This window comes from Inquilinus sp. YAF38 (assembly GCF_052113205.1).
Lineage (GTDB): Bacteria > Pseudomonadota > Alphaproteobacteria > DSM-16000 > Inquilinaceae > Inquilinus.
In genome coordinates this window covers 54,621-111,615 of the sequence record NZ_JBFRCU010000010.1, presented here as the reverse complement: position 1 = coordinate 111,615, position 56,995 = coordinate 54,621, and the positions used below count along the sequence as shown (strand labels likewise).

The 56,995-nt window shown below is 69.0% G+C and carries 51 protein-coding genes (2 of these 51 only partly in view); 33 read left to right on the top strand and 18 right to left on the bottom strand.

Translation table 11 applies throughout. From position 1 onward, the window contains the following. The 3 genes in view from AB4Z01_RS07010 to AB4Z01_RS07000 are tightly spaced (at most 40 nt apart) and all read right to left on the bottom strand, a layout consistent with a single transcriptional unit that may run on beyond the window. A protein-coding gene (locus AB4Z01_RS07010; RefSeq protein WP_441691952.1) for a tripartite tricarboxylate transporter permease crosses the window boundary here: on the bottom strand, window positions 1-348 show its 5' portion. Its footprint begins 1,161 nt before the window's first position; only the first 348 of its 1,509 coding nucleotides appear in the window; its start codon is at window positions 346-348; its stop codon lies off the left edge, out of view. Window positions 349-355: 7 nt separating this feature from the next. Continuing rightward, entirely contained in the window at window positions 356-817 is a 462-nt protein-coding gene (locus AB4Z01_RS07005) for a tripartite tricarboxylate transporter TctB family protein (protein WP_441691950.1), read from the bottom strand. A gap of 40 nt (window positions 818-857) precedes the next feature. Then, entirely contained in the window at window positions 858-1,841 is a 984-nt protein-coding gene (locus AB4Z01_RS07000; RefSeq protein ID WP_441691949.1) for a tripartite tricarboxylate transporter substrate binding protein BugD, read from the bottom strand. A gap of 142 nt (window positions 1,842-1,983) precedes the next feature. On the opposite strand from AB4Z01_RS07000, the gene nudC reads away from it, so the two are divergent. Next, the gene (gene nudC, locus AB4Z01_RS06995; RefSeq protein WP_441691948.1) at window positions 1,984-2,898 is read left to right on the top strand and encodes an NAD(+) diphosphatase; all 915 of its coding nucleotides are present in this window, start codon (window positions 1,984-1,986) and stop codon (window positions 2,896-2,898) included. 556 nt (window positions 2,899-3,454) lie between these two features. Here the strand turns inward: nudC and AB4Z01_RS06990 are convergent. Together AB4Z01_RS06990 and AB4Z01_RS06985 are read right to left on the bottom strand one after the other, a co-directional pair. After that, a complete protein-coding gene (locus AB4Z01_RS06990; protein ID WP_441691947.1) occupies window positions 3,455-4,309 on the bottom strand; it encodes a prephenate dehydratase in 855 nt (284 codons plus the stop codon). After that, entirely contained in the window at window positions 4,306-5,058 is a 753-nt protein-coding gene (locus AB4Z01_RS06985) for a 3-deoxy-manno-octulosonate cytidylyltransferase (RefSeq protein WP_441691945.1), read from the bottom strand. Before AB4Z01_RS06985 ends, AB4Z01_RS06990 begins: the two co-directional genes overlap by 4 nt. A 230-nt stretch (window positions 5,059-5,288) precedes the next feature. Between AB4Z01_RS06985 and AB4Z01_RS06980 the strand changes: the two genes are divergently transcribed. From AB4Z01_RS06980 to AB4Z01_RS06955, 6 genes are all read left to right on the top strand, one after another. Next, a complete protein-coding gene (locus tag AB4Z01_RS06980) occupies window positions 5,289-5,945 on the top strand; it encodes a c-type cytochrome (RefSeq protein WP_441691944.1) in 657 nt (218 codons plus the stop codon). Window positions 5,946-6,091: 146 nt separating this feature from the next. Then, the gene (locus AB4Z01_RS06975) at window positions 6,092-7,939 is read left to right on the top strand and encodes an extracellular solute-binding protein (RefSeq protein ID WP_441691943.1); all 1,848 of its coding nucleotides are present in this window, start codon (window positions 6,092-6,094) and stop codon (window positions 7,937-7,939) included. 8 nt (window positions 7,940-7,947) lie between these two features. Beyond that, the gene (locus AB4Z01_RS06970) at window positions 7,948-9,816 is read left to right on the top strand and encodes an extracellular solute-binding protein (protein WP_441691941.1); all 1,869 of its coding nucleotides are present in this window, start codon (window positions 7,948-7,950) and stop codon (window positions 9,814-9,816) included. A 176-nt stretch (window positions 9,817-9,992) separates the two neighbouring features. Beyond that, window positions 9,993-11,108 carry a microcin C ABC transporter permease YejB gene (locus tag AB4Z01_RS06965; RefSeq protein WP_441691939.1) on the top strand — a complete coding sequence of 372 codons (1,116 nt, stop codon included), beginning with the start codon at window positions 9,993-9,995 and terminating at the stop codon, window positions 11,106-11,108. Then, window positions 11,101-12,240, top strand: coding sequence for an ABC transporter permease (locus AB4Z01_RS06960; RefSeq protein WP_441691937.1), 1,140 nt, complete (start codon window positions 11,101-11,103; stop codon window positions 12,238-12,240). Before AB4Z01_RS06965 ends, AB4Z01_RS06960 begins: the two co-directional genes overlap by 8 nt. Before the next feature lie 142 nt (window positions 12,241-12,382). Further along, entirely contained in the window at window positions 12,383-14,029 is a 1,647-nt protein-coding gene (locus tag AB4Z01_RS06955) for an ABC transporter ATP-binding protein (protein ID WP_441691936.1), read from the top strand. A 21-nt stretch (window positions 14,030-14,050) separates the two neighbouring features. Here AB4Z01_RS06955 and AB4Z01_RS06950 read toward each other — a convergent pair whose 3' ends face one another. Further along, the gene (locus AB4Z01_RS06950) at window positions 14,051-17,404 is read right to left on the bottom strand and encodes a hypothetical protein (RefSeq protein ID WP_441691934.1); all 3,354 of its coding nucleotides are present in this window, start codon (window positions 17,402-17,404) and stop codon (window positions 14,051-14,053) included. A 388-nt stretch (window positions 17,405-17,792) separates the two neighbouring features. Beyond that, complete coding sequence (locus AB4Z01_RS06945) at window positions 17,793-19,547, bottom strand: B12-binding domain-containing radical SAM protein (RefSeq protein ID WP_441691933.1); 1,755 nt, start codon at window positions 19,545-19,547, stop codon at window positions 17,793-17,795. 159 nt (window positions 19,548-19,706) lie between these two features. Here AB4Z01_RS06945 and AB4Z01_RS06940 point away from each other — a divergent pair, with 159 nt between their 5' ends. Further along, a complete protein-coding gene (locus tag AB4Z01_RS06940) occupies window positions 19,707-20,480 on the top strand; it encodes a LamB/YcsF family protein (RefSeq protein ID WP_441691931.1) in 774 nt (257 codons plus the stop codon). Between the two features lie 136 nt (window positions 20,481-20,616). Then, window positions 20,617-21,648: a BMP family lipoprotein gene (locus tag AB4Z01_RS06935; RefSeq protein WP_441691929.1), complete on the top strand. Its 1,032-nt coding sequence runs from the start codon at window positions 20,617-20,619 to the stop codon at window positions 21,646-21,648. Window positions 21,649-21,651: 3 nt separating this feature from the next. Here the strand turns inward: AB4Z01_RS06935 and qhpR are convergent, their stop codons facing one another. From qhpR to AB4Z01_RS06915, 4 genes are all read right to left on the bottom strand, one after another. Continuing rightward, on the bottom strand, window positions 21,652-22,665 hold the full coding sequence (qhpR, locus tag AB4Z01_RS06930) for an AraC-like transcriptional regulator QhpR (protein WP_441691927.1): 1,014 nt from the start codon (window positions 22,663-22,665) through the stop codon (window positions 21,652-21,654). Between the two features lie 131 nt (window positions 22,666-22,796). Next, window positions 22,797-24,197: an ethanolamine permease gene (eat, locus tag AB4Z01_RS06925; protein WP_441691926.1), complete on the bottom strand. Its 1,401-nt coding sequence runs from the start codon at window positions 24,195-24,197 to the stop codon at window positions 22,797-22,799. Continuing rightward, a complete protein-coding gene (eutC, locus tag AB4Z01_RS06920; RefSeq protein WP_441691924.1) occupies window positions 24,175-24,963 on the bottom strand; it encodes an ethanolamine ammonia-lyase subunit EutC in 789 nt (262 codons plus the stop codon). Before eutC ends, eat begins: the two co-directional genes overlap by 23 nt. Further along, window positions 24,956-26,356 carry an ethanolamine ammonia-lyase subunit EutB gene (locus AB4Z01_RS06915; RefSeq protein WP_441691923.1) on the bottom strand — a complete coding sequence of 467 codons (1,401 nt, stop codon included), beginning with the start codon at window positions 26,354-26,356 and terminating at the stop codon, window positions 24,956-24,958. The genes eutC and AB4Z01_RS06915 overlap by 8 nt, the downstream gene beginning before the upstream one ends. Window positions 26,357-26,540: 184 nt before the next feature. Between AB4Z01_RS06915 and AB4Z01_RS06910 the strand changes: the two genes are divergently transcribed. Next, window positions 26,541-29,381 (top strand): endonuclease/exonuclease/phosphatase family protein, encoded by a 2,841-nt coding sequence (locus AB4Z01_RS06910; RefSeq protein WP_441691922.1) that lies wholly within the window; start codon window positions 26,541-26,543, stop codon window positions 29,379-29,381. A gap of 318 nt (window positions 29,382-29,699) precedes the next feature. On the opposite strand, the gene AB4Z01_RS06905 is transcribed toward AB4Z01_RS06910, so the two are convergent. The 3 genes from AB4Z01_RS06905 to AB4Z01_RS06895 all read right to left on the bottom strand — a co-directional run bounded on the left by AB4Z01_RS06905 (window position 29,700) and on the right by AB4Z01_RS06895 (window position 31,886). Continuing rightward, complete coding sequence (locus AB4Z01_RS06905; protein WP_441691921.1) at window positions 29,700-30,047, bottom strand: hypothetical protein; 348 nt, start codon at window positions 30,045-30,047, stop codon at window positions 29,700-29,702. A gap of 220 nt (window positions 30,048-30,267) precedes the next feature. Beyond that, window positions 30,268-31,506, bottom strand: coding sequence for an RNA polymerase sigma factor (locus AB4Z01_RS06900; RefSeq protein ID WP_441691919.1), 1,239 nt, complete (start codon window positions 31,504-31,506; stop codon window positions 30,268-30,270). 20 nt (window positions 31,507-31,526) lie between these two features. After that, window positions 31,527-31,886, bottom strand: coding sequence for a YciI family protein (locus tag AB4Z01_RS06895; RefSeq protein ID WP_441691918.1), 360 nt, complete (start codon window positions 31,884-31,886; stop codon window positions 31,527-31,529). Between the two features lie 131 nt (window positions 31,887-32,017). Here AB4Z01_RS06895 and dusB point away from each other — a divergent pair, with 131 nt between their 5' ends. The 13 genes from dusB (at window position 32,018) to AB4Z01_RS06830 (ending at window position 44,666) form a co-directional block, all read left to right on the top strand. Beyond that, a complete protein-coding gene (gene dusB / locus AB4Z01_RS06890; protein WP_441691916.1) occupies window positions 32,018-33,034 on the top strand; it encodes a tRNA dihydrouridine synthase DusB in 1,017 nt (338 codons plus the stop codon). Between the two features lie 204 nt (window positions 33,035-33,238). Then, on the top strand, window positions 33,239-33,694 hold the full coding sequence (locus tag AB4Z01_RS06885; protein WP_441691915.1) for a MarR family winged helix-turn-helix transcriptional regulator: 456 nt from the start codon (window positions 33,239-33,241) through the stop codon (window positions 33,692-33,694). After that, window positions 33,684-34,046: a nuclear transport factor 2 family protein gene (locus AB4Z01_RS06880; RefSeq protein WP_441691913.1), complete on the top strand. Its 363-nt coding sequence runs from the start codon at window positions 33,684-33,686 to the stop codon at window positions 34,044-34,046. The genes AB4Z01_RS06885 and AB4Z01_RS06880 overlap by 11 nt, the downstream gene beginning before the upstream one ends. Then, entirely contained in the window at window positions 34,046-34,423 is a 378-nt protein-coding gene (locus tag AB4Z01_RS06875; protein ID WP_441691911.1) for a hypothetical protein, read from the top strand. Before AB4Z01_RS06880 ends, AB4Z01_RS06875 begins: the two co-directional genes overlap by 1 nt. 123 nt (window positions 34,424-34,546) lie before the next feature. After that, the gene (uvrB, locus tag AB4Z01_RS06870) at window positions 34,547-36,787 is read left to right on the top strand and encodes an excinuclease ABC subunit UvrB (protein WP_441691910.1); all 2,241 of its coding nucleotides are present in this window, start codon (window positions 34,547-34,549) and stop codon (window positions 36,785-36,787) included. Window positions 36,788-36,791: 4 nt separating this feature from the next. Further along, entirely contained in the window at window positions 36,792-37,595 is an 804-nt protein-coding gene (locus tag AB4Z01_RS06865) for an SDR family oxidoreductase (protein WP_441691908.1), read from the top strand. Between the two features lie 490 nt (window positions 37,596-38,085). Next, window positions 38,086-40,017, top strand: coding sequence for an excinuclease ABC subunit UvrC (gene uvrC / locus AB4Z01_RS06860; RefSeq protein ID WP_441691906.1), 1,932 nt, complete (start codon window positions 38,086-38,088; stop codon window positions 40,015-40,017). A 48-nt stretch (window positions 40,018-40,065) separates the two neighbouring features. Further along, on the top strand, window positions 40,066-40,680 hold the full coding sequence (gene pgsA / locus AB4Z01_RS06855) for a CDP-diacylglycerol--glycerol-3-phosphate 3-phosphatidyltransferase (protein ID WP_441691904.1): 615 nt from the start codon (window positions 40,066-40,068) through the stop codon (window positions 40,678-40,680). A gap of 7 nt (window positions 40,681-40,687) precedes the next feature. Next, a complete protein-coding gene (mobB, locus tag AB4Z01_RS06850; protein WP_441691902.1) occupies window positions 40,688-41,188 on the top strand; it encodes a molybdopterin-guanine dinucleotide biosynthesis protein B in 501 nt (166 codons plus the stop codon). Then, window positions 41,188-42,444, top strand: coding sequence for a molybdopterin molybdotransferase MoeA (locus AB4Z01_RS06845; protein ID WP_441691901.1), 1,257 nt, complete (start codon window positions 41,188-41,190; stop codon window positions 42,442-42,444). Before mobB ends, AB4Z01_RS06845 begins: the two co-directional genes overlap by 1 nt. 8 nt (window positions 42,445-42,452) lie before the next feature. After that, window positions 42,453-42,704, top strand: a complete 252-nt coding sequence (gene moaD / locus AB4Z01_RS06840) for a molybdopterin converting factor subunit 1 (RefSeq protein WP_441691899.1) — start codon at window positions 42,453-42,455, stop codon at window positions 42,702-42,704. Between the two features lies 1 nt (window position 42,705). Then, window positions 42,706-43,155 (top strand): molybdopterin synthase catalytic subunit MoaE, encoded by a 450-nt coding sequence (gene moaE, locus AB4Z01_RS06835; protein WP_441691898.1) that lies wholly within the window; start codon window positions 42,706-42,708, stop codon window positions 43,153-43,155. 104 nt (window positions 43,156-43,259) lie between these two features. Further along, window positions 43,260-44,666: an MFS transporter gene (locus AB4Z01_RS06830; RefSeq protein ID WP_441691896.1), complete on the top strand. Its 1,407-nt coding sequence runs from the start codon at window positions 43,260-43,262 to the stop codon at window positions 44,664-44,666. On the opposite strand, the gene AB4Z01_RS06825 is transcribed toward AB4Z01_RS06830, so the two are convergent. Next, window positions 44,590-45,708 (bottom strand): ABC transporter substrate-binding protein, encoded by a 1,119-nt coding sequence (locus AB4Z01_RS06825; RefSeq protein ID WP_441691895.1) that lies wholly within the window; start codon window positions 45,706-45,708, stop codon window positions 44,590-44,592. The genes AB4Z01_RS06830 and AB4Z01_RS06825 overlap by 77 nt on opposite strands. Before the next feature lie 227 nt (window positions 45,709-45,935). Between AB4Z01_RS06825 and AB4Z01_RS06820 the strand changes: the two genes are divergently transcribed. Continuing rightward, window positions 45,936-46,118: a hypothetical protein gene (locus AB4Z01_RS06820; protein ID WP_441691893.1), complete on the top strand. Its 183-nt coding sequence runs from the start codon at window positions 45,936-45,938 to the stop codon at window positions 46,116-46,118. Between the two features lie 124 nt (window positions 46,119-46,242). Here the strand turns inward: AB4Z01_RS06820 and AB4Z01_RS06815 are convergent, their stop codons facing one another. Then, window positions 46,243-47,136 carry a branched-chain amino acid aminotransferase gene (locus tag AB4Z01_RS06815; RefSeq protein ID WP_441691891.1) on the bottom strand — a complete coding sequence of 298 codons (894 nt, stop codon included), beginning with the start codon at window positions 47,134-47,136 and terminating at the stop codon, window positions 46,243-46,245. Window positions 47,137-47,213: 77 nt separating this feature from the next. Between AB4Z01_RS06815 and AB4Z01_RS06810 the strand changes: the two genes are divergently transcribed. The 4 genes from AB4Z01_RS06810 to AB4Z01_RS06795 are packed head-to-tail and all read left to right on the top strand — an operon-like array spanning window position 47,214 to window position 50,189. Then, on the top strand, window positions 47,214-47,729 hold the full coding sequence (locus AB4Z01_RS06810) for a MarR family winged helix-turn-helix transcriptional regulator (RefSeq protein WP_441691889.1): 516 nt from the start codon (window positions 47,214-47,216) through the stop codon (window positions 47,727-47,729). Between the two features lie 12 nt (window positions 47,730-47,741). After that, a complete protein-coding gene (locus tag AB4Z01_RS06805) occupies window positions 47,742-48,434 on the top strand; it encodes a response regulator (RefSeq protein WP_441691977.1) in 693 nt (230 codons plus the stop codon). Continuing rightward, entirely contained in the window at window positions 48,431-49,789 is a 1,359-nt protein-coding gene (locus tag AB4Z01_RS06800) for an ATP-binding protein (RefSeq protein WP_441691887.1), read from the top strand. Before AB4Z01_RS06805 ends, AB4Z01_RS06800 begins: the two co-directional genes overlap by 4 nt. 19 nt (window positions 49,790-49,808) lie before the next feature. Continuing rightward, window positions 49,809-50,189: a VOC family protein gene (locus AB4Z01_RS06795; protein ID WP_441691886.1), complete on the top strand. Its 381-nt coding sequence runs from the start codon at window positions 49,809-49,811 to the stop codon at window positions 50,187-50,189. 27 nt (window positions 50,190-50,216) lie between these two features. Here the strand turns inward: AB4Z01_RS06795 and AB4Z01_RS06790 are convergent, their stop codons facing one another. Next, window positions 50,217-51,422: an ROK family protein gene (locus AB4Z01_RS06790; protein ID WP_441691884.1), complete on the bottom strand. Its 1,206-nt coding sequence runs from the start codon at window positions 51,420-51,422 to the stop codon at window positions 50,217-50,219. A 154-nt stretch (window positions 51,423-51,576) separates the two neighbouring features. On the opposite strand from AB4Z01_RS06790, the gene AB4Z01_RS06785 reads away from it, so the two are divergent. The 5 genes from AB4Z01_RS06785 to AB4Z01_RS06765 all read left to right on the top strand — a co-directional run bounded on the left by AB4Z01_RS06785 (window position 51,577) and on the right by AB4Z01_RS06765 (window position 56,516). Beyond that, complete coding sequence (locus AB4Z01_RS06785; RefSeq protein ID WP_441691882.1) at window positions 51,577-52,590, top strand: substrate-binding domain-containing protein; 1,014 nt, start codon at window positions 51,577-51,579, stop codon at window positions 52,588-52,590. A gap of 62 nt (window positions 52,591-52,652) precedes the next feature. Further along, window positions 52,653-53,645 carry an ABC transporter permease gene (locus AB4Z01_RS06780; protein ID WP_441691880.1) on the top strand — a complete coding sequence of 331 codons (993 nt, stop codon included), beginning with the start codon at window positions 52,653-52,655 and terminating at the stop codon, window positions 53,643-53,645. Continuing rightward, complete coding sequence (locus AB4Z01_RS06775; protein ID WP_441691879.1) at window positions 53,642-54,439, top strand: ATP-binding cassette domain-containing protein; 798 nt, start codon at window positions 53,642-53,644, stop codon at window positions 54,437-54,439. The genes AB4Z01_RS06780 and AB4Z01_RS06775 overlap by 4 nt, the downstream gene beginning before the upstream one ends. A gap of 37 nt (window positions 54,440-54,476) precedes the next feature. Next, window positions 54,477-55,499, top strand: a complete 1,023-nt coding sequence (locus tag AB4Z01_RS06770; protein ID WP_441691878.1) for a hypothetical protein — start codon at window positions 54,477-54,479, stop codon at window positions 55,497-55,499. A gap of 3 nt (window positions 55,500-55,502) precedes the next feature. Continuing rightward, window positions 55,503-56,516 (top strand): carbohydrate kinase family protein, encoded by a 1,014-nt coding sequence (locus tag AB4Z01_RS06765; protein WP_441691876.1) that lies wholly within the window; start codon window positions 55,503-55,505, stop codon window positions 56,514-56,516. A gap of 21 nt (window positions 56,517-56,537) precedes the next feature. On the opposite strand, the gene glyA is transcribed toward AB4Z01_RS06765, so the two are convergent. Then, window positions 56,538-56,995, bottom strand: the 3' portion of a protein-coding gene (gene glyA / locus AB4Z01_RS06760) for a serine hydroxymethyltransferase (RefSeq protein WP_441691875.1). Its footprint extends 820 nt past the window's final position; 458 of the gene's 1,278 nt are visible here — the last part of the coding sequence; the start codon falls outside the window, past its right edge — the gene reads right to left on this strand; it ends in the stop codon at window positions 56,538-56,540.

Below are 56,995 nucleotides of genomic sequence, written 5' to 3'. Positions count from 1 at the left end.
GCCGATGCCGGCGGCGGCCAGGGCGGCGCCCGCCCGGCCCTGCTTGGCCATCTGATAGCCGTCGATGGCGGTGACCACCGAGGCCGATTCGCCCGGCAGGTTGATCAGGATCGCCGTCGTCGAGCCGCCATATTGCGAGCCGTAATAGATGCCGGCCAGCATGATCAGGGCGGCGATCGGCGGCAGCACGAAGGTGGCCGGCAGCAGCATGGCGATGGTCGCGGTCGGGCCGAGGCCCGGCAGCACCCCGACCAGCGTGCCGAGCAGCACGCCGACGAAGCAGTAGCTGAGGTTGGTCAGCGTGAAGGCGACGCTGAAGCCGAGGATCAGGTTGTTCAGAAGGTCCATCGTCGCCTCAGTTCCCGAACCAGCGGCCGAAGAGGGGGATCGGCAGGCCGAGCCCCCAGACGAAGACGGCGACGCAGAAGGCGGCCATGACCACCGCCGCCGCCGCCGCGACCGGCACCCGGAACTTGACGCTGGCGGCGGCGCCGACGAAGACCACCACCAGCACCGAGACGACCAGACCGCCGCCGCGCAGCAGCAGCCCGAACAGCAGCATCGCTGCCAGCACGATCGCACCACCGCGCCAGGCCAATTGCCCGACGCCCTCCCCCTCCAGCACGAAGGAGCGCACCAGGGTGATCAGCCCGATCAGGGCCAGGATCCCGGCCAGCACGGTCGGGAAATAGCCCGGCCCCATCTTGATGGCGCGGCCCATGGAGTAGCCCTGGGCCATCCAGCCGAAGCCGATCGCCAGGGCCAGGAAGATCAGCCCGGACCAGAAGTCCTTGGGATGACGGATGGAGAGGCGCATCGCGACTCCTGAGTCCGGGGTTGGAACGGGAGACGCGAGCTCAGTCGGCGTAGACGCCGGCCGCCGTGATCACCGGCGCCCATTTGGCGATCTCGGCCTTGAGATAGGCATCAAGCGCCGCCGGGGTGGCCTGGTCGAGCGGCACCGGCTCGGTGCCGAGATCGGCGAAGCGGGTGACCACGTTCGGATCCTTCAGCGCGGCCTGCAGCGCGGCCTCGAGCTTGTCGACCACCGGCTGCGGCGTGCCCTTGGGCGCGTAGAGCCCGTGCCAGATGCCGATCCTGAAGTCGGGCAGCCCGGCCTCGGTGGTGGTCGGCACATCGGGCAGCGACGGCACGCGCTTCTCGGTGGTGACGGCGTAGACCTTGATCTTGCCGCCCTTGATCTGGCTGGTGGTGTTGGTGGTCTGGTCGCACATGAAGTCGAACACGCCGCCCAGCAGGTCGTTCATCGCCGGGCCGGTGCCCTTGTAGGCGACGGTCGTCAGCTGCGTGCCGATCGCATTCATGAACAGCATGCCGCAGAGATGCGAAGCCGAGCCGACGCCGGCATTGGCGATCGTCACCTTGTCCTTGTTGGCCTTGGCGTATTCCACCAGCTCCTGCATCGACTTGGCTTCGAAGTCGCCGCGGGCGACGAAGGTCATCGGCACGTCGGTGACCAGGCCGATGCCGGCGAAGGCGTCGCCCGGCTTGTAGTCGAGGTTGCGGTACAGCGTGGCGCTGGTGGCCTGGCCGATATGGTGCAGCAGGATAGTGTAGCCGTCGGGGTCGGCCTTGGCGACGCGGGACGCGCCGATGGTGCCGCCGGCGCCGCCGACATTCTCGACGATCACCTGCTGGCCGAGCGTCTTACTCATCGGCTCGGCGATCAGCCGCGCCACCGTGTCGGTCGGCCCGCCGGCGGCGAAGGGCACGACCATGGTGATGACGCGGTTCGGATAATCCTGGGCAGCGGTCGGCAGGGCAAAGGCAATGGCCGTGGCGGCAAGCATGCCGAGGCCGATCCGGCGGCAGAGCTTCATGACGTGACCCCCTTCGTGTCGTCGAACCCGGCCGTTGTCCTGTCGGCCTTCAATTTTATGCAATCTAACCTGTCCTTCCCGGATGGCACAGTTGCTTTTCCAGGCCCTGGCGTGAGGATCGGGGTCGTGGCAGTGTCCCGCCATGCTGCGCCCGAACTTCTACGTCCATCCGTCGCTCGACCGCGCCGGCCGCTTCCGCCGCGATGCCGAGTGGATCGCCCGCGTCACCGTCAGCGAGCACACCCGGATCCTGCCGGTCTGGCAGGGCCGCAACCTGATCGCCGGACCGCCGGAGGCGCCGCATGCCGCCGCCCTGCCGGCCACCGAGGCCTGGTGGCGCGAGGCCGCGGCTGAGGTCGTGATGCTCGGCATCAACGGCGACGTCACCTATCTCGCCGTCGATGTCAGCGGCCTGGCCGACCCGGCCGCCGACCCGATGCTGGCCGGCCTGGGCAGCTTCCTGGACCTGCGCGCGGTCGGGCCGCTGTTGCCGCATGACGAGGGCGCCCTGCTGGCCTATGCCCGCGGCATGATGTGGTGGCATTCGCGCCACCGCTTCTGCGGCGTCTGCGGCCATGCGACGGCCAGCAGCGACGCCGGCCACCRCCGCGACTGCACCAATCCGGACTGCCGCACCCAGCATTTCCCGCGCACCGACCCGGCGGTGATCATGCTGATCCATGATGGCGACCGGGTGCTGCTGGGCCGCCAGAAGGCCTGGCCGCCGGGCATGCATTCGGTGCTGGCCGGGTTCCTCGAGCCGGGCGAGAGCCTGGAGGACACGGTCAAGCGCGAGGTGCTGGAGGAGGCCGGCATCGTCGTCGACGACGTCCGCTACCACTCGAGCCAGCCCTGGCCGTTCCCGCAGTCGCTGATGGTCGGCTTCACCGGCCGCGCCGTCACCACCGATCTCCAGGTCGACGAGGACGAGCTGGAATCGGCTGCCTGGTTCGAGCGCGACTGGCTGCGCCGTCATGTCGACGACGAATCGTTCCGCCTGCCCCGCCGCGACAGCATCGCCCGGCGGCTGCTGGAGGACTGGCTGGCGGAGGGATAGCCCTGCACCTTCCATCTGTCATGCCCGGGGTTGACCCACGGGTGTCCGGCTGAGGGAAATCGCAACTACACCGTGTTATCTTGGGTGATATTCTACTTTATTGTCATCCTCGGGCTTGACCCGAGGATCCAGGGGCTTTCAGAGCGGCTCTCGGTGGCTCTTGGATTGCCGGGTCAAGCCCGGCAATGACATAAGTAAAATCAGCTGACGTGGCTGGTCGCTTCAGCCGATCGCCCCGGGCGAGCCGTCACGCGGCGAGGCGTCGATCATCGAGGGCATCATGCGCATACCCGTCAGCAGAGCCAAAATCCCAACTCTCTGCGCTGGTGCGCCGCGCTGAAGCCGGTGAGGAGATCGTCCTGACCCGGTTCGGCCAGCCCCCGTGGCTCGCCTGGTGCCGGAGGCCAGAAAGCCGACGTCGGCGGAGCGCAGAGCCATTGTCGCGGAGATCATGGCATCGGCGGCTGGTCGGGCAAGCCCTGGCCCCTCCGCTGCCCGAAGCCAGGACTTCCTCTATGATGAACTCGGCCTGCCCAAATGAAGACGACGTCGCCCCTCACTCGTCCGCGGCGATCTGGCTCGGGTCGCGGCGGAAGGGATGGGCCGGGTAGACGCCGAGCATATGGAAGTTGCGGGTGAAGAACTGCAGCTCCTCCAGCGCCAGGCGCAGCGCCTGGTCGTCGGGATGGCCCTCGACATCGGCGTAGAACTGGGTCTGGCTGAACCGGCCGCCCAGCATGTAGCTCTCGAGCTTGGTGATGTTGACGCCGTTGGTGGCGAAGCCGCCCATGGCCTTGTACAGCGCCGCCGGCACCGACCGGACCTCGAACACGAAGCTGGTCATCACCGGGCCGTTGTTCGGCTTCGGCCGGACCGGGTCGCGCGACAGCACGACGAAGCGGGTGGTGTTGTGCTCGGCATCCTCGATGTCGCCGGCGAGGATCTGCAGCTTGTAGATCTCGGCCGCCAGGCGGCTGGAGATGGCGGCGATGCCGGGATCGCCGCGTTCGGCCACCATGCGCGCGGCGCCGGCGGTGTCGGCATGCACCACCGGCTTCAGCCCGCGGGCCCGCAGCCATTGCCGGCACTGACCGAGCGCCTGGACATGGCTGTGCACCTCGCGGATATCGGCCAGCGCCGCGCCGGGCAGCGCGACCAGCTGGTGATTCACCCGCAGGAAATGCTCGCCGATGATGTGCAGCCCGGATTCCGGCAGCAGGTGGTGCATGTCGGCGACCCGGCCGGCGATCGAGTTCTCGATCGGGATCATGCCGACATCGGCCCGGCCGTCATGGATCGCCGCCAGCGCCTCCTCGAAGGACGGGCACGGCACCGTCTCCGCATCCGGGAAGACCTGGCGCGACGCCATGTCGGAATTGGCGCCGGGCCAGCCCTGGAACGAGATCCTCATCGCGCAGTTCCTTCGGCAAGCAGGCGCCGGGCGCGGTCCAGCTCCTCCTGCGTGTCGACGCCGAGCGGCACGGTGTCGACGATGGCGACGTCGATCCGCATCCCGGCGGTCAGCGCCCGCAGCTGCTCCAGCTTCTCGCGCCGCTCCAGCGCCGAGGGCGGCAGCGTGACGTAGCGCTCCAGCGCCGCCCGGCGATAGGCGTAGAGGCCGATATGGTGCAGCAGCGGCCCCTCGCCCGACGGCGCCGTGGTGCGGGTGAAGTAGAAGGCCCGGCCGGTCCGCGCGCCTTCCGTCCGCTCGACGATCGCCTTCACGATGGCGGGGTTGGTCTTCTCCTCCTCGCGCACGATCACCGCGGCCAGCGTGCCGATGTCGACCGCGGGGTCGTCCAGCAGCGCCATCGCCGCCCGCGGCAAGGCGGGGTCCAGCGTCGGCAGGTCGCCCTGGACGTTGACCACGATGTCGTGGCGCCCCTCCGGGTCGATGCTGCGCAGCGCCTGGGCGATGCGGTCGGAGCCCGAGGGCAGGTCCGGGTCGGTCAGCACGGCGGTGCCGCCGGCTGCCTCGATCACGTCGGCGATCGGCCGGTCGCCGCAGGCCACGACCACCGGGCCGAGGCCGGCCGCGACCGACCGGCGCCAGACATGGACGATCATCGGCTCGCCATGGATGTCGGCCAGCGGCTTGTTCGGCAGCCGGGTCGCGGCCAGACGCGCGGGAATGACGACGATGGGATTGGACGAGGTCATGATGCCGCGTCATCCACCCTTGCCGCGACGTCGTCAAGACCGGGCCCGAATCCCGGATCGCCGGAGCCGCCGGCATGGCCGTTCCCCGCGCCTGCTGCAAAGGGTGTCGCAGCCGGACATCGCCCCTTGCCAGACCGATTGTAACGCCTCTACAAGACCCGCGGGCCCGCACGGTCGAATCGAGTCGTGCGTCCGGGAGGTTGCCGTCGCGCTTCGAGGTGAGATCCGGCATGGAATTCAACAAAATATTCGCTGCTGTCCTGCTGGCCGGCATCATCGGAATGGCGACCGGCATCGTGGCCGATATCCTGGTCTCGCCGGAGCCGCTGCACGAGAACGCGTTCAAGGTCGACACCAGCGCGGTTGCCGCTGCGCCGGCTGCCGGCGCCGAGCAGGCCGGGCCGTCGATCCCGCCGATCGCACCGCTGCTGGCCGCCGCCGACCCGGCCAAGGGCCAGGCCCTGTCCAAGGCCTGCAGCGCCTGCCACACCTTCGAGAAGGGCGGCGCCAACAAGGTCGGTCCGAACCAGTGGAACCTGGTCGACGCGCCGATGGGCCACAAGGACGACTTCAACTACTCGGCCGCGATCAAGAAGAAGCACGAGGAAGGCGCGCACTGGACCTATGAGGAGCTGAACGAGTTCCTGGCCGGTCCGAAGGCGCACATCCCGGGCACGACCATGACCTATGCCGGGATGAAGAACGAGAAGGACCGCGCCGACCTGATCGCCTGGCTGCGCACCAACGCCGACACGCCCGCGCCGCTGCCCAGCCCGGATGCCGCCCCCGCGGGCGGCGCTGCCCCCGCAGGGGGCGAGGCGCCGGCAGGCGGTGCCGCGCCGGCTCCGGCCGGCGGGTCGGAGCAGGCGCCGAAGAGCGGCGGCTGATCGCCGCAGCCTTGCAGTTCCCGGGACGGGACCGCCAAAAGCGGTCCCGTTTCCGTTTATGTCTGGCTTTATCCCGCGCCGTGCGATTCCCTAGACTCCGCTCATCCGCCGGCGCCGCTGCGCCGGACCGCCGGCCCGGGACTTTCATGCGCGTCATTGCCGCCCTTCTGCTCGCCCTTGCCATCGCGGCACCGGCCGTCGTTCGGGCGCAGGAGCCGGCGGCCAGCCATGCCCTGGCCCTGTTCGGCCAGCCGAAATACCCGGCCGGCTTCACCCATTTCGACTACGCCGACCCGGACGCGCCGAAGGGCGGCAGCCTGGTGCTGAGCACGGTCGGCACCTTCGACACGCTGAACGTCATCCCGATCGGCACGCCACCGCGCTCGCTGGACCTGCTCAACGATTCGCTGATGGTGGAAAGCCAGGACGAATCCGGCGTCTATTACGGGCGGCTGGCGGAGAGCGTGACCGTGGCCGACGATGCCTCCTGGGCGATCTTCACCCTGCGGCCGGAGGCGCGCTGGCACGACGGCGTGCCGGTGACGGCCGCGGATGTGGTGTGGAGCTGGGAGACCGTGCGGGACAAGGCCGAGCCGTTCCTCAAATCCTTCTTTCGCGACGTGACCGGCGCCGAGGCGCTGGACGACCGCCGGGTGCGCTTCAGCTTCGCCAGCCGCAACAGCCGCAAGGCGGTCGGCCAGGTGGCGAACGCGCTGCCGATCCTGCCGAAGCATTGGTGGACCGCGAACGGCCGCGACGTCGGTCAGAACACGGTCGAGCCGCCGCTCGGCAGCGGCCCCTACCGGATCGCCTCGGTCGACCCCGGCCGGACGCTGGCCTGGGAGCGGGTGGCGGACTATTGGGGCCGCGACCTGCCGGTGAATCGCGGCCAATGGAACGTCGACCGCATCCGCTACGACTACTATCGCGACCGAGACACCGAGTTCGAGGCGTTCAAGGGCGGCAACTCCGACTTCCGGCAGGAGTTCACCTCGCTGTTCTGGGCCACCGGCTACGACATCCCGGCGGTGCGCGACGGCCGCCTCATCCGTGCCGAAATCGCCAGCGAGGATCCCCGCGGCATGCAGGGATACTTCTTCAACCTCCGCCGCACCCCGTTCTCCGACCCCAAGGTGCGCGAGGCGCTGGGCTGGCTGTATGACTTCGAATGGGTCAACAAGACCCTGTTCTCCGGCCTGTACGACCGGCTGGGCAGCTACTTCAACGCCGAGGGCTTCCGCTCCTCCGGCGTGCCCGAGGGCGAGGAACGGGCGCTGCTGGAGCCGTTCCGCGGCCAGGTGCCGGACGCGCTGTTCGACACCCCCTTCGCCCTGCCGAAGACCGACGGCGGCGGCAATATGCGCGACAACATCCGCACCGCCCTGCGCCTGCTGAAGGAAGCCGGCTGGGAGCAGCGCGACGGGCTGATGACCAACATCGCCACCGGCGAGCCGATGCGGTTCGAGATCCTGATCGACCAGGCGATCTACGAACGCGTGACCCAGCCCTTCGTCGAAAGGCTGCGGCAGGTCGGCATCCAGGCATCGCTGCGCCGGGTGGATGCGGCGCAGATGCAGAAGCGCCAGCAGGCCTTCGACTACGACGTCATGCCGGTCGCCCTCGCCTTCTATCCCCCGCCGGGCAGCGAGCTGCGCAACTATTTCGGCTCCGGGGAAGCGGGGATCGAAGGCTCGGCCAATCTCATGGGCATCCGCAACCCGGCGGTGGACGCGCTGATCGACAAGGTCACGGCCGCCCGCGACCTGTCGTCGCTGCAGGTTGCAACCCGGGCGCTGGATCGTGTGCTGTTGTGGAACAACTATCTGATCCCGCAATGGGGCAAGGCCGACGCCTGGGTGGCCTATTGGAACCGCTTCGGCCAGCCGAAGACGCAGCCGTCGCATCGCTTCGGCGACCCGAATGGGATCGCGTTCCCCTCGACCTGGTGGATCGATCCGGCCAAAGATGCGGCGCTGAAGCGCGGCGGAGGATAGAGGTAGGCATGATCACGCGACGCCAGTTCTCGATCGGCTCGATGCTCTCGGTTGCGGGGGCCTCGATCCCCCTGCCCCGGGCCTTCGCCCAGGGGGCGGCCGCCACGCCGGGCTACGGGGCGCCGACCTATTACCTGCCGATGCTGGACCTGAAGGCGGCCTATCCCAAGGACTTCCCGCACTGGAACTATGTCCGCCCGGACGCTCCCAAGGGCGGCCAGCTGGTGCTGGGCGTCTTCGGCAGCTTCGACACGCTGAACAATATGACGACCGACGGCACCGACGCTGCGGGCGTCGGTGCCATCAACGACGCGTTGATCACCGCCAATCTCGACGAACTCGACAATTATTACGCCGATGCCGCGGAGTCGTTCGTGATTTCGGACGACAAGCTGTCGATCATCTTCACGATGCGCGACGGCCTGCGCTTCCATGACGGCCATCCGATGACCGCCGCGGATGTCGCCTATACGCATCAGTTGCTGCGGGAAAAAGGAGCTCTGCGCTTCCGCGCCCGCTTCTACGACGATATGGAGAACATCGAGGCGCTGGACGAACGGCGCGTCCGGTTCACGGCCAAGACCTTGAAAAACCCCCAGCTGCTCAAGGCGATGGCGAGCTTTCCGATTCTGCCCAAGCATTGGTGGGAAAGCCGCGACTTCGGCGGCCTCACGATGGAGCCTCCACTCGGCAGCGGCGCCTACAAGATCAAATCGGTCGATCCGGGGCGGTCCATCACGCTGCAACGCGTCGAGGACTATTGGGGCAACGACCTGCCGCAGAATATCGGCTCGGCTAATTTCGACGAGATCACCTACCAGTACTATCGTGATCAGGATGTGCTGTATGAAGCGCTCAAGTCGGGCGAGTTTGACTTCATGGCCATCGGCTCGGCGCAACAGTGGACGACCGGTTTCAAATCCGTACCAGCCGTTCAGACTGGTGCGCTCAAGCTGGAGGAAATTCCGGACGCATCACCGCAATCTTATCTCGGCATGATGTTTAATTTGCGGCGGCCGTATTTCTCGGACGTTCGAGTCAGAAGAGCCCTTAACTATTTCTATGATTTTGAGACCACCCAGAAAACCAACTATTATGGCCTCTACAGCCGCATTCACAGCTATTTTCCGAACACACCGTTTTCCTTCAGCGGGTTGCCGGAAGGTCGCGAGTTGGAGATCCTCGAGCGCTATCGCGGCAAGATCGCCGACGAGATCTTCACCACCGAATTCAAGCAGCCGACCACGGACGGCAACGGCAACATCCGCGCCAACCTTCGGGCCGCACTGGACCTGCTGAAGCAAGCCGGCTGGGAATCGCGCGACGGCAAGCTGACCAACGCCACGGGTCAGGTGCTGGCCTTCGAGATCGTCTACACCAGCCCGGATACCGAGAAGACCATCCTGCCCTTCGTCGAGAATCTCCGTCGTGCCGGCATCCAGGCCTCACCGCGCCTGATGGACGTGCCGCAGTTCCGCAATCGCGTGAACAACTTCGAATTCGACCTGATGCCGGCCCGCTTCTATCCGTTCTTCCCGCCGGGAGAGGCCCTGCGCGGCGGCTGGAATTCCCGCTACGCCGACCGCCCCGGCGACGAGAATTCGCAGGGGATCAAGGACCCGATCGTCGACGAGTTGGTCGAGATGATCATCGCCGCCGGCACCTATGACGAGAAGGCTGCCACCTGCAAAGCCTTCGACCGCTATGCCACCTGGCAATTCTTCTCCATCGGCCTGTACGAGGACCCGGTGAATCGGATCGCCTACTGGGACATGTTCGGCCATCCAGACACCCGGCCGAAAAATGATGTCGGCTTCCCCAGCACCTGGTGGTTCGACGGCAAGAATCCGAAGGCCCTGAGGGGACAGCGCCGGTGAGGCAGATCCAGCCAGCTTTTGACACTCCGCTCTCTACTCTGTCATGCCCGGGCTTGACCCGGGCATCCAGGGAATGTCGATGCCGCTCCGGGTGGCCCCTGGATTGCCGGGTCAAGCCCGGCAATGACAATGAAAGTTGCACCCTGCCGGCCTATTGCCGGAGTGAAGCCTGACCGATGCTCGCCTATATCATCCGGCGCCTGCTGCTGAYCATCCCGACCCTGTTCGGGATCATGGTGGTCAATTTCGTCATCGTGCAGTTCGCCCCCGGCGGCCCGGTCGAGCAGATGATCGCGCAGTTACAGGGCACCGCCACCGACGCCACCAGCCGGATCAGCGGCGGCGGAGGCGGTGATTTCGGCCGACCGGCGGATAACTCCCAGCTCGGCGGCAGCAACGCCGCGTCCAGCAAGTACCGCGGCGCCCAGGGCCTGGATCCGAAATTCATCGCCGAGATCGAGAAGCAGTTCGGCTTCGACAAGCCGCCGCTCGAGCGCTTCTGGCTGATGATCCACGACTATCTGAACTTCGATTTTGGCCGCAGCTACTTCAAGAGCGCGCGGGTGCTCGATCTCGTCGTGTCGAAGCTGCCGGTGTCGATCTCGCTCGGCGTGTGGACCACGCTGCTGGTCTATCTGATCTCGATCCCGCTTGGCATCCGCAAGGCGGTCAGGGACGGCTCGCGCTTCGACATCTGGACCTCCGGCGTGGTCGTCGTCGGCTATGCGATCCCCAGCTTCCTGTTCGCCATGCTGCTGATCGTGACCTTCGCCGGCGGCCGCTACTTCGCCTGGTTCCCGCTGCGCGGCCTGGTTTCCGACGGCTGGTCCGCAATGCCATGGTACCAGCAGATCCTCGACTATCTTTGGCACATGGTGCTGCCGATCACCGCCATGGTGATCAGCGGCTTCGCCACCCTGACCATGCTGACCAAGAACTCGTTCATGGACGAGCTCGGCAAGATGTACGTGCTGACCGCGCGGGCCAAGGGGCTGACCGAGCGGCGCGTGCTGTACGGCCACATCTTCCGCAACGCCATGCTGATCGTGATCGCCGGCTTCCCCGCCGCCTTCATCGGCGTGCTGTTCACCGGATCGCTGTTCATCGAGGTGATCTTCTCGCTCGACGGGCTCGGCCTGCTCGGCTACGAGGCGGCGATCCAGCGCGACTACCCGGTGGTGTTCGCCACGCTCTACGTCTTCACCCTGCTCGGCCTGGTGATGAAGCTGGTGCAGGACGTGACCTACACGCTGATCGACCCGCGGATCGACTTCGAGGCCCGCAATGTCTGAGGCGGTGGCGTCCCGCGGCCAGGACTTCGGCCATCCGCGTTTCCTCGGTATCCGCATTCGGCCGATCACCGCCCGGCGCATCGCCAATTTCCGCGCCAACCGGCGCGGGCTGATCGCGCTGTATCTGTTCCTGGCGGTGTTCCTGGTGACCCTGTTCGCCGAGTTCATCGCCAATGACCGGCCGCTGCTGGTCAAGTATGACGGCCACTACTACGTGCCGGTGCTGGCGACCTATCCGGAGACGGCGTTCGGCGGCGAGTTCGAGACCGAGGCGGATTACCGCGACCCGTTCGTGCGCGACCTGATCAGCGCCAAGGGCTGGGCGGTCTGGCCCCTGATCCCGTTCTCCTACCGCACCATCAATTACGACCTGGACCAGCCCGCCCCCTCCCCGCCCTCGGCGGTGAACTGGCTGGGCACCGACGACCAGGGCCGCGACGTGCTGGCCCGGCTGATCTACGGCCTGCGCATCTCGATCCTGTTCGGCCTGACCCTGACCGCGATCGCGTCGGTCATCGGTGTCTTCGCCGGCGCGATCCAGGGCTATTTCGCCGGCTGGACCGACCTGATCTTCCAGCGGGTGATCGAGATCTGGTCCGGCATGCCGCAGCTGTACCTGCTGATCATCATGTCGTCCTTCTTCGTGCCGGGCTTCTGGACGCTCTTGTTCATCATGCTGCTGTTCGAGTGGATGAGCCTGGTCAGCGTGGTGCGGGCGGAGTTCCTGCGCGCCCGCAACCTGGACTATGTCCGCGCCGCGCGGGCGCTGGGCCAGCCGGACCGGGTGATCATGTGGAAGCATGTGCTGCCCAACGCCGTGGTCGCCACCATCACCTTCCTGCCGTTCAACCTGACCGGCAGCATCGGCCTGCTGACCGGGCTGGACTTCCTCGGCCTCGGCCTGCCGCCCGGGTCGCCCTCGCTCGGCGAGCTGGTCAGCCAGGGCAAGGCCAACCTGCAGGCGCCGTGGCTCGGCTTCACCGCCTTCTTCTCGCTGGCGATCCTGCTCAGCCTGCTCGTCTTCATGGGCGAGGCGCTGCGCGACGCCTTCGACCCGCGCAAGACCCTGGCGGCCGGCGCTTCACGGCCCGCCGCCGACCCCGTGACCGACTCCAAGGCCCAGACGCCATGAACGCCCTCCTCAGGCCTTCAATTCCGTCATTGCGAGCGCAGCGAAGCAATCCAGGGCCGCACGCATCGGCCCCTGGATTGCTTCGTCGGCTGCGCCTCCTCGCAATGACGGTTTGGGGCGGCCCCGCCGAGAAGGTCTCGCCATGACCGACACCCCGACCTCCGGCGAAAGGCTGCTCGAGATCCGCGACCTGGCGGTGGAGTTCCGGGTGCCCGGCGGCGCCGTGCCGGCGGTGAAGGGCGTGTCGCTGCATCTCGACCGCGGCGAGACCCTGGCGCTGGTCGGCGAGAGCGGCTCGGGCAAGTCGGTCACCGCGCTGTCGGTGCTGCAGCTGCTGCCCTATCCCAGCGCCCGGCACCCCAAGGGCAGCATTCGCTATCGCGGCCAGGAGCTGCTCGGCGCGCCGGAGAAGGTGCTGCGCCAGGTCCGCGGCAACAAGATCGCCATGGTGTTCCAGGAGCCGATGACCTCGCTGAACCCGCTGCACACGATCGAGAAGCAGGTCGGCGAGGTGCTGTCGGTGCACAAGGGCATGGGCAAGGCGCAGGCTCGCGCCCGAGTGCTGGAGCTGCTGCTCCTGGTCGGCCTGCCGAACCCGGAGCAGCGCCTGAACGCCTATCCGCACGAGCTGTCGGGCGGCCAGCGCCAGCGGGTGATGATCGCCATGGCGCTGGCGAACGAGCCCGACATCCTGATCGCCGACGAGCCGACCAYGGCGCTGGACGTCACCATCCAGGCCCAGATCCTGGAGCTGATGCAGAGCCTGCAGCGCCGCTTCGGCATGGCGATTCTGCTGATCACCCACGACCTGGGCGTGGTCCGCAAGATGGCGGACCGGGTCTGCGTCATGAACAAGGGCGAGATCGTCGAGGCGGGCGAGACCGAGGCCGTGTTCACCGCGCCGCAGCACCCCTACACCCAGCGGCTGCTGGCCTCCGAACCCAAGGGCGACCCGGCGCCGCCGCCGGCCGATGCCCGCACCGTGGTCGAGGCCAGCGAGATCAAGGTCTGGTTCCCGATCAAGGCCGGCGTGCTGCGCCGCACGGTCGACCATGTCAAGGCGGTGGACGGCATCGACGTCACCGTGCGCGAGGGCCATACGGTCGGCGTGGTCGGCGAGAGCGGGTCAGGCAAGACCACGCTGGGGCTGGCGCTGCTGCGCCTGATCTCGAGCAAGGGGTCGATCCGCTACGGCGAGCGCGAGCTGCAGGGCCTGCAGTTCCGCGACATGCGCCCGCTGCGGCGGGAGATGCAGATCGTCTTCCAGGACCCCTATGGCTCGCTCAGCCCGCGCATGTCGATCTCCGAGATCATCGAGGAAGGGCTGCAGGTGCACCGCATCGGCGGCTCCTCGGCCGAGCGCGAGCGCATGATCGTGGCGGCGCTGGAGGAGGTCGGGCTGGACCCCGCCAGCCGGCACCGCTACCCGCATGAATTCTCCGGCGGCCAGCGCCAGCGCATCGCCATCGCCCGGGCCATGGTGCTGAAGCCGAAATTCGTGGTGCTGGACGAGCCGACCTCGGCGCTGGACATGTCGGTGCAGGCCCAGATCGTCGACCTGCTGCGCGGCCTGCAGGAGAAGCACCGCCTGGCCTATCTGTTCATCAGCCACGACCTGAAGGTGGTCCGGGCTTTGTCGGACGAGGTGATCGTGATGAAGAACGGCAAGGTGGTCGAGCACGGCTCGGCGGTGCAGATCTTCGAGGCGCCGCAGCACCCCTACACCCAGGCGCTGCTGAAGGCCGCGCTGGAGCTCAAGGCGGCGGACACGCCGGAGGTCGCGGTCTGAGCCCGCCCCGTCAGCGGCCGGTCAGTTGCGGCGCGGCGGCAGCCTGATGCCGGGATTGGTCGAGCCGATATCGTGCTGCTTGACGCCGTCGATCCAGTCGCTCAGCTGCGCGATCGTGATGGGGTTCGCGCTGTAGCCGGTGGCCACCTTGCTGTCGACCATGTAGCTGTCGTCGTCGAGATTGATGAGCATCGAGCTCGTGGTCCGCTCTGCCAGCTCACGTAGTTTGTCGTTGGGCAGCGCCGCCGTGTTGTACAGGATATAGTCGAAGAATTCCTTCTTCTCCGCCGGCGTGTCGTAGCCGCGATACTCGGCCAGCTGCTCGAGCAGCGGGAACAGCGGCCGTCCCTTCGCCTTGTCGGAGGCGCCGAAATCGTCCCGGCCCTCAGCCAGGATCTCGGCCCGCTCAGGGTCCACCGGCGGGTTCAGATTCGCCAGGATCGCCCGCGTGTCGCCCTCGAAATACCGGCGCTGCTTCTCGCTGGACTGCCAGTGCAGGATGCTGGCCCCGACCAGCCAGACCCCGGCGGCGACCCACCCCACCGGCCCGGCCCAGGACGAGCCCGCGAGGACGAGGCCGGCCTCGACGCCGGATGCGAGGCCCATCGACGTCCAGACGGTCCCTCCCAGGACGTTGCCGTTGGAGAATTCGATGCTCGCCGTCCAGGCGGCGACGCCGACGGTGAGGACCGAGGACGCGGTGCCCAGGGTGCGATAGAGCCCCGGCCCGCCGACATAGCCGAACCGGGTCATGCGATCCAGCCGTCCACCCTGGTTGAACAGGCTGGGCAGCCCGGTGGCCGGCCGAACGTGCCGCCCCTGCGGGATCAGAAGGCTCTGGATGCCGGCCGCGGTCCCGCGCGCCACGTCCATGCCCGCCAGCAGGCCGAAGACCCCGGCCCAGGCCTTGTCGTCGGGACGGTCGGACGCCAGGAATTCGCGAACGCCCCAGATGTTCAGCGCGCCGCTGACCCCCGCCACGGGAATCGCCGCGGCTCGGCTGCCCAGCAGCCCGTCCCGCGGCGCCGCCTCGCCGTTGGCGCCGCCATTCGCGCGGTTGGCGACGGCCTGCGCGATCGGCGATGACGGCGCCATCACGGTGGACAGCAGCAGGCTCGAGTTCTTGATCTCGCGCGACAGGAAACCGCCGCTGGGACCGTTGGGCTGGCCGTTCTCCAGCACGTCCAGCGTCATCAGCAGCGCCGCCCCCTGGGCCGGCTTGTCGCGCAGGGCATCCAGCGCCGCTGGCCGGTCCTTGCCCTTCAGCCCGTCCAGCACCTCCGTCACGGTCGGCGGCAGCGAGGTCATCCCGGGCGGCAGCTCGATGATCTTCGCCTTCGGGTCGGCGAGTTGCCGCTGGATCTTGTCGTAGGTGTCCAGCGCGTCGCCGAACACCGCGTCGAATTCGGGGTCGGAGATGTTGCGATACAGCGTCTCGTATTGCTTGAATTCGGGCGACTGCTGCAGTTGCCGCTCCACCTCCGCCAGCGTCAGGGTCTTCGGCGGCGCCGGCATCCCCGCCATGGCGACCTGGACCATCGGCGGCGGCGCGTCGTCGCCATCGTCCTTGTTGCCGACCAGCAGGTGGCGCAGATCCCCCTGGGCGCCCTTCAGCCGGTCATAGCCGCCGAGGTTGTCGCCCTTCAGGTTGCGCAGGGACGCCGGCAGCGCCTGCAGGATCGCGTCCGTCGACATGGCGCCGGCGAACAGGCGCTCGAACTTGGCGACCTGCTCCGGATTGCCCTTCAGCTTGCCGTTCTGGACGGTCTGGACCGCGCCGGCGAGCTCCTTGTCGTCCCGCAGCCCCTCCAGATAGCTGCCGGCCCATTGCGGATCGCCGATCAGGCGCCCGTATGCCTCGGTCGCGCCCCGCGCCTCCGGCGTGAGCCGCTCCACGCCGAAGGCTACGGTGTGGAGCATGTTGTCTGCGGCCTTGGCCCAGCCTTCGTCCGCATAATGCGCCGCCATGGCGACCGCCAGGGTCGCGCCGTCGCCCTGGGCGATGCTGTCGGTGATGGCGGTGCGCAGCGTCAGGTCGCCGGCATGGGCATAGGGCGCCTTGCGGTCGAGACCGCCGGTGTTCGCCTCGGCCATCAGCGCCGCGAGCTGCGAGACGCCGTCGCTGACCTGCATGCGGCCTTTGCCGTCGATGGGGGCGGAGGCGCCCGCCTGGGTGGCGACGACGTTCAGGTTGCCGATCAGCTTCTTCGCCTCGTCCGAGACGGTCCCCTTGGACGACAGCTTGCGCAGCGGATAGACGATCTCGGCCAGTCGCGAGGCCGGCGGGTTCTCCTCGTCCCGATACTTTCCCGTCGCCGGCAGCTTCGACAGCTCGACCAGGATCTGGTCGGCGCGTTCGGCCGGGACGCCGGTCAGGGTCAGCTCCAGCGAGGCGCCGTCGGTCACCTGCTTGGCCGGATCGGTCACCATCACCTGGTGTTGCGCCGCCTGGATCGCCTTCAGATAGCCCGCATCGACCTTGAGCGTCTTGGGGTCCATCGGACCGTAGAAAGACAGCTCGGCGATGAAGTCGGCGGCCGCCTGATCCGCATCGAACTCCGGGGTCTGGGCGGGCGGGGGCGGATTGATCCGGCGCCGCAGCGCCTCCGCCACGTCGGTCTGGAACGCGCTCCAGTCGCCGGTCTTCTGGCCTTGGGCGGCGCTGTCGCGCAGGCCGGAGAACAGCCCGTCCATGTGCAGGCCGAAATCCTCGGCCCGGGACTCGACCAACTCCCCGAGGCCCTTCATCTGCGGCAGCACGGCGCGCAGATAGGCAGCGCGCTCTTTGCGCGTCGCGTCGAAGTCCTTCTGGTCCATCGTCCCGCCGATCGGGGCGAGATCCGCGTCGATCAGATCCTGCAGCTCGGTCCGCTTGGCCTGGGGCAGGTCCTCGACTGACTTCGCGCCGCCCGCGATCGTCGAGATCTGCTGCAGCCGCTGCACCCGCTCGTCGCTGAGCACGGTGATGACATGGGTCTCGGGCAGGCCGTCCGGGTTGTCGCCCAGCTCGGGATTGAACTTGGCCAGCAGCGCCGCGTACTGCTCGGCGGTGTCCTTGGTCTTGTCGAAGCCAAAGCGCTGCGCCACAGCGGGATCAAGGTCCTTGCCGTAGCCCAGCTGCCGGGCAATCTCGGTGAGATTATCGCCCCGCTGCGCCTGATAGGTGACCTGGCCGTCGACGCTCTTGTTCGCCGGGTTGCTGCCGTCGAGCTGTTCCAGCGGCTCGTCCCTCGGCGCCGCGTTGGTGGCCGGGACGATCGTTCCGGGTCCCTTCGCCCGGTTTAGGGCCTGGTTCCAGAGCGTGACGGATGCGTTCTGCTTGTACCGGTCCGACAGCAAAGGCCAGCGGCCTGGGAGTCCGGAAATTCCAGTCATCGGCCTCTCCTGAATACAAGTCCGACCGACGACCGAACAGACCATCGATCGCAGGCAGGGCGGCGTTCCCTGGAGTTCTGGAGCACCAGATCTTGCAGTCTTGCAACTTGTCTATGGCAAAAGGATTACAATCTCAACAGGAAAATTGTAATGATTATGTCACGATTTCGCGAATTCTGGCATTACTGGCCTGAACTTTGCCCCTTATACCAGCCGCTTGAAATAATGACTCGTCATGGCGAGCCCCAAAGGGGCGTGGCCATCCAGCCGCACCGCTCCCTGGATGGCCACGTCGCTTCGCTCCTCGCCATGACGAGGAGAGATGCCAGAGACCGGATCAACGGAGATGGGCCGGAGCCCATCGCCCGCCGCCCGGATCAGAACCCGATCACTCCGCCGCGGTGGCGCCCTGCGGCTGCGGCACCGGCTTGGTGTGCGCCCGGGCCGCGGCGGCGCGGGCGCCCTGCGTCACCGAGAACATCTCCAGCGTGTCGAGCTCTTCCTCGCTGACCGGCGTCAGCGCCAGGTCGTGATAGGCCTTGCGGTTCGGGTCGGCCTTGATCCGGCGGCGGACCTGGTTGAAGCGCCACCACAGCCGCGCCATGGCCCAGTGCTTGGCCACGGTCTCGCCGGCATAGCGGAGATAGAACGGCACGGCCGCCTCGTGCGGCAGGCCGGGGCGGCGGTCGGTCCGCACCTTGCGGCGCAGATAGCCGCCCTCCAGCGGGTGCAGCCCCTCGACATTGATGCAGGTGGTGAACCACAGCAGCAGGAACAGGATCTTGCCGACGCTGATGCCGGTCGCCGCCGCGCGGCGCATCACCGTCTCCATATGCTCCGGCGAATAGTAGGTTTGCCAGGCCAGCTTGTAGGCCCGCTGCCACTCCTCGCGCGACATCATCGCGTGGCCGGTGGTGACGTGGTTCAGGTCGTAGCGGTTCAGGTCCGGATCCATCGCGATGCCGGCGTGGAACAGGTTCTTGTGGTCCTCCGACCCCGGCAGCGGCGTCAGGAAGAAGAACTCCAGCAGGTCGACCGGCAGCTCGCGCTGGATGATGCCGATGTCGCGGACGATCGATTCCGGCGTGTCGGTCGGGAAGCCCAGGATGTAGCCGGCATAGGTCATGGCGCCGACCGCCTTCCAGGCCAGCAGCATCTTGCGGTATTCGGTGATCTTGTTCTGCCGCTTCTTGGCGCCGACGAGGCTGTCCGGGTTGATGTTCTCCAGTCCGATGAACACCCGGGTCACCCCTGCCCGGCCCGCCTTCTCGATGAAGTGCGGGATGCGGTGGCACATGGTGTCGACCTGGATGATCATGCGGAAAGACAGCTTCTCCCGCTCGCGCAGCTCGATCAGCCGGTCGAAGATCGGCTCCCAGTCCTTGTTGCGCGCGAAATTGTCGTCGGTGATGAAGAAGCGGCTGATGCCGCTCTTCACATTCTCGCGGATGATCCGTTCGACATCGTCGGGCGACCGGCGGCGCGACTTGCGGCCCTGGACGTTGATGATGGTGCAGAACGAGCATTGGAACGGGCAGCCACGGCCGGCGTCGAAGCTGGTGTGCTGGCCGGCGGTGCGGCGCACCCGCGCGATCGGCAGCACCGGCATCGGCACGCCTTCGATGTTCGGCAAATCGTCCATGAAGTTGTAGAGCGGCTTGAGCCGGTTGGCGAAAGCGTCGACCAGCACCTCGTCGAGCCGCCCCTCGGCCTCGCCGGCGAACAGCGAGATGCCCATCGCCTGCGCTTCCGCCACCTCCGGCTGCAGGCCGGGCAGCATGGCGATGGTGCCGGAGACGTGGAAGCCGCCRATGCCGACCTGGATCCCCGCCGCCCGCAGCGGCTTGGCGATGTCGACCGCCCGCGGGAACTGGTTCGACTGCACCCCGACCAGCGCCACCATGCCCGATCCGGAGCGCCGGATCCGCCGAATGATCGCGTCCGGGCGCACCCGGGTGTTGGTCTCGTCGATCGCGGTGATGGCGATCTCGACATCCGGGCCGAGGATCCGGCGCTCGGAACAGTCGCTGGCGAGGCCGTACAGCACCGCCAGCGTGTTCGACGGAATCGCCGACCGCAGCCATTGGATGACATAGCCGTCGTCGTCGTAATGCGACGGCTTGATCAAGACGAGTTCAAACACCCGTCGCCCGCTCGTCCCCACCGCCATATGGGCGTCCCCTGCTGGGTTCTTGCTGAGTCTGAATAGCACGAATGCGCGGCGCGGGGCGACGATTGCCGTCGCCGGCGGCGAGGTTCATATAGGAATCATCAAGCGCAAGGCCGTTCCGGGAAAGAGATCATGGCGAGCGTCGATCTGAACTGCGACATGGGCGAAGGCTTCGGCGCCTGGGAGATGGGCGACGATGCGGCGATGCTGGAGATCGTGACCTCGGCCAATGTCGCCTGCGGCTTCCATGCCGGCGACCCGATCGTGATGCGGCGGACCCTGACGCTGGCGCGCGACCGCGGCATCGGCGTCGGCGCCCATCCCGGCTTCCTCGACCTCTGGGGCTTCGGCCGCCGGGTGATCAAGGGCGAGACGCCGGAGGAGCTGGAGGCCCAGGTGGTCTACCAGATCGGCGCCATCCAGGGCATGGCCAAGGCGGTCGGCCACCGCATCACCCACGTCAAGGCGCATGGCGCGCTGAGCAATGTGGCGATGGTCGAGGATGCGGTGGCGCTGGCGATCGGCCGCGCCATCAAGTCGGTCGATCCGACCCTGGCCTATATGGTGCTGCCCGGCACGGCGCTGGAGCGCGCGGCGGTGGAGTTGGGCCTGCCGGTGGTGCGCGAGGTCTTCGCCGACCGCACCTATGAGGACGACGCCACCCTGACCTCGCGCAAGATCGCCGGCTCGGTGATCCACGACCCCGAGATCGCGGCCGAGCGGGTGCTGCGCATGGTCGAGGAGCAGGCGGTCACCAGCCGCAGCGGCAAGCGCATCCCGGTGCCGGTCGACACCGTCTGCGTCCATGGCGACACGCCGGGCGCGGTCGGCATCGCCCGCCGCATCCGCGAGCGGCTGGAGCAGGCCGGCATTCGCCTGGTGGCGCTGAAGGACCGGCCGGCCTGATCCGGCCACTTCTCCCCGCCCTCGCGGCAGACGACCGTTGCAGAGCGCGCTCTTGTAACCGAAGCTTAACACGTCCATTTCCGGGGCCGCGGGCCGCCCGATGCCCGCATCGCCGCCTTGCCGTCCGGAGACGGAAATGATCCTCGACCGTCGCACCCTTCTCGCCGGCATCAGCTTGGCCGTGGCCGGATTCTCCGTGAGCGCCGCCGCCGCCGATCCGGACAGCATGATGCGCGGCAGCAACGAGGAGGTGCCGGTCAAGCCGGGCGTCGTCTATGCGCTTGGCGACAAGCGGGACGGCGGCTTCAACGAAGGCGCGGTGCACGCGCTGGAATTCTTCCGCAACGAGACCGGCGAGGCCTATCTCGAGGCCGAGCTGCAGTCGGTCGACGGGTTCGCCGCGGCAGCGGACGGCATGGTGCGGCAGGGCGCCAACCTGATCATCGCCGTCGGCTTCTACTACGCCGATGCCGTGCAGGTCGCCGCGGCGACGCATCCGGAGACCCGCTTCGTCCTGGTCGACGGCGTCGCCGAGGGGCCGAACATCCGCTCGATCGTGTTCCGCGAGCAGGAGGGCGCCTATCTGGTGGGCGTGCTGGCGGCGCTGGCTTCGAAATCCGGCACGATCGGCTTCGTCGGCGCCGCCGACATCCCGCTGATGCAGAAATTCGCCAATGGCTATGCCGCCGGCGCCCGGGCGACGCGGCCCGAGATCACCACCCTGGTCGACTATATCGGCACCGACGCCGCCGCCTTCCGCGACCGGGATCGGGCGGCCCAGGTCGCGCAGGGCCTGATCGGGCGCGGCGCCGACGTCCTCTTCGCCGTCGCCGGCGAGGCCAATCTCGGGGTGTTCCAGGCGGCGCGCGAGGCGGAGAAGCTGGCGATCGGCGTCGACAGCAACCAGAACGGCTTGGTTCCCGGCACCATCCTGACCTCGATGCTGAAGCGGGTCGACATCGCCGTGCTGCGCTCGCTGGACGACATGCGGGCCGGCACCTGGAAGGCCGGCCTGGTCACGCTGGGCGTGCGCGAGCATGCGGTCGGCTGGGCCGTCGACGACAACAACCGGCCGCTGGTCAGCCCGGAGATGGAGGAGGCGGTCGAGACCGCCCGCCGCGCCATCGCCGACGGCAGCATCACCGTGCCCGACCCGACAAAGCCCTGAGCGCTACCCCTCCCCGCCCAGCAGCACCTGACGCATCCGCGCCGGAGAGACGCCATGCCATTGGCGGCAGGCGCGGCTGAAGGCGCTGATCTCGGAGTAGCCGAGTAGGAAGGCGATGTCGCCGACCGGCAGGTGCGGTTGGCGCAGATACAGGCCGGCGAGATCGCGCCGGACCCGGTCCACCAGATCGGAGAAGGAGACGCCGTAGTCGCCGAGGCGGCGCTGCAGCGTCCAGCGGGCCAGGCCGAGCGTCTCGGCGACCGCCTCGGCATAGGGGCAGCCCTCCGGCAGCCGGGCCCGGATCTCGTCCCGCACCTGGTCGATGAACCTGGGCGCGGCGGCGCCGCCGGTGATCCGCCGCAGCTCCGCCGTCAGCCGGGCCAGCGCCGCCGCATCGCCGGCCGGCATCGGCCGGTCGAGCTGCCGGTCGCGGAACACCAGGGCGTTGGTGCGCTGGCCGAAATGCGCCGGGGCGCCGAAGGCGGCCTCGTGCTCGCGCCACGCCTCCGGCCGGGCATGCTCGAACTGCACCTCCTCCGGCGCCCAGCCGCGGCCGAGGCAGGCGCGGAAGACATTGGCGAACATGCCCATGGTCAGCTCGGCATCCTGGCGGCGCGCCAGGATGCCGCCATCGCGGATCCGGTATTCCAGGCGCAGCAGCCCGTCCTCCCGCACCAGCCGGGTCCCGGTCGCCTGCTGGTGCAGCGGGAACAGCCGGGCCAGGTTGTCGACGGCAGCGCCGAGCCGCGGCGAGGCCAGGGCGATGCCGCCGATCAGCCCCAGCGCCTCGGGCCGGAACTGCTGGCCGAACCAGAGGCCGAAATTGTCGTTGCGGGTCTCCCGTGCCGCCTCCTCCATCATCGCCACATAGGCGGTGAGGTCGAGCGCCACGTCCGGCCGGCCCAGCACCTCGTCGGCGATGCCGACGCGCGACAGCACCACCTCCGGCCGGCCGCCCTGGGCGCGGACGAAGCCGGTCAGTCCGGATGCCGCGGCGGCCAATATGTTGCGCTGCACAATAGAGGGGCAGTCCGCCGTGGCCGCACGGCGGATCTGCCTGTGGTTTGAACCGGTTCCGGCCATGGTCGACGCCTTTCGCAGGTCGTGCCACGGCAACGCAAACGCCGTGCCACCGACCCGCGGGCGTCTCAGCCGCCGGCCGTCCCTGCCTCCCCGACCGGGGCGGCCAGCCCGTCCAGCTCGCCGGTCCGGCGGCCGGCGGTCAGCCGCCAGATGCCCCAGCCCAGGACGAACAGGCCGAAGAAGACAGCGAAGACCTCGCGGTTGAACCAGATCATCGCCGCCAGCGCGACCAGCGCCAGGGCCAGCGCCACGATCGGGAAGGCCGGATAGACCGGCGCCCGGTACGGCCGCYCCAGCGCCGGCTCCACCCGCCGCAGGCGCAGCAGGCTGGCCATGCTCATGATGTACATCACGATCGCGYCGAACACCGACATGGTGACGATGCTGGCGGTCAGCGGCTGGCCGGCGATGGTGACGAGCTGGTCGGAGAAGATCGCCGCGATGCCGACCACGCCGCCGGCCAGGATCGCCCAGTGCGGGGTTCGCCGGCGCGGATGCAGCCGGGCCAGGAAACCGGGCAGGAAGCCGGCCCGGGCCAGGGCGAAGATCTGGCGCGAATAGCCCATGATGATGCCGTGGAAGGAGGCGATCAGGCCGAACAGGCCGATCCACACCAGCATGTGCAGCCAGCCGCTCGCTTCGCCGACCACCGCCTTCATCGCCTGGGGCAGCGGGTCGTTGATGTTGGCGAGCTGCTGCCAGTCGCCGACGCCGCCGGCGAAGATCATGGTGCCGAAGGCGAGCACGACCAGGGTGAGAATCCCGGCGATGTAGGCGCGCGGGATGGTGCGCTTCGGGTCCTTCGCCTCTTCCGCCGCCATGGCCGCACCCTCGATCGCCAGGAAGAACCAGATGGCGAAGGGGATGGCGGCGAAGATGCCGCCGATCGTGGCCGTGGAGAAGCGGCCCTCACCCGCCCAGCCGGCCGCGGCGAAATTGCTCCAGGAGAAGCCCGGCTGCACCACCCCCATGAACACCAGCAGCTCGATGATCGCGAGGATGGTGACGAACAGCTCGAAGGTCGCGGCGATGGCGACGCCGGCGATGTTCAGGGCCATGAACACGAGATAGGCGCCGACCGCCGCGACCTTGGGGTCGAGCGCCGGGAACTGGACGTTGAGATAGGCGCCGATGGCCAGTGCGATGGCCGGCGGGGCGAAGACGAACTCGATCAGCGTGGCGAAGCCCGCGACGAAGCCGCCGGTCGGGCCGAAGGCGCGATAGCTGTAGGCGAAGGGGCCGCCGGCATGCGGGATCGCGGTGGTCAGCTCGGTGAAGCTGAAGATGAAGGTCGTGTACATCGCCGCGACCAGGATGGTGGTGACCAGGAAGCCGAGCGTGCCGGCCGCGGCCCAGCCGTAGCTCCAGCCGAAATACTCGCCCGAGATCACCAGCCCGACGGCGATGCCCCAGAGATGAAGGCCGCTGAGGCTCTTCTTCAGCTCACCCGCGTTCGGTTCCGACATCGTGAAGTCTCTCCCCTGTTGTCGTGTCGTGGTCGAGCCGACCGGGCGCGTCGTCCTTGAGCGTCACCCCGGTCAGGCCGCGCCGGGCCGCTTCGCGGGCGAGCCAGCACAGCTTGTCGGCGGCCGCGGCGACGCCGAGGCCGTCGGCATGGATGTTGGAGATGCAGTTGCGCTCGGAATCGAGCCGTCCCGGCCGCGGCGCCCAGGTCAGGTAGATGCCGGTCGAGGCCGCGACCGAGAGGCCCGGCCGCTCTCCAATCAGCACGGCGACGAGCCGCGCCCCGAGCCCGGCGCCGACCTCGTCGCCCAGCGCCACCCGACCCTGCAGCACCGCCGCCACCGGCGCGATCGACCAGCCGGCCAGCCGGGCGGCGCAGGCCCGGATCAGCGGCGCGGCCGTGGCCTGCACCGCGGCGGCCGACAGCCCGTCGGCGACGACGAAGGCGATATCCCAGCCCTCTGCCTTGGCTTCGAGCCGGTCCCGCTGGGCGGGATCGAGCCGGCGGCCGAGGTCCGGGCGCCGCAGATAGGTCGCGCGGTCCGGCGCCGCGCTGTGCAGGCGCAGCACCGGATGCGGCGCCAGATCGGCCTGCAGCCGGTCGAGGTCCAGCGCCGCCTGCACCGCGTCGCGGGCGCGGGCATGGGCGAGCTGGAAGTCGAGCAGAGCCGCGGTCGGCAGCGCGTCGCCGCTGCGGCCGAGGCCGATGCGGGCGCGGGTCGCGGCCCGCAGCCGCGCCCAGGGGTCGGGCCGGACCGCGTCAGACATGGGCGCCGCCATCCGCCAGCAGCAGCCGGGCCGCCGGGCCCTGCGCCACGGCGGGCGGCAGCCGCCCGGCCGGGTCCAGCATGCCCATGCGCTGCAACCAGGCCTCGAATTCCGGCGCCGGCCGGCGGCCCAGCAGATGGCGCAGCCCGAGCACGTCGTGGAAGGACAGGCTCTGGTAGCCGAGCATGACGTCGTCGGCGCCCGGGACGGCGATCATGAAGTTGACCCCGGCCGTCGCCAGCATCGTCATCAGGAGATCCATGTCGTCCTGATCGGCCTCGGCGTGGTTGGTGTAGCAGACATCCACCCCCATCGGCAGGCCCAGCAGCTTGCCGCAGAAATGGTCCTCCAGCCCGGCGCGGATGATCTCCTTGGCGCCGTGGAGATATTCGGGGCCGATGAAGCCGACCACGGTGTTGACGAGGAAGGGCCGGAAGGCCCGGGCGACGGCATAGGCGCGGACCTCGACCGTCTGCTGGTCGATGCCGTGATGGGCGCCGGCCGACAGGGCGGCCCCCTGCCCGGTCTCGAAATACATGACGTTGCGGCCGACCGTGCCCCGGCCGAGCGACAGCGCCGCCTCCTGGGCCTCGCCCAACAAGGCGAGATCGATGCCGAAGCCGCGGTTGGCGGCCTCGGTCCCGGCGACCGACTGGAACACCAGGTCGACCGGCGCCCCGCGCCCGATCGCCTCGATCGTGGTGGTGACGTGGCTCAGCACGCAGGATTGGGTCGGGATGCCGAAGCGCTGCCGGATCGCGTCCAGCATCTCCAGCAGCGCGATGCAGGCCGGGACGCTGTCGGTCGCCGGGTTGATGCCGATCACCGCGTCGCCGATGCCGAACAGCAGCCCGTCCAGGATCGCGGCGGCGACGCCGGCCGGATCGTCGGTCGGGTGGTTCGGCTGCAGCCGGCTGGACAGCCGTCCCTGCAGCCCGACGGTGGTGCGGAAGGCCGAGACCACGGTGCATTTCGCCGCCGCCGCGACCAGGTCCTGGTTGCGCATCAGCTTCGAGACCGCGGCCGCCATCTCCGGCGTCAGCCCCGGTGCCAGGCCCGTGAGGGCGGCGGTGTCGGCCTGGTAGGACAGCAGCCAGTCGCGGAACCCGCCGACGGTCATGTGCGCGACCGGCCGGAAGGCTTCGGCGTCGTGGCCGTCCAGGATCAGCCGGGTGACCTCGTCGGCCTCGTAGGGCACCAGCGCCTCGTCGAGGAAGGCCTTCAGCGGCAGGTCGGCCAACGCCATGCGGGCCGCCACCCGGCGCTCGTCGCTGCCGGCGGCGAGGCCGGCAAGCTCGTCGCCCGACCGCCGCGGCGAGGCGCAGGCCATCAGCGCGCGCAGATCGTCGAAGCGGTGCCGTTGATGGCCGAGCGTGTGGGTGTAGGCGGGCATGGCGGGCTCGGGGCGATCCAGGACACGCGGAGCGTGTCACGGCCGGGGCCGAACCGATTTGACATTGCAGCACAGATCCGCGGCCGGCCTTCCGTCACGGGGATGCAACCGAAGCAGCCTAAGAGGTGTTTCGGGAGCGGCAAGGGATTTGGTCCTTGCCGGATGAAGAAGGGGGAACTTCGTCATGGCCGATCCATTGCTCAACGAATTCGTCGCCAACCATGTCGGCACCGACAGCTCGGAATATTTCGAGATCAAGGGCGACGCCCTGGCCGACTACAGCGGCTGGACCCTGGTGCAGGTCGAGGGCGATGCCGGCGGCACCGGCCGCATCATCTCCGCCACCGAGATCGGCAGCACCGATGCCGACGGGTATTGGAGCAGCGGCTTCCAGTCGAACCTGCTGCAGAATGGCAGCGGCACCCTGCTGCTGGTCGAGAATTACAGCGGCAGCACCGGCCAGGACCTCGACGCCAACGACGACGGCGTGCTCGATGCCACGCCCTGGGCGCGGATCGGCGATGGCGTCGCGATCGACGACGGCGGCAGCGGCGACCGCTTCTACAGCACCACCGTGCTGACCCCGAGCTTCGACGGCGGCGACATCACTGTGGGCGGCGCCTCGCGCCTGCCCGACGGCGCCGACACCGGCAGCCCGTCCGACTGGACCCGCAACGATTTCGACCTGGCCGGCCTGCCGGGCCAAGCCGGCACCCCCGTCCCCGGCGAGGCCCTGAACACGCCCGGCGCCGAGAACGCCCCGGTGCCCGAGACCGAGCCCGACTTCCACGCGATCTACGAGATCCAGGGCGCCGGCCACAGCTCCGAATTCGCGGGCGACCGGGTGGCGACCCAGGGCGTGGTCACCGCCATCGCCGCCAACGGCTTCTATATCCAGGACGCCCAGGGTGACGGCAACACCGCGACTTCGGACGCCGTCTTCGTCTTCACCGGCGCCGGCGCCGTGCCGGCCGAGGTGCAGCTCGGCGTCACCCTCGACGTCACCGGCTCGGTCACCGAATTCCAGCCCGGCGGCGCCTCGTCCCACAATTTGACGATTACCGAGATCACCGGCGCCAGCGTCGAAGTCTCGGCCGTGCAGCAGACCGTGCCGGTCGCGGTCAGCATCGGCGCCGGCGGCTATGCCCCGCCGACCGAAGTGATCGACGATGACGGCCGCACCGTCTTCGACCCCGCGCATGACGGCGTCGACTATTGGGAGAGCCTGGAGGGCATGCTGGTCGACGTGCCCACCCCCGTGGTGGTGGGCCCGACCAACGGCTTCGGCGAGGCCTATGTGCTGGCTGACAATGGCGACCACGCCACCGGCACCCGCAGCGGCGCCGGCGGCCTCATGATCTCCGAGACCGACCAGCAGCCGGAGCGGATCCAGATCGACGACGACCTGCTGGGCAGCTTCATGCCGGACGTCAATGTCGGGGCCCAGTTCGGCACCGTCCAGGGCGTGGTGAACTACAATTTCGGCTGGTACGAGGTGCAGGCCACCAACCCGGTCACGGTCGACTCCCCCGGCACGCTGGCGCCGGAGATGACGGCGCTGGCCGGCGACCGCGACCACCTGACCGTCGGCTCGATCAACCTGGAGAATCTCGACCCCAAGGTCGAGGACATCAACCTGGTCCAGGACAAGAACCCGAGCAACGTCGACGACGATATCGGCAGCGGCAAGTTCGACCGGCTGGCCGAGCAGATCGTCTCGAACATGGGCTCGCCCGACATCGTTGCGCTGCAGGAGGTGCAGGACAGCGACGGCGCCGAGATCACCGGCGTCACCTCGGCCGCTGAGACGGCGCGGGTGCTGATCGAGGCCATCGTCGCGAATGGCGGACCACGCTACGACTATGTCGACGTGGCGCCGGCGGCCGGCACCTCGGGCGGCCAGCCCGGCGGCAACATTCGGACCGGCTATCTGTACAATCCGGACCGGGTCGACCTGGCCGAAGGCTCGGTCAAGGCGCTGACCGACACCGACCTGTCGGATGGCGACGCCTTCGCCGCCAGCCGCCTGCCCTTGGCCGCCGATTTCGTCTTCAACGGCGAGACGGTGACGCTGGTGAACAATCACTTCACCTCCAAGGGCGGCAGCTCGCCGACCTATGGCGACACCTACCCGCCGGTGAATGGCGGTGAGGACCAGCGCGAGGCCCAGGCGGCGATCGTCAACGCCTATGTCGACGGCCGGCTGGCGGCCGACCCGGACGCCAAGGTGATGGTGGTCGGCGACCTCAACGAGTTCTCCTGGAACGACCCGCTCAAGGTGCTGCGCGGCGACACCGACGGCAGTCCTGTGCTGAAGGATTTGGCCGACGAGCTGCTGACGCCGCAGGAGCGCTGGAGCTATGTGTTCGAGGGCGCGAGCCAGGAGCTCGACCACATGCTGGCGACCGACGGCGTCTACCGGTCCGGGCTGGAGTTCGACATCGTCCACACCAATGCCGGCTTCGCCGACCAGGTCAGCGACCACGACCCGTCGGTGGCGCGGCTGCACATCCCGGCGCCGGGCACGCCGGAGAACCCGAACATCATCACCGCCGACAAGCCGACCTTCCTGTTCAACTTCGCTATCGTGAAGGGCACCGGGGATTTCGACGAGGTCCGCGCCTCGGTCAACGTCAAGGCGAACGACGCGGTCGAACGTGTCGTGCTGCAGGGTGACCACGACCTGATCGTCTGGGCCGGCAACACCGACACCCAGATCATCGGCAATTCGGGCAACAACACGCTCTATGGCGGCGCCGGCAACGACCGCATCGCCGGCGGCGGCGGGAACGACCTGCTGATCGGGGGCCGCGGCGCCGACATCTTCGCCTTCGGCCATGGCGACGGCCGCGACGTGATCACCGATTTCGACGTCCGCCAGGACAAGCTGGCCATCGCCGACGGCGCGGAGGTGACGGTCAGGGCGGGCCTGCTGAGCACGGTGGTCGAGCTCGACGACGGCACCCGGGTGACCCTGCTCGGCGTGCGGCCAGACCAGATCGAGCACGCGGATTGGATGGTGTGAGGCAGGCCTGACCTTCCCTCGCCGTCATTGCGAGGAGGCGAAGCCGACGAAGCAATCCAGGGACCGATGCGCGCCACCCTGGATTGCTTCGCTGCGCTCGCAATGACGGTATCCAAAGTTCGATGGTAGCTGGGGCGTCTGACCCCCGACCAAGGGATTATGATTCCCCTGCTCCGCGTATGGTTGGATCGCGACGACGAACCCAGCAGCGCCCTCTCGGAAACAGCGTTGAATTCGCCTCGGCGAATCCAATCTAGCCACCATGTTCTTCGCTATCACCACAGGAAGAAATGCAGTGTCGTTTTCGACCTAGCCGATCTAACCAGAGATGATAGTAAATGTTCCGTATAGATTTCCCGCAACCCCAAAACCAACATCACTGGCAGAAATACTATATACCTGATTATTTGTTAATATTACGGGCTTCAAGATTTTATTTCCATAGTCAAATGATATTTGAAACATATCCCAGCTGCCGTTATCTATGCTATATTGTATATAGCCGTTGAAGCCTGCATCTCCGGCAGCAATGACGCAAAACCCAGCTCCATCGCCGGACATGCTATCGCGAATAGGAATACTTACATTCGCACTGGTTTCATATTCGTTTGACGAAATCCCCCATGCGGTTTTGTTTATGATAGTGAACGTTACACAATAAGCCATTGCAGAATTCTCCCTCAGCATTCAGCTAACATGCCAGCACCTAATATTAAATTAGGCACCTTCTCTAAAATCAATGTGATAAAATCGGATACAGATAATTATTTATCTTCAATTATTGGAAATTAAAAATTAACTTCGATGTTTGCGGCTTCAGATCGTTTATTCGGTACCTTCGACAAGCTTGGGGAATCCTGTATCGAGTTCTCTCTGCGAACTTAACCTATATCCACCTCCCCTCTCCCAGCTCCTTCAGTCTCCGAAGCAAAAACCTCCGCTCCGACTCCTGCTGCGTCAGGCCCAGCGCCCTCTCATAAGCGGCGCGGGCCTCAGCCGTGCGGCCGAGGCGGCGCAGCAGGTCGGCGCGGGCGGCGTGGGCCAGGCGGTAGCCGCCGAGATGGCCATGCGCCAGGATCGCGTCAATCAGCGACAACCCCGCCGCCGGGCCGTCGCGCATCGCCACCGCCACCGCCCGGTTCAGCGCCACCACCGGCGACGGATCGGCCCGCATCAGCAGATCGTAGAGGCCGACGATCTCGGTCCAGTCGGTCGAGGCGGGGTCCGGCGCCTCGGAATGCACCGCCGCGATCGCCGCCTGCAGCGCATAGCCGCCGATCTCCGGCCCCGCCAGCGCCCGCCGCGCCAGCGCCGTTCCCTCCGCGATCTGGCCGCGGTTCCACAGGCCGCGGTCCTGGTCGGCCAGCAGCACCAGGTCCCCGGTCGGGGAACTGCGGGCGGCGCGGCGGGAATCCTGCAGCAGCATCAGGGCCAGCAGGCCGATCGCCTCCGGCTCCGGCAGCAGCCCGACCAGCAGCCGGCCCAGGCGGATYGCCTCGCCCGACAGGTCGGGCCGGGTCAGGTCGGCGCCGGAGGTGGCCAGGTAGCCTTCGTTGAACACCAGGTAGATGACCTGCAGCACGCTGTCCAACCGGTCCGGCAGCTCGGCCTTCGGCGGCACCTGGTAGGGGATGCCGGCGTCGCGGATCTTCGCCTTGGCCCGGACGATGCGCTGCGCCACCGTGGTCGGCGCGGTCAGGAAGGCCTGGGCGATCTCCTCGGTGGTCAGGCCGCACATTTCGCGCAGGGTCAACGCCATCCGGGCCTCGGGCGCCAGCGCCGGATGGCAGCAGGTGAAGATCAGCCGCAGCTGGTCGTCCTCGATCGCCTCGGCCTCGTGCTCGTGCGGGTCCTCCGCCTCCTCCAGATGCTTCGCCAGCTCGGCCCGGGCCGCGTCCAGCCGGGTGCGGCGGCGCAGCCCGTCGATCGCCTTGAACCGGCCGGAGGAGACCAGCCAGGCGCGGGGATTGGCCGGCACGCCGTCACGCGGCCACTGCTCCGCCGCCGCGCGGAAGGCGTCGTGCAGCGCCTCCTCGGCCAGGGTGAAGTCGCCGAGCAGGCGGATCAGCGTGGCCAGCACCCGGCGCGACTCCGCCCGGTAGACGGACTCGATCGTCCGTTGCATCGCCCGAGCCGGATCCACGGTCATCGGTCGCCACAGAACTCCCGTACCGGCCGCACCTCGATGCTGCCCATCCGCGCCATCGGGATGTTGGCGGCGAGCTGTAGCGCCTGGTTCAGGTCTCGCGCCTCGATCATGATGAAGCCGGACAGATGCTCCTTGGTCTCGGCGAAGGGACCGTCGGTGGTGGAGAGCCGGCCGCCGCGGATCCGCAGGGTGGTGGCGGCGCTGGTCGGCTGCAGCGCCTGGGCGCCGACGTAGTGGCCGCGGCGGCGCAGATCCTCGTCATTGGCCAGGGATTCCCCGATCAGCGCGTTGAACTCGTCGGGCGACATCGCGTCCAGGGTCCGCTGCTCCATATAGACCAGGCAGAGATACTTCATCGGGGGCTCCTTCCGGCTTCGATCAGTGTGGATGCAGGCTTGTCGTTCCGGGAAGCGCGGAATCGACATCGGCCGACAGAGTTGCGGCCGCGGCGGTTTACGCCGGGCTGCCACTGGCCTAGATAAGCGCCATGCCTGAAGCCCTGACCATCGGTTCCGTCACGGTTCCCGGACGGGTCTGGATCGCTCCGATGACCGGGGTGTCCGACCTGCCGTTCCGCCGTGCCGCCTCGCGGCTGGGCGCGGCCTATGTCGCCACCGAGATGGTGGCCTGCGCCGAATTCGCCCGCGGCCGGCCCGATGTGGTGCGGCGGGCCGCAGTCGGCGACGGGCTGCCGCTGATGGTGGTGCAGCTGATCGGCCACGAGCCCGGCGCGGTGGCCGAGGGCGCCCGCCTGGCCGCGGCGGCCGGGGCGCAGATCATCGACCTGAATTTCGGCTGCCCGGCGCGCGAGGTCACCGGGGTGCAGTCCGGCTCCGCGATGATGCGCGACCCGGACCGGGCCGAGCGGCTGGTGGCGGCCGCGGCCGGTGCGGTCGACGTGCCGGTCACGGTCAAGATCCGGCTGGGCTGGGACGATCTCAGCCGCAACGCGCCGGATTTCGCCCGCCGCTGCGTCGCCGCCGGCGCCCGGGCGGTGACGGTGCATGGCCGCACCCGCTGCCAGTTCTACAAGGGCAYGGCCGACTGGGCCGCGGTGCGGGCGGTGAAGGACGCCGTTTCCGTGCCGGTCATCGTCAATGGCGACATCGTCGATGGCGCCAGCGCACGCGAGGCGCTGGAGCGATCCGGCGCCGACGGGGTGATGGTCGGGCGCGGCGTCACCGGCAAGCCGTGGATCGCCGCCGCGATCGAGGCGGCGCTGGACCGGCCGGGGACCGAGGGCACCGCCGGGCCGGATGGCGCGGACCGGCTGGCCGTCGCCCTGCAGCATTTCGACGAGACGCTGGCCTTCTACGGCGACCATCACGGGCTGCGCGTGTTCCGCAAGCATCTGGCCGCCTATATCGAGGCAGCGCCCTGGCCGGCCGCCGCCGAGGACCGGCGCGAGGCCCGCCGGCTGCTGTGCCAGACCGACTCCCCGGCCGAGGTCGAGGCCGGCCTGGCTGCGCTGTGGACCGGCCGGGCGCATCGTCTGGCGGCCTGACACCTTCAGCTTGCGGGCGCGGCCAGCACCTGCCGGTGATCGCGATCCAGCGCCGACCTGGGCCGCCTCGCCGAAGTCATAGATGAATAAACCAATCGGTTAAGTGACTGCCTGCTGAATACGAGGCGAGTGGGGCGCCGTCAAGCGACCGACACTAGACAGAATTTGATAGACATCGAACTATTCGATATCTATATATTGATCATGCGACCATCCGGAACTCCGATCGGGCTACTGCTGGCCCAGACCGCCAAGGCGGTCAGCCGCGCCTTCGACGATGCGTTGGCCGAGGCCGGCGGCTCGCTGCCGACCTGGCTGGTCCTGATGTCCCTGATGCGCGACGGCCCGCTCGGCCATGGCGAGCTGGCGGAGCGCGTCGGGGTGCAGGGGCCGACGCTGACCCATCACCTCGACGGGCTGGAGCAGCGTGGCCTGGTGCGGCGCGAGCGCCCGCCCGGCAACCGCCGGGCCCAGGTCGCCAGCCTGACCGAGGCCGGCACAGCGATGTTCCACCGGCTGCGCCAGGCGGCCCAGGCGCATGACGCGAGACTGCGCGCCGGCCTCGCCGCCGAGGATCTGGAGCAGTTGCGAAGCCTGCTGGGCCACCTCTCCGCCAATGTCTCCCCATCCATCCAGGAGGATCCGACCGATGACCGCTGACACCTTGTGGCAGGACTGGGCCCGGGCCGAGGGCGAGGCCGACATTGCCGCGCTCGACCGGCTGCTGACGCCCGGGTTCCGGGGCGTCGGCCCGGTCGGCTTCGTGCTGGACAAGGCGCTCTGGCTGCAGCGCTTCGCCGACGGGCTGGTCCACGAGTCGATCGTGATCGAGGAGGTCGAGACCCGGGCGCAGGACGGCACCGCCGTCGCGATCGGCGTCCTGGCCCAGTCCGGCCGCTTCCGCGACCACCGCACCGACGGCCGCTTCCGGGTGACCCTGATCGCCCGCCGCCTGGCGGAAGGCTGGAGGCTGGACGGGCTGCATCTCAGCCCGATCCGGCAGCCGGGCTGATGGCGGCGCCGGCCGGCCTGGTCCGCTCGGTGCTGGCGGCGGAGGCGTTGGCCTTCGCCCTCGCCTCGCTGGTGCATCGCGGCTGGATGCTCCCGGGCTATGCCCATGGCGCGGCGGCGACGGCGGAGACCGTCATCGCCGCCACGCTGCTGGCCGGGCTGATCCTGTGTTGGGTCCTGCCCTCCCGTACACGGGTGATCGGCCTGACCGCTCAGGCCTTCGCCCTGCTCGGCACCCTGGCCGGGATCGCCGCCATCGCCGGGGGAGCGGGCCCGCAGACGCGGCTCGATCTCGCCTATCACGCGGCCATGGTCGCGGTGCTGGCTGCCGGCCTGCTCGCCTTTGCCAGAGCCGAGGGCGCGCGCGCCGCCGTTTGACGCCTTGTTCCCTCTGTGTTCCAATCCCATCTTGGACGTGCACTCGCCGCAGACCGGCCGCATTTCCGTTCCGCTTCGCCGGCGGCCCTTCCCCTCCGTCCCTGCCGGACCGATAGTATCGACATGAGCTCAGCGCCCCTCCTCTCCCCCACCCCGGCCTCGCCGCGCGGCGAGACCTCCCCGGTCGTCGTCCATCGCCCGGCCCTGCCGGAGAAGGACCGTTCGACCCCGTTCAAGCTGGTCTCGGACTACAAGCCGGCGGGCGACCAGCCCGAGGCGATCGCCGAGCTGATGGCCGGGATCGAGCGCGGCGAGCGCGACCAGGTGCTGCTCGGCGTCACCGGGTCGGGCAAGACCTTCACCATGGCGCATGTGATCCAGAAGCTGCAGCGCCCGACCCTGGTGCTGGCCCCGAACAAGACTCTGGCCGCCCAGCTGTACGGCGAGTTCAGGAGCTTCTTTCCGGAGAACGCGGTCGAGTTTTTCGTCAGCTACTACGACTATTACCAGCCGGAAGCCTACGTGGCCCGGACCGACACCTATATCGAGAAGGAAAGCCAGATCAACGAGCAGATCGACCGGATGCGCCACGCGGCCACCCGGGCGCTGCTGGAGCGGCACGACTGCATCATCGTCGCCTCGGTGTCCTGCATCTACGGCATCGGCGACGTCGAATCCTACAGCGAGATGACGATCCCGCTGGAGGCCGGGCAGCGGCTGAACCGGCAGGTGCTGCTGAAACATCTGGTCGACATCCAGTACCGGCGCAACGACACCGCCTTCGCCCGCGGCACCTTCCGGGTGCGCGGCGACACGGTCGAGATTTTCCCCGCCCACCTTGAGGACCGCGCCTGGCGCATCTCCTTCTTCGGCGACGAGATCGATTCGATCCATGAGTTCGACCCGCTGACCGGCGAGAAGTTCGCCGCGCTGAAGCAGGTGCGGATCTATGCCAACAGCCACTACGTCACGCCGAAGCCGACCCTGCTGCAGGCGATCAAGGGCATCCGGGTCGAGCTGAAGGAGCGGCTGGAGGAGTACAACGCCACCGGCAAGCTGCTGGAGGCGCAGCGGCTGGAGCAGCGCACCCAGTTCGACCTGGAGATGATGGAGGCGACCGGCAGTTGCGCCGGCATCGAGAACTATTCCCGCTACCTGACCGGGCGGGCGCCGGGCGATCCGCCGCCGACCCTGTTCGAGTACCTGCCCGAGGACGCGCTGCTGGTCGTCGATGAGAGCCATGTCATGGTGCCGCAGGTCGGCGGCATGTACCGCGGCGACCGGGCGCGCAAGGACATCCTGGCCGAGTACGGCTTCCGCCTGCCCTCCTGCCGCGACAACCGGCCGCTGAAGTTCGAGGAATGGGATGCGATGCGGCCGCAGAGCGTCTTCGTCTCCGCCACCCCCGGCCCCTGGGAGATGGAGCGGACCGGCGGCGTCTTCGCCGAGCAGGTGGTGCGCCCGACCGGGCTGATCGACCCGATCGTCCTGATCCGGCCGACCGCCACCCAGGTCGACGACGTCATGGCCGAATGCCGCGAGGGCATCGCCCGCGGCCTGCGCACCCTGGTCACCACCCTGACCAAGAAGATGGCCGAGGCGCTGACCGAATACATGACCGAGGCGGGCATCAAGGTCCGCTACCTGCATTCCGACGTCGAGACGCTGGAGCGGATCGAGATCATCCGCGACCTGCGGCTGGGCGTGTTCGACGTGCTGGTCGGCATCAACCTGCTGCGCGAGGGGCTGGACCTGCCCGAGGTCGGACTGGTCGCCATCCTCGACGCCGACAAGGAAGGCTTCCTGCGCAGCCGCACCTCGCTGATCCAGACCATCGGCCGCGCCGCCCGCAACATCGAGGGCCGCGCCATCCTCTACGCCGACACCATGACCGGCAGCATGACCGCGGCGCTGGAGGAGACCAACCGGCGGCGCGAGAAGCAGCAGATCTACAACGCCGCCCACGGCATCACGCCGGAGAGCATCAAGAAGCAGATCGGCGACATCCTCGACAGCGTCTACGAGCGCGGCGACCGGGTCACCGTCTCGACCGGCGACAGCGGCGCCAAGCATCTGACCGGCAAGTCGCTGAAGGAGCATATCGGCGATCTGGAGAAGCGGATGCGCGAGGCCGCCGCCAATCTGGAGTTCGAGGAGGCCGCCCGGATCCGCGACGAGCTGCGCCGGCTGGAGGCGGCCGATATGGGCCTCAACGGCGGGTCGGGAGATGGGGGCGCCGGCATCATCGTTCATGCCCGTGTTGGCTCGCATGGCCATGCCGCGGCGCTGGAGGGCGTGCCGCTCTCGATCGCCAAGCCGACCGAGAGGCCGCGCAAGGGCGGCCGGCGCCGCAAGGGACCGTGAGCCGATGAGCCCTGCCGAACGTCCCCTGCCTCCCACCGGCAAGGCCGAGCCGCGAGTTGCCGTGGTCACCGGCGCCGCCAAGCGGATCGGCCGGGCGATCGCGCTCGACCTCGCCCGACATGGTTGGCGGGTGGCGATCACCTGGCACAGCTCCGCCGAGGAGGCGGCGCAGACGGTGCGCGACATCGAGGCGACCGGGACGCGGGGCTTGGCGATCCGCGCCGACCTGACCGACGAGGCCCAGGTCGAGGGCGTCATCCCGCAGGCGGCCGAGGGCCTCGGCGGCCCGGTGTCGCTGCTGGTCAACAACGCCTCGGCCTTCCGCATGGACACGGTGACGACGGCGACGCGGGCGAGCTGGGACGAGCATCTCGAGACCAATCTGCGCGCGCCCCTGGTGCTGACCCAGGCGCTGGCGCGGCAGTTGCCGGCGGACTGGCCGGGGAACGTCGTCAACATGCTCGACCAGCGGGTGTGGAACCCTACCCCTTATTTCCTGTCATACACCGTGGCCAAGATCGGGCTGTGGACCCTGACCCGCACCTTGGCCCAGGCGCTGGCGCCGAAGATCCGGGTCAACGGCATCGGCCCCGGCCCGACGCTGAAGAGCGACCGCCAGAGCGAGGAGCATTTCGCCAGGCAGTGGGATGCCGTGCCGCTGCGCCGTCCGACCGCGCCGCAGGAGATCTGCGACACCATCCGCTTCATCCTGTCGGCACCGGCGATGACCGGGCAGATGATCGCGCTGGACGGCGGCGAACATCTCGGCTGGGCCCAGCCCAGCCGGGGCATCGTGCCGATGGAATGAACCGGCATCGCACCGAAATTATCCCAAATTTCGATCGATTCCTCTTGACCCGGGCCGCCCGCCGCGCCAGCAACGCCAACCCTCCATCCTGCGCCGGGTCGCCACAGGGCACGGCTCTGCGATGGCGGCTATGACCTTGGATTTCCTGGCCTCGCCGCCTCGCTGCGACCGCAAGTTGTGCACAGGCGAAATCCGAATCGGAGAGGTCCGCAATTTTCCGTGCCGCACATCGCGTGTGATGCTTCTGTTTCAACTTGACTTGGAATTTTTCGATATTTTTCAATTGGTTAGTATTTTTGCCCATTTTTTGAGCAATGTCGATGACACTTAGGCGGCGCCTCGGTTGCCGCATGGTCAGGGCTGGTTCCCCACAATGTTATCCACAGATTCGGTGGATATCACCAAAGCGTCATCGCCCCGCCTCGCCGACTCACCCGTGCGTTCACGATCCGGTCTTGAAGCGGCGCCCGGACCGGCCGACATTGCCGCCATGAGCGACACCGTCACCGACCTCCCGTCCGGCAATCCGCCACCCGAGCCGCCCAAGCCCGCGGGCCGCACCAGGGCGCGGGCGCACAGCGTCGCCGACGGGGTCGCCGTGATCCAGGCGCATCTGCGCACCCTGCCCAGCTCGCCTGGCGTCTACCGGATGCTCGACGAGGCCGGCAACGCGCTCTATGTCGGCAAGGCGCGCAACCTGAAGAAGCGGGTCTTCGCCTATACCCAGACCGGCAAGCAGCCGGCGCGCCTGTTGCGCATGATCGCCGACACGGTCGCCATGGAATTCGTGGTGACCCGATCCGAGGTCGAGGCGCTGCTGCTCGAAGCCAATCTGATCAAGCGGCTGAAGCCCCGCTACAACGTGGTGATGCGGGACGACAAGACCTTCCCGCACATCATGATCTCGGGCGACCACGCTTTCCCGCGCATCGCCAAGCACCGCGGCGCCACCGGCCCGAGCGGCCAGTTCTTCGGCCCCTTCGCCTCGGCCGGGTCGGTCAACCGCACCATCACCGCGCTGCAGCGCGCCTTCCTGCTGCGCAACTGCTCGGATTCGATCTTCGCCACCCGCAGCCGGCCGTGCCTGCAGTACCAGATCAAGCGCTGCACCGCGCCCTGCGTCGGCTATGTCACCGAGGCGCAATACGCCGAGCAGGTGGCGAGCGCGGTCGACTTCCTGAGCGGCCGCAGCCAGGCGGTGCAGGCCCGCTTCGGCGAGCAGATGATGGCGGCCAGCGAGCGGCTGGATTTCGAGCAGGCGGCGCGCTGGCGCGACCGCATCCGCGCCCTGACCAATGTCCAGTCGCACCAGGACATCAATGTCGAGGGTATCGGCGACGCCGATGCGCTGGCGATCCACGAGGCCGGCGGCCACAGCTGCGTCCAGGTCTATTTTTTCCGTGGCGGCCGCAACTACGGCACGCGCGCCTACTTCCCGAGCCACGACAAGTCGGCCGAGTCGGCGGAGATCCTGGCCGCCTTCCTGAGCCAGTTCTACGACAGCCATCCGCCGCCGCCCCTGGTCCTGCTCAGCGACGAGGTGGCCGAGTGCGAGCTGCTGGCCGAGGCGCTGACCCTGAAGGCCGACCGCCGGGTCGAAATCGCGGTGCCGAAACGCGGCGACAAGCGCCGGCTGATCGAGCACGCGCTGAACAACGCGCGCGAGGCGCTGGGCCGGCGCATGGCCGAGAGCGCGTCCCAGGCGGTGCTACTGGAGGGCGTGGCCCGGGTGTTCGGCCTGGACGCACCGCCGCGCCGGGTCGAGGTCTACGACAACAGCCATCTGGGCGGCACCAACGCGCTGGGCGCCATGATCGTCGCCGGGCCGGACGGCTTCGTCAAATCGGCCTACCGCAAGTTCAACATCAAGGGCCCGGTCACCCCCGGCGACGACTACGCGATGATGCGCGAGGTGCTGACCCGCCGCTTCGCCCGGGCGCTGAAGGAGGATCCGGACCGCGAGCAGGAGGGCTGGCCCGACCTGGTGCTGATCGACGGCGGCCAGGGCCAGCTCGGAGTCGTCCGCGAGGTCTTCGCCGAGCTCGGCCTGACCGAGATCGCGCTGGTGTCGATCGCCAAGGGGCCGGACCGCGACGCCGGGCGCGAGCGCTTCTTCATGGCCGACCGGCCGCCCTTCAGCCTGGAGCCGAAGGACCCGGTGCTGTATTTCCTGCAGCGGCTGCGCGACGAGGCCCACCGCTTCGTCATCGGCGGCCAGCGCACCCGCCGCGCCGGCGACATCACCCGATCGCCGATCGACGAGATCCCCGGCATCGGCCCGCGGCGCAAGAAAGCGCTGCTGCTGCATTTCGGCTCAGCCCGTGCCGTCAGCCGCGCCAGCCGACAGGATCTCGAGGCGGTCGACGGCATCAGCGAGGCCGTCGCGGGGCTGATCTACCGACATTTCCACCCCGACGCTTGAGGCACCTTGTGCTAGCGTTCGCAAGCCCCTGAAGTCAGTGCCGTCGCCATGGTTACCAGCCTGCCGAACCTCCTGACCTACTCGCGCATCGCGGCCATTCCCGTGCTGATCGCGCTGTTCTACGTGCCCGCCTCCTGGGCGTCGTGGACCTGTCTTGCCATCTACGCCGCCGCCGCCATCACCGACTATCTCGACGGCAAGCTGGCGCGGGCCTGGAACGAGACCTCGCCGATCGGCCGGCTGCTCGACCCGATCGCCGACAAGATGCTGGTCACCGCCGTGCTGTTCATGCTGGCCGCCTTCGGCCGGCTGCAGGGCTGGTCGATCATCCCGGCGGTGATCATCCTGCTGCGCGAGGTGCTGATCTCGGGCCTGCGCGAGTTCCTGGCCGGGATGAATGCCCGCGGCCTGCCGGTCACCGCCCTGGCCAAGTGGAAGACCACGATCCAGATGCTGGCGATCGGCTTCCTGATCGTCGGCGATGCCGGCACCCGCGCCTTCGACGGCCAGGTGCCGATCACCCAGATCGGCATCGCCGGGATCTGGGTGGCCGCGGTGCTGACCCTGGTGACCGGCTGGAGCTATCTGCGCGAAGGCGTGCGCCAGGCCATCACCGAGGACCACGGCACGCCGCCGGCCAAGGCTGCCGGGACCGCCGGTTAGACCGGTCATGCGCGTGCTCGGCATCGCCGGCTGGAGCGGCAGCGGCAAGACCACGCTGCTGGCGAAGCTGATCCCGGCGCTGATCGGCCGCGGCCTGACCGTTTCCACGGTCAAGCATGCCCATCACGATTTCGACATTGACCAGCCCGGCAAGGACAGCTGGCGCCATCGGGAAGCCGGGGCGACCGAGGTTCTGGTTTCCTCCGACCGGCGCTGGGCGCTGATGCATGAGCATCGCGGCGCCGCCGAGCCGCCGCTGGCGGCGCTGTTGGCGAAGCTGGAGCCGGTCGACCTGGTGCTGATCGAAGGCTTCAAGCGCGAGCCCTATCCGAAGCTGGAGGTGTGGCGGGCCGAGGCCGGCAAGCCCCCGCTGCATCCCGAAGACCCGAGCATCGTCGCGGTGGCCAGCGACGGCCCGATCGCCGACCCCGGCCGCAAGCGGCTGGACATCGACGACGTCGAGGCCATCGCCGATTTCGTCGCCGATTTCGCCCGCAGGGCCGGCTGATGAGCCGTCTCGCCGACGACTGCTTCGCCCTGGCGGACCGGCTGCTGTCGGTCGAGGAGGCGGTCACCGAGTTCCGGTCCCGGCTGGCTGTGGTCGCCGAGGCCGAGACCGTGCCGCTCGCCGCGGCGGAAAATCGCTACTTGGCCGAGGATCTGGTGGCCGACCGTTCGGTGCCGCCGCACGCCAACGCCGCGGTCGACGGCTATGCCGTCCATGTCGATGATCTGGCGCCCGGCGCCCCGACCACCCTGCCGGTGAACGGCCGCGCCGCCGCCGGCCATCCGCTCGGCCGCTCGGGCCGGCGGGGCGAGGCGATCCGCATCCTCACCGGCGCGCCGCTGCCCACCGGGCCGGACACGGTGGTGATGCAGGAGGACTGCATGGTCTCGGGCGACCGGGTCACAGTCCCGGCGGGGCTGCGGCGCGGCGCCCATGTCCGGCCGGCTGGCGACGACATCCGTGCCGGCGACACCGTACTGACCGCCGGGCGCCGGCTGGGTCCGGCCGAGATCGGCTTGGCCGCCTCACTCGGCCGCCCTGCCCTGCCCGTCCGCCGGACGTTGCGGGTGGCGGTGCTGTCGACTGGAGACGAGCTGCGCGCGCCGGGCACGTCGGTGGCCGAGGGCCAGATCTACGACGCCAACCGGTACCTGCTGATGGCGCTGCTGCGCCGGCTGGGCTGCGATGTCGCCGACCACGGCATCGTGCCGGACCGGGCCGATGCGGTGCGCTCGGCGCTTACCGACGCTGCGGCCGATGCGGATGCGATCGTCACCTCCGGCGGCGTTTCGGTCGGCGACGAGGACCACGTCAAGGCGGCGCTGGAGGCCGCGGGGGGCCGGCTTCATCACTGGCGACTGGCGATCAAGCCGGGCAAGCCGGTGGCGCTGGGCCAGATCAGCGGCGTGCCGCTGCTGGGCCTGCCGGGCAACCCGGTCGCGGCGATGGTCACCTTCCTGCTGGTGGCGCGGCCGCTGCTGCTGCACCTGGCCGGCGCCGAACCGGTGCCGCTGCGCCGCTTCCCGGTCACCGCCGGCTTTGGCCACGGCAAGAAGCCGGGCCGCCGGGAATTCCTGCGCGCGGTGCTGGAGACCGACCCGTCCGGCGCCCTGGTCGCCCATCGCCACGGCCGCGAGGGCGCCGGCATGCTGAGCTCCCTCGCCGGCGCCGAAGGGCTGGTCGAGCTGCCGGAAGACGTCGCCGCCGTGGCGCCGGGCGATCCGGTTGCCTATATCCCGTTGAGCGCCCTGATTTGAGAACCGGCATGAAGCTCCTGTATTTCGCCTGGGTCCGCAGCAAGATCGGCACCGCCGCCGAGACGGTGTCGCCGCCGGACTCGGTGCGCGATGTCGCCGGCCTGCTCGATTGGCTGAAAGCCCGCGGCGCCGGCTATGCCGATGCCCTGGCCAACCCGGCGGTGGTGCGGGTCGCGGTCAACCAGCGCTTCGCCAGGCCGGCCGACCCGGTGGCGCCGGGCGACGAGATCGGCATCTTCCCGCCGGTCACCGGAGGCTGAGATGGCGGTTCGCGTGCAGGAGGCCGATTTCGACGTCGGCGCCGAGATCGCGGCCCTGTCGGAGGGCCGCAGCGATGTCGGCGGCGTCGCCAGCTTCGTCGGGCTGGTGCGCGACATCGCCGGCGGCACCGCGGTCACCGCGATGACGCTGGAGCACTATCCCGGCATGACCGAACGGCAGCTGGCGGAGATCGAGGCCGAGGCGCGCAGCCGCTGGCCGCTGCTGGAGGTGCGCATCGTCCACCGAATCGGCCGGCTGGGGCCGGGCGACCGGATCATGTTCTGCGGCGTCGCCTCGGCCCATCGCGGCGCCGCCTTCGAGGCCTGCGCCTTCCTGATGGACTGGCTGAAGACCAAGGCCCCCTTCTGGAAGAAGGAGGAGACGCCGGAAGGAGAGCGCTGGGTCGAAGCCCGGGCCGAGGACGACGAGGCCGCTTCGCGCTGGCGATGACGGCCGTCGCCGATGGCAGTCCCTGACTGCTGTCCTGCCGATTCCCCGCTTCTCATCGTGACGCCGGCGGTGTAGCCGGGCTGGAACGAAGGGGGAAACGCGGCATGGTGCAGGCAACGGCGCAACCGGCGGCGGGCTGGGCGGATCTGCTCGCCGAAGGGCGGCTGCCGCAATTCGCCATGGTCTGCCTCGGCATCTGGCTGAACGCGGCCGATGCCCTGGTCACCGCGACCATCATGCCCAGCGTCGGCGCCGACCTGGGCGGCTATGCCTATTTCAGCTGGGCCACCGCCGGCTTCCTGGTCGGCGCCATCCTGGCCGGCGCCAGCGCCGGGCGGCTGTCGGAGCGGTTCGGGCTGCGCTGGGCCTCCGCCATCGCCGGCCTGGCCTTCGCGCTCGGCTGCGTGCTGAGCGCCGCCGCGCCCACCATCGGCATCTTTCTGGCCGGGCGCGTGCTGCAGGGCGTCGGCAGCGGCTGGGTCGCCGGCTTCTCCATGGTTGCGATCGCCGTGCTGTTCCCCGAGCGCCATCTGGCCCGGATGTTCGCCGTCGCCTCCGGCATCTGGGGCATCGCCACCATCCTGGGGCCGCTCGTCGGCGGCCTGTTCGCCCAGGCCGGCGACTGGCGCGCCGTGTTCTGGCTGTTCACGGCGCAATCGCTGATCTTCGCCGCCGCCTCGCCCTGGCTGCTGAAAGGCACAGTCCGCAGCGGCGGCCAGCCGGGCGTTCCCTGGCTGCAGATCGGCGGGCTGGCGCTCGGCGTCGGCGCCATCGCCATGGCGGATGTCAGCCCGAACCCCGCCATTGCCTTGGCTCTGGTCGCCGCCGGCCTCGGCATCCTGGTGCTGGTGCTGCGGGTCGACGGCCGCGCCCATATACGGCTCCTGCCGCGCCAGGCGGGAAACCTGCGCACGGTCTGCGGCACCGCCTATGCCGCCCTGTTCGCCATGATGGCGACCTCAATGGCGCTGAACGTCTACGGCCCCGCCATCCTGCAGACGCTGCACGGCCTGTCGCCGCTGTGGGCCGGCTATGTCGTGGCGGGGATGGCGCTGGCCTGGACCCTCGCCGCCTTCGTCGTCGCCGGTGCCACCGGGACCGGGGAACTGCGCTGGCTGCTGCGCGGTGCCACCTGCATCCTGGCCGGCGCGGTGCTGCTGGTGCTGGTGATGCGCGACGCCCCGCTGGTCTGGATCGTCGGCGCGTCCCTGTTGATGGGTACGGGCTTCGGCTTCTCCTCCAGCCTGCTGAACCGGCGGTTGATCGGCGTGCTGGCCGATGACGACAGGGCGATCGGCAGCTCGGCGCTGATCGCGGTGCGCCAGACCGGCGGGGCGGTCGGCGCCGCCATCGCCGGGGCGACCGCCAACCTGGTCGGCTTCGGCTCGGGCCTGACGGTCGAGACCGCCCGGGCGGCGGCGCTGTGGGTGTTCGTCACCGCCCTGCCGCTGGCCCTGTTCGGCGCCTGGGCCGCCTGGCGGCTGACCGTGGCGGCCCGCCGCACCGGCTAGCGCGATCCGTCGGCGGCGGGATCCAGGCTGATCCATAGCGCCCCCTCGAACGGCAGGGCAGAGAAGCGGCTGTTGATCTCGGCCAGGGTGGTGGCGGGATCGAGATCTCCGGCCGCACCCAGCGCGCCACCGCCTCCACCGCCACGATGTTCAGTGGCACGGCGTTGAAGAAGTTCCACAGCCCATGGACCCGGCCGTCGCGGGCCGCCGTCAGGCCGGACACGCCGGGCGCCGCCAGCACGGCCGCGAAGCTGCGCCGGGCGGCTGCGGCAGGAACGCCGGGGCCGACGACGAAGCCCGGCGCATCCGCCGCCTGCGGCAGGCCGGTGGCGATATAGACCTGCGGGTCCCGTCCGATGACGTATTCCAGGCTCAGCACCCCGCCCCCGGCATCCGGGAACCGATCCGCGGCGATGTTCCGGCCGCCGACCAGCGACACCAGCTCGCCCAGCCCGGTCTCGCCGATCTCCCAGCAGCAGTCGTCCGGCTGCGGATAGGCGTGCATCAGCACGGTCGGGCCCGGCTCCGGATGCGCCGCCATGCGCCGGCGGATGCGGTCCAGCCGCGCCTCCCAGAAATCGGCGAAGGCGTCGGCCCGGTCCTCGCGGCCGAGCACCCGGCCCAGCAGCCGCATGCCCGGTGCCGTGTTCGCCAGCGGCCGGTGGTTGAAATCGACCACCACCGCCGGCACCCCGGCCGCGGTCAGGCGGTCCAGGATCAGCCGCCCCTGCTCCGTCTCCACCTGCCAGGCGCCGAAGATCGCGAGATCCGCCCCGACCGTCAGCGCCTTCTCCAGCGAGAAGCTCTCATCCGTGCCGCCGCCCACCACCGGCACCTCGGCCAGGCGCGGGAACTTCGCCAGGAAGGCGGCATAGAGGCCGGGATCGTATTGCCGGGTGTCGTCGGCCCAGCCGGCCAGCAGCGACACCGGATCGGGATCGATCAGCGCCAGCGCTACGAGGTTGATGCCCGCGCCCAGCAGCACCGCCCGAGGCTGATGCGGCACGGTCACCTGCCGGCCGGCGGCATCGGTCACGGTCACCGGRCACTCCCCGGACCGGCGGGGGGAGCAGACAGGTCAGCAGCAGAAGGGCGCGGAGGAGCGCTTTGCATCGGTTCATCGATCGTCCTGGTCACGTTCCCACAACGATCTGTACGAGAATGAGAATTAATATCAATTAGCCCGCTGTTTCTGTCCCGGCGGTCCTGCCAGGCCCTCCCGGGTCGAGCTATAGCGATGACGACAACACGACCGGCCGGAACGACGCCGTGACCCTGTTCGATGCCGCAATCCGCTACGATCTCGCCGAGATCGAGCCACGGCTGGACGGGGTGCAGCTGGCGGTCAACGCCACCAACCTGTTCGATCGCGACTATTCCACCTGCGCCCAGGGCTACTGCTACCAGGGCCAGGGGCAGACGGTGATCGGCAGCATCCGCTACCGGTGGTGAGGCGCTGATCGGCCGGCGCGCCTCGTAGGTTGGGTTCGCGGCACGCGAACCCAACATCCCACCACCGGCTCTCCTGCGATGTTGGGTTCGCCAGTGGCGAACCCAACCTACGCGATGCGGTGCCTTAAGCCGCGGCCGCCTTCGGCTCCTTCCGCACCTCGGCGGAATAGGCGTCCATCACGGTCTTGCAGATCTGGCCCGGGGTGAAGTGATGCGGGCCGATCTCGCCGACCGGGGTGATCTCGGCCGCAGTGCCGGTCAGGAACACCTCGGTCGCCTTGGCCAGCTCGTCCGGCTGGATGTGCCGCTCGATCACCTCGATGCCGTTGCGCCGCGCCAGCTCGATCGCGGTCTGGCGGGTGAGGCCGTTCAGGAAGCAGTCGGCGGTCGGCGTGTGCAGCTTGCCGTCGATGGCGAGGAAGACATTGGCGCCGGTCGCCTCCGCGACATAGCCGCGGTAGTCGTACATCAGCGCGTCCTGGTAGCCCGCCGCCTCGGCCTTGTGCTTGGCCAGGGTGCAGATCATGTACAGGCCGGCCGCCTTGGCGTGCACCGGCGCCGAGTCCGGCGATGGCCGGCGCCAGTCGGACAGGGTCAGGCGGATGCCCTTCATCTTGGCCTCGGCCGAGAAGTAGCTCGGCCACTCCCACACCGCGATGGCGACATGGATGGTGTTGGCCTGGGCCGAGACGCCCATCATCTCCGACCCGCGCCACGCCACCGGGCGGATATAGGCATCGATCAGGCCATTCTTCTCGAGGGTCAGCTTCTTGGCCGCATCCAGCTCCGCGGTGCTGTAGGGGAGCTTCATCCCCAGCGTGGTGGCCGAGAACTCCAGCCGCTTCGAATGCTCCGTGCCCTTGAAGATCCGGCCGTTGTAAGCCCGCTCCCCTTCGAATACAGAACTGGCGTAGTGTAGCCCGTGAGTCAGGACGTGGATGTTGGCGCTACGCCATTCGACCAGCTTGCCGTCCATCCATATCCAACCGTCACGGTCATGGAAGGGAGTCGTCGACATGATGGGCCTTTCCCGGATTGTCATTTGTGTCGCCGTCGGACCGTGAGCGGTAACATTCGGGGTCAAAACAAGTCAACATGGCTGACATAAAATCGCCCGTAAACCCGCTCTTCCTCCGCGAGGAGGAGATCCGCCAAGGCATCGAACTGCTATTCTACGCCTATCGCGGCTTCACTGCCGAGCCCGATGCGCTGCTCGCAACCCTGGGTCTCGGCCGGGCCCATCACCGTGCGCTTTATTTCGTCGGACGCCATCCGGAGATCACGGTCAGTGCGCTGCTGGCCATCCTGCGCATTACCAAGCAGAGCCTGGGCCGGGTCCTGAACGACCTGGTCGAGCGCGGCTATGTCGAGCAGCAGCAGGGTCAGCGCGACCGGCGCCAGCGCCTGCTGACCCTGACCGCCAAGGGGGCCGCGCTGGAGCGCCAGCTGTTCGAGAGCCAGCGGCGGCTGATCGGCCAGGCCTACCGCAGTGCCGGCGCCGATGCGGTGGACGGCTTCCGCAAGGTGCTGGAAGGGCTGATCGCGCTGAGCGAGCCCGCGGCGATGGACGAGGAGCCGGAGGCTCCCGCCCCCCGCGTCGCCAGCCGGTAGCCGCCCATGACCATGACCGCCGACGAGCCCGCCCACATCCTGGTCGTCGAGGACGACCGCCGGGTCCGCGAGCTGCTGCGCAAATACCTGATGGAGAACGGCTTCCTCGTCACCGCCGCGGTCGATGCGGCGGATGCGCGGGAGAAGCTGGCGGCCATCGCCTTCGATCTTCTCGTGCTGGACGTGATGATGCCGGGCGAGACCGGACTGCAGCTGACCGCCGATCTGCGCCAGCGAATGAGCACGCCGATCCTGCTGCTGACCGCCCGCGGCGAGCCGGAGGACCGCATCGCCGGGCTGGAGAGCGGCGCCGACGACTATCTCGCCAAGCCGTTCGAGCCGCGCGAGCTGGTGCTGCGCATCAACAGCATCCTGCGCCGCCTGGCGCCGCCGCCGCCGCGGGCCGCCGGCACCATCCGCCTCGGCGCCTTCACCTTCGACATCGAGCGCTCGGAACTGCTGCAGGAGGGCGAGCGCGTGCGCCTGACCACCGGCGAGGAGAACCTGCTGCGCATCCTGGCCCAGCATGCCGGCGAGACCGTGTCGCGCGAGGCCCTGACCGAATCCGGCACGATCGACGGCGGCGTCCGAGCGGTCGACGTGCAGGTGACACGGCTTCGGCGTAAGATCGAGCCCGACCCGCGCCTGCCCCGCTATCTCCACACCGTGCGCGGCGAAGGCTATGTGTTGAGACCCGACGGATGATGCCCTCTCCCGCCCTGCGCCGGCTGTCCACCCCCCTTGGGCTGCGGGCGCGGATCAAGCGGTTCCTGCCGCGGACCCTGTTCGGGCGGGCGCTGGTGATCATCGTCACCCCGATGATCCTGGCCCAGGCGATCTCCACCTATGTCTTCTTCGGCCGCCACATCGACGTGATCACCACGACGATGGCCCGCACGGTCTCCGGCGAGATCGGCCTGACCATCGACGAGATCTCCCGCGGCATGACGCCCGTCGCCCGCGGCACCGTGTTCGTGCGGGCGCAGCGCAATACCGGGTTGATCTACAGCTTCGATCCCGGCGTCGAACTGGGATCGACCAGCAGCGATGCGCTGGACGAGGGCCAGCGCGCCCTCTCCCGGGCCATGCGCGCGTCGCAGCCCTACGACTTCACCATCCGGTCCGATACGGACAACGACACCGATGTGGTCCGCATGCAGCTGTCGGAAGGCGTGCTGACGGTCGAGGTGCCGTCGAAGCGGCTGTCCAGCTTCACCACCAACCTGTTCTACCTGTCGATGATCGGGTCGACGGTGATCCTGTCCGCCGTCGCGATCATCTTCATGCGCAACCAGCTGCGCCCGATCCGGCGCCTCGCCATCGCCGCCGACCGCTTCGGCAAGGGCCGCGACATGCCGGGGTTCCGGCCGCATGGGGCGGAGGAGATCCGCCAGGCGGCCGAGGCCTTCATCGAGATGCGCGACCGCATCCGCCGCCAGATCCAGCAGCGTACCGAGATGCTGGCCGGCGTCAGCCACGACCTGCGCACGCCGCTGACCCGGATGAAGCTGCAGCTCGCCATGCTCGGCGACGGGCCGGACATCGACGAGCTGCGCACCGATGTCGAGGAGATGCGGCAGATGATCGACGCCTACCTCGCCTTCGCCCGCGGCGAGGGCACCGAGGAGGCGACGCCGACCGACCTCGCCGCCTTCCTCGAGGAGGTGGTTGTGTCGGCACGGCGGGAAGGCGCCGACATCGCCTTCGACGCGCCGGAGAGCCAGGTCCTGCCGCTGCGGCGCGAGGCGATGCGGCGCTGCTTGGCGAACCTGCTGTCCAATGCGCGGCGGCATGCGCAGCATATCCGGCTGTCCGTCATCCAGGACGACACCGCCGTCGCCCTGGTGGTCGACGATGACGGGCCCGGCATCCCGCCGCACCAGCGCGAGGAGGCGATGAAGCCCTTCGTCCGGCTGGATGAATCGCGCAACCAGGAGACCGGCGGCACCGGCCTCGGCTTGGCCATCGCCCGCGACGTGGCGCGCCGGCATGGCGGCGACCTGGTGCTGTCGACCTCGCCGATGGGCGGGCTGCGCTGCACGGTGCGCCTGCCGCTCTGACTCTCTGGAAGGGCATCCGATGGGCCGGTTGCGGGAGATCGTGTTCGAAAGCCGGTCGGCGCCGGTCCTGGCCCGGTTCTGGGCGGCGGCGCTCGACGGATATGCCGTGCGCGCTTATGACCAGACGGAGATCGACCGGCTGGCCGCGCTGGGCCTGACGCCGGAGACCGACCCTGTCGTCCTGGTCGACGGGCCGGGGCCGAGCCTGTGCTTCCATCAGGTGCCGGGGCGCGACTACACCAACAACCGCATCCATCTCGACATCGCCGCCGCCGACCGGGCCGCGGAGGTGCGGCGACTGCTGGTCCTCGGCGCCAGGGTCCAGCGCGAGGCCGACGGCTATACGGTGATGCTGGATCCGGAGGGCAACCAGTTCTGTGTCGTTGAGCGATCAGGGTAGATTTGAGTTCGCCGTCGCGAACCCGGCCTACGATGCAGCTCCCCGCTCCGCGATCAGCCGGTCGACCGCTTGCGGCTGCAGCCGGGTGTCGACCACCAGCCGGGCGGCGCCCAGCAGGCCGGCCAGCTCGCCGGCACGGGCGGCGACGATGGTCAGATCGCGCGTCGCCAGCGGCAGGCAGCGCTGATAGACGTATTCGCGCACCCCGGCCAGCAGGTGCTCGCCCGCCTCGGACAGGGTGCCGCCGACCACGATGACGCTGGGGTTCAGCACGCTGACCACATCGGCCGCCACCTCGCCCAGCACCCGGCCGGCCTGGCGCACCAGGCTGATCGCCTCCGGCCGGTTGCGCGCGACCAGATCCATCACGTCGCGCGCATCCCGCGCCGAGAAGCCCCGGGCCCGCAGGTCGCGGGCGATGGCCCAGCCGGCGGCATAGGCCTCGACACAGCCGAGCTTGCCGCAGCGGCACAGCGGCGCCTCGGCGTCGCGCAGCTGGATGTGGCCGATGTCGCCCGCGGCCCCGCGGGCGCCGCGGTGCATCCGGCCCTCGGTGATGATGCCGCTGCCGATGCCGGTGCCGGCCTTGATGAACACCATCTGCCGCTCCTCCGGCCAGAACTGGCGGTGCTCGGTCAGGGTGCGCAGCCGGACGTCATTCTCGGCCAGGACCGGCGCGGCGTAATCGCCGGCGAACCAGCCTGGGATGTCGAAATCGTCCCACCCGGTCATCACCGATGGCCCCATCACCCGTCCGGCGGCATGGTCGACCGGGGCCGGCAGGCACAGCCCGATGCCCAGCACCTCGGAGGCCGGCCGGCCGATCTCGGCGAGGAGCGCGCGGAACTGCCGCGCAATCCAGGTCAGGATTGGCACCGGCCCGCTGCCGACATCAAGGTCGCCGAGCCGTTCGGCCAGCACATTCGGCCCGAGATCGGTCGCCGCGACCCTGATCCGGCTCTCGCCGATATCGGCCGCCAGCACCACGCCGAAGCTTTCGTTCAGCTTGAGCACGCGCGCAGGGCGGCCGCCGCTGGCCTGCGTTTCCTCCGCCTCCTGCAGCAGCCCGGCCTCGAACAGCACGCCGAGGCGCTGGGTGATGGTGGCGCGCGACAGGTCGGAGATGCGGGCGAGGTCGGCCCGGGACCGCGCTTGGCCCGACAGGATCAGCGACAGCACATGGCCGGCGCCGGCGGTGCCGAGGGCGTGGATCTCAGGGTCTGCAGCAGACATGGCCCACTAATGCTCCTTTTCAGTCAAAAGATACAGAAGATCTGATTGACTCTCAGCAAAAGTCGGAATTATCGTTCCGGTGTCGGACAATCGTCCGGCCAATGGCAGGGCCGGCGCCGCAGAAGCGCCTGCCCGCAAACAGGAGGAAACCGCGATGATTCGATCGCAGAGGTCTGCGCTTGTTCCGAATCCCCGCCGCCTCGCCGGCCTGCTCGCCGCCGGCGTGGTTGGTCTCGCCCTGGCCGCCGGCAGCACGGCGGCGATGGCGCAGGAGGCCGTCGTCGGCCTGGTCACCAAGACCGAGGTCAACCCGTTCTTCGTCAAGATGCGCCAGGCTGCCGAGAAGGAGGCCCAGGCCAAGGGCCTGAAGCTGATCGCCCGCGCCGGCAAGTTCGACGGCGACAATGAGGGCCAGGTGGCCGCGATCGAGGATCTGATCAGCGCCGGCGCCAAGGGCATCCTGATCACCCCGAACAACTCGACCGGCGTGCTTGGCGCGGTCAAGAAGGCGCGTGACGCCGGCATCCTGGTGATCGCGCTGGACACAGCGACCGACCCGGCCGACGCGGTCGACGCCACCTTCGCGACCGACAATTTCGAGGCGGGGGTGCAGCAGGGCCAATACGCCCGCAAGGCGCTGGGCGACAAGGCGCCGAAGCTGGCGATGCTGGACGGCACGCCGGGCGGCACAGTCGACACCTTCCGCCATGACGGCTTCCTCAAGGGCTTCGGGATCGCCGAGGGCGACGCCGTGATCGTCGGCAAGCAGAACACCAACGGCGCCCAGGACAAGGGCCAGACGGCGATGGAGAACCTGCTGTCCGCCCATCCCGACATCAACGTCGTCTACACCATCAACGAGCCCGCGGCCCAGGGCGCCTATGCCGCGATCAAAGCGGCCGGCAAGACCGACGATGTCGTCGTCACCTCGATCGACGGCGGCTGCCTGGGCGTGAAATACGTCAAGGACGGGCGCGTCGCGGCGACGGTGATGCAGTTCCCCTACAAGATGGCGCAGATGGGCGTCGACGCCGTGGCCGAATACGCCAAGTCCGGCAAGAAGCCGAGCGGCTTCGTCAACACCGGCTCGTTCCTGATCACCGGCAAGCCGCTGCCGGGGCTGGACTCGAAGGACCTCGACTTCGGAGAGAAGAACTGCTGGGGCTGATGACCAGCACGACCGGGGCGGGCCGCACCGGGCCCGCCCACCCCCTCCCGAACGAGAGAGCGATGGCCCCTCCCCCCTCGTCCTGGCCCCTCTCGTCCTGGATTGCCCGGGCGGCGCGGGTTCTGACCACCCCGCCGCTCGGCCCGCTGATCGTGCTGATGGCCTTCGGCGCCGTGTTCACGGCGATGAGCGACCGCTTCCTGACCCCGGGCAACCTGTCGCTGATCGCGCAGCAATCGGTGATCATCGGCACGCTGGCGATCGGCCAGACGCTGGTGATCCTGACCGCCGGCATCGACCTGGCGACTGGCGCCATTGCCGTCTTGGGCACCATCGTCGCCGGAAAGCTGGTGGACCAGGGCTATGCCGCCCTGCCCTCGCTGCTGCTGGCGATCGGGCTGTGCAGCCTGGTCGGGCTGGTCACCGGCACGCTGGTCAGCCGGCTGAAGCTGCCGCCCTTCATCGTCACGCTCGGGCTGCTCGGCATCGTCACCGCGGCCACCCGTCTGTTCTCCGGCGGCGGCGCCTTCCCGGTGATGGACGACCTGCTGGCCTGGACCGGCAACACGCTGAAGCTGGGCGGCGCCGTGATCACCTACGGCATCATCATCATGCTCGGCCTCTATGGGCTGGTCTGGTACATGCTGAACCAGACCGCCTGGGGCAAGCATGTCTACGCCATCGGCAACAGCCCGGAGGCGGCGCGGCTGGTCGGCATCCCGGTGCAGCGGCGCATCCTGTCGGTCTATCTGTTCGCCGCCTTCCTGTACGGCATCGGCGCCTGGCTGGCGCTGGGGCGGATCCCGAACGCCGACCCGAACGCGATGCAGAACGCCAATCTCGACAGCATCACCGCCGTCGTGATCGGCGGCACCAGCCTGTTCGGCGGCCGCGGCAGCCTGATCGGCACGCTGATCGGCGTGCTGATCGTCGGCGTGCTGCGCAACGGCCTGACCCTGATCGGCATCGACCCGCTGTGGCAGGACCTGGTCACCGGCGTCCTGGTGATCGCCGCGGTCGCGCTGGACCAGCTGTCGCGATGGAGGCGGGTATGACCGCGACCGTCCTGGAGGCCCGCGGCGTGGTCAAGCGCTACGGCCATGTCACGGCACTCGGCGGCGTCGATTTCGAGCTGCGCGACGGCGAGGTGCTGGCGGTGATCGGCGACAACGGCGCCGGCAAGTCGACCCTGATCAAGGTGCTGTCCGGCGCCATCACGCCGGATGAGGGCGAGGTGCTGCTGGACGGCCAGCCGGTGCGGTTCCACGGCCCGCTCGACGCCCGCCGCCGCGGCATCGAGACGGTGTACCAGGACCTGGCGGTGGCGCCGGCGCTGGATATCGCCGCCAACCTGTATCTGGGGCGCGAGCTGCGCCGGCCCGGGCCGCTCGGCCGCTGGCTGCGGCTGCTCGACAAGCCGCGGATGCGCAGCGAGGCGCAGCGTCATATGGACGAGCTGCGCTTCCGCCTGCCCTCGATCACACACGCAGTGGAAAGCCTGTCCGGCGGCCAGCGCCAGGGCGTCGCCGTGGCCCGCGCCGCGGTTTTCGCCCGCAAGCTGGTGATCATGGACGAGCCGACGGCGGCGCTGGGCGTGCGCGAGACCGGCCAGGTGCTGGACCTGATCCGCACCATCCGCGACCGCGGCCTGCCCGTGGTCCTGATCAGCCACAACATGCCGAACGTGTTCGAGGTGGCCGACCGCATCCATGTGATGCGCCTGGGCCGCCGCGTCGCCGTGACCTCGCCGCAGCGCCACAGCATGGCCGAGGTGGTGGCGATCATGACCGGGGCGATGCCGGGCGACCAGCCCGCCCCGGGCCGTGAGCCCGCCCCAACGGCCCAATGATTCCTTCCCTGACCCGCAGAAAGACGAGAGACCGAGCATGACCCGCCTGGACGAGAAGCTGGCCCGCATCCGCGCCGGACAGTACAAGCGCAGCGACTTCATCATTGCCGACGCCAAGGACGGCGACATGGGGCCGAGCCTGACCTCGACCGGTCCGAAGCGCGCGCCGGACGGCAGCTGGACCCGCTACCGCACCCGCGACGAGTTCCTGGACACCATTCGCCAGGTGGTGGAGCAGGACATCGTCGACATCATGCTGGTCTCGGCCTCGAACCTGGAGCGGCTGGTCGAGAGCGGCACCTTCCGCGACAGCAAGGTGAAGCCGGCGATCCGCGCCAACGACACCACCGATGTCTGGGTGGTGCGCGGCTGCAGCTATCCCCAGCAGCCCTCGCGCCCGTTCCGGTCGGCCCTGCTGCCGCGGGTGAGGCATGGCGGCCTCGCCCCCGACCCGAAGGCCCCCGTCACCGGCACCGATCTCGGCCTCTACTCCGTCACCTTCAACAACGACCTCGATTCCGACATCCGGTCGCTGGAGGCCTTCGCCGAGTTCCGGGCCGACTGCGCCGCCAACGGCTTCCAGTACTTCTTCGAGGTGTTCAACCCGAATGTCTCGAGCGGCATCGACCCAGAGCTGCAGCCGCACTACCTGAACGACTGCATCCTGCGCTGCCTGGCCGGGGTGATGAAGGCCGACCGGCCGCAATTCCTGAAGATCCCCTTCAACGGCCCGAAGGCGCTGGAGGAACTGGCCGGCTTTGATTCCAGCCTGATCGTCGGCGTGCTCGGCGGCGGCGCCGGCACCACCCGCGACTGCTTCGAGCTGCTGCACCAGGCCGAGAAATACGGCGCCCGCGTCGCCCTGTTCGGCCGCAAGATCAACCTGGCGGAATCGCCGCTGGCGATGGTCGGCTTCATGCGCCAGGTGGCGGACGGCACGATCGCGCCGGAGGAAGCGGTGCGCGCCTATCACGGCGAGCTGCAGAAGCAGGGCATCTCCCCGCTGCGCCCGCTGGCCGACGACGTGCAGACCACCGAAGCCGTCTTGAAGCAGGGCTGAGCCGTGGAGCGATCCGGCATCATCTGCGGCGGCACCATCTGCATCGACGTCAACAAGGTCATCGACCGGTTCCCGCCGCAGGAGCACGTCGCCAAGATCCTGGAGGAGACGCCGGATTCCGGCGGCCCGGGCTTCAACATGGCGATCGACCTCGCCCGCCTGGGCGCGCCCTTCCCGATCGAGGTGGTGGGCGTGGTCGGCGACGACGTCTATGGCGAGCTGGCGCTGCAGGTCTGCCGCGACCACGGCGTCGGCGCCGGCCGGATCGCGGTGCTGCCGGGCGGGCGCACCGCCTATACCGACGTGATGATCGTGGCCGAGGGCGGGCGGCGAACCTTCTTCTACCAGGAGGGGGTCAACGCCCTGCTCTCGCCCGGGCATTTCGACCTGGCGGGGTCGACCGCGAAGATCTTCCATGTCGGCTCGCCTGGGGTGCATGCCCGGATGGACGCCCCCCAGGGCAACGGCAACGGTTTCACCGAAGTGCTGGCCCGCGCCCGCGCCTCGGGCCACCGCACCAATCTGGAGCTGGTCGGGGTGGCCGGCGACCGGCTGCGCGACCTGACGGTGCCCTGCCTGCCGCTGCTCGACAGCATCATCATCAACGAGCTGGAGGCGACGGCGCTGACCGGCGTCGAGACCCATCGCGACGGCCGGCCGGACTGGGCGCTGGTCGAGGCGGCGGCGACGGCGCTGATCCGGATGGGCGTGTCCACCCTGGCGGTGGTGCATTTCCCGGAGGGCGTGGTCGCCGCCGACCGCGACGGGCGGCTGTGGCGCCAGGGCGCCGCCTGGGTGTCGCCCGAATCGGTCAAGAGCACCAACGGCGCCGGCGACGCCCTGGCCTCCGGCGTCATGCTGGGGCTGCACGAGGGCTGGCCGGTGGAGAAAGGCCTCCGGCTCGGCGTCTGCGTCGCGGCGCTCAGCCTCGGCTCCTACAGCACCTCGCGGGCCATCCCCTCGGCGGAAGAGTGCTTCGCCTATGGAGAGAGGGCGGGGTTCAAGCCGACGGCGTGACCCCCACCCTCTCCTTCCCGCTCACCCCGGGATCGGGAACCGCCGGGCAAAATCCCGCACCGCGTTCGCCAGCGCCGGCTCGGGCCGCGCGCCGGTGACCGCGTCGACGATCAGGTCGGCCAGGGCCTTCATCTGCCCTTCGCGCATGCCCCGCGTGGTGACGGCCGGCGTGCCGAGCCGCAGCCCGGACGGGCGCAGCGGCGGCCTGGTGTCGTCCGGCACCACCTGCTTGTTCGAGACCAGCCCGACCCGGTCCAGCCGCTGCTGCGCCTCGTCGCCGTCGAGGCCGAAGCTCGCGGCGACATCGACCACCATCAGGTGGTTGTCGGTGCCGCCGGTCACCAGCTGCGCGCCGCGGCCCTGCAGCGCCTCGGCCAGCGCCCTGGCGTTGTCGAGCACGCGGCTTGCATAGGCCTGGAACTCCTCCTGCGCCGCCAGGTGCAGCGCCGTGGCCAGGGCCGCCACCTGGTCCATATGCG

Bases quoted from the DNA above. Each gene is read 5' to 3' on its own strand.
- AB4Z01_RS06935 (WP_441691929.1), top strand. From the start codon at position 20,617: ATGATCCTCGACCGTCGCACCCTTCTCGCCGGCATCAGCTTGGCCGTG.
- mobB (WP_441691902.1), top strand. From the start codon at position 40,688: ATGCGCGTGCTCGGCATCGCCGGCTGGAGCGGCAGCGGCAAGACCACG.
- eutC (WP_441691924.1), bottom strand. From the start codon at position 24,963: ATGTCTGACGCGGTCCGGCCCGACCCCTGGGCGCGGCTGCGGGCCGCG.
- AB4Z01_RS06950 (WP_441691934.1), bottom strand. From the start codon at position 17,404: ATGACTGGAATTTCCGGACTCCCAGGCCGCTGGCCTTTGCTGTCGGAC.
- AB4Z01_RS06790 (WP_441691884.1), bottom strand. From the start codon at position 51,422: ATGTCTGCTGCAGACCCTGAGATCCACGCCCTCGGCACCGCCGGCGCC.
- AB4Z01_RS06985 (WP_441691945.1), bottom strand. From the start codon at position 5,058: ATGACCTCGTCCAATCCCATCGTCGTCATTCCCGCGCGTCTGGCCGCG.
- AB4Z01_RS06800 (WP_441691887.1), top strand. From the start codon at position 48,431: ATGATGCCCTCTCCCGCCCTGCGCCGGCTGTCCACCCCCCTTGGGCTG.
- AB4Z01_RS06795 (WP_441691886.1), top strand. From the start codon at position 49,809: ATGGGCCGGTTGCGGGAGATCGTGTTCGAAAGCCGGTCGGCGCCGGTC.
- AB4Z01_RS07005 (WP_441691950.1), bottom strand. From the start codon at position 817: ATGCGCCTCTCCATCCGTCATCCCAAGGACTTCTGGTCCGGGCTGATC.
- moaE (WP_441691898.1), top strand. From the start codon at position 42,706: ATGGCGGTTCGCGTGCAGGAGGCCGATTTCGACGTCGGCGCCGAGATC.
- AB4Z01_RS06845 (WP_441691901.1), top strand. From the start codon at position 41,188: ATGAGCCGTCTCGCCGACGACTGCTTCGCCCTGGCGGACCGGCTGCTG.
- AB4Z01_RS07000 (WP_441691949.1), bottom strand. From the start codon at position 1,841: ATGAAGCTCTGCCGCCGGATCGGCCTCGGCATGCTTGCCGCCACGGCC.
- uvrC (WP_441691906.1), top strand. From the start codon at position 38,086: ATGAGCGACACCGTCACCGACCTCCCGTCCGGCAATCCGCCACCCGAG.
- AB4Z01_RS06975 (WP_441691943.1), top strand. From the start codon at position 6,092: ATGCGCGTCATTGCCGCCCTTCTGCTCGCCCTTGCCATCGCGGCACCG.
- AB4Z01_RS06885 (WP_441691915.1), top strand. From the start codon at position 33,239: ATGCGACCATCCGGAACTCCGATCGGGCTACTGCTGGCCCAGACCGCC.
- AB4Z01_RS06810 (WP_441691889.1), top strand. From the start codon at position 47,214: ATGGCTGACATAAAATCGCCCGTAAACCCGCTCTTCCTCCGCGAGGAG.
- AB4Z01_RS06865 (WP_441691908.1), top strand. From the start codon at position 36,792: ATGAGCCCTGCCGAACGTCCCCTGCCTCCCACCGGCAAGGCCGAGCCG.
- AB4Z01_RS06815 (WP_441691891.1), bottom strand. From the start codon at position 47,136: ATGTCGACGACTCCCTTCCATGACCGTGACGGTTGGATATGGATGGAC.
- AB4Z01_RS06960 (WP_441691937.1), top strand. From the start codon at position 11,101: ATGTCTGAGGCGGTGGCGTCCCGCGGCCAGGACTTCGGCCATCCGCGT.
- AB4Z01_RS06970 (WP_441691941.1), top strand. From the start codon at position 7,948: ATGATCACGCGACGCCAGTTCTCGATCGGCTCGATGCTCTCGGTTGCG.
- AB4Z01_RS06770 (WP_441691878.1), top strand. From the start codon at position 54,477: ATGACCCGCCTGGACGAGAAGCTGGCCCGCATCCGCGCCGGACAGTAC.
- moaD (WP_441691899.1), top strand. From the start codon at position 42,453: ATGAAGCTCCTGTATTTCGCCTGGGTCCGCAGCAAGATCGGCACCGCC.
- AB4Z01_RS06905 (WP_441691921.1), bottom strand. From the start codon at position 30,047: ATGGCTTATTGTGTAACGTTCACTATCATAAACAAAACCGCATGGGGG.
- AB4Z01_RS06830 (WP_441691896.1), top strand. From the start codon at position 43,260: ATGGTGCAGGCAACGGCGCAACCGGCGGCGGGCTGGGCGGATCTGCTC.
- AB4Z01_RS06880 (WP_441691913.1), top strand. From the start codon at position 33,684: ATGACCGCTGACACCTTGTGGCAGGACTGGGCCCGGGCCGAGGGCGAG.
- AB4Z01_RS06780 (WP_441691880.1), top strand. From the start codon at position 52,653: ATGGCCCCTCCCCCCTCGTCCTGGCCCCTCTCGTCCTGGATTGCCCGG.
- AB4Z01_RS06785 (WP_441691882.1), top strand. From the start codon at position 51,577: ATGATTCGATCGCAGAGGTCTGCGCTTGTTCCGAATCCCCGCCGCCTC.
- AB4Z01_RS06940 (WP_441691931.1), top strand. From the start codon at position 19,707: ATGGCGAGCGTCGATCTGAACTGCGACATGGGCGAAGGCTTCGGCGCC.
- AB4Z01_RS06910 (WP_441691922.1), top strand. From the start codon at position 26,541: ATGGCCGATCCATTGCTCAACGAATTCGTCGCCAACCATGTCGGCACC.
- uvrB (WP_441691910.1), top strand. From the start codon at position 34,547: ATGAGCTCAGCGCCCCTCCTCTCCCCCACCCCGGCCTCGCCGCGCGGC.
- AB4Z01_RS06875 (WP_441691911.1), top strand. From the start codon at position 34,046: ATGGCGGCGCCGGCCGGCCTGGTCCGCTCGGTGCTGGCGGCGGAGGCG.
- AB4Z01_RS06805 (WP_441691977.1), top strand. From the start codon at position 47,742: ATGACCGCCGACGAGCCCGCCCACATCCTGGTCGTCGAGGACGACCGC.
- AB4Z01_RS06980 (WP_441691944.1), top strand. From the start codon at position 5,289: ATGGAATTCAACAAAATATTCGCTGCTGTCCTGCTGGCCGGCATCATC.
- AB4Z01_RS06775 (WP_441691879.1), top strand. From the start codon at position 53,642: ATGACCGCGACCGTCCTGGAGGCCCGCGGCGTGGTCAAGCGCTACGGC.
- AB4Z01_RS06895 (WP_441691918.1), bottom strand. From the start codon at position 31,886: ATGAAGTATCTCTGCCTGGTCTATATGGAGCAGCGGACCCTGGACGCG.
- pgsA (WP_441691904.1), top strand. From the start codon at position 40,066: ATGGTTACCAGCCTGCCGAACCTCCTGACCTACTCGCGCATCGCGGCC.
- AB4Z01_RS06915 (WP_441691923.1), bottom strand. From the start codon at position 26,356: ATGCCCGCCTACACCCACACGCTCGGCCATCAACGGCACCGCTTCGAC.
- AB4Z01_RS06990 (WP_441691947.1), bottom strand. From the start codon at position 4,309: ATGAGGATCTCGTTCCAGGGCTGGCCCGGCGCCAATTCCGACATGGCG.